This is a genomic window from Pseudoalteromonas sp. 2CM36K, assembly GCF_023161865.1.
GTDB classification, from domain to species: domain Bacteria; phylum Pseudomonadota; class Gammaproteobacteria; order Enterobacterales; family Alteromonadaceae; genus Pseudoalteromonas; species Pseudoalteromonas tetraodonis.
This window is the reverse complement of the sequence record NZ_JALNTK010000018.1, coordinates 1-57,671: the sequence shown is the minus strand read 5'-3', so window position 1 is coordinate 57,671 and position 57,671 is coordinate 1. Positions and strand designations below refer to the sequence as shown.

General features: G+C 39.7%; 49 protein-coding genes and 2 pseudogenes (1 of these 51 running past the window's edge). 33 read left to right on the top strand and 18 right to left on the bottom strand.

Annotation, left to right across the window (positions count from 1 at the left end):
* Window positions 1–450 carry the 3' end of a diacylglycerol kinase family protein gene (locus tag MTN97_RS12315; protein WP_248474506.1) on the top strand. It extends 1,179 nt beyond the left edge of the window, so 450 of the gene's 1,629 nt are visible here — the last part of the coding sequence; the start codon falls outside the window, past its left edge; the stop codon is at window positions 448–450.
* A 41-nt stretch (window positions 451–491) separates the two neighbouring features.
* Here the strand turns inward: MTN97_RS12315 and MTN97_RS12310 are convergent, their stop codons facing one another.
* Both MTN97_RS12310 and MTN97_RS12305 read right to left on the bottom strand, forming a co-directional pair.
* Window positions 492–803: a VF530 family DNA-binding protein gene (locus MTN97_RS12310; protein WP_069438992.1), complete on the bottom strand. Its 312-nt coding sequence runs from the start codon at window positions 801–803 to the stop codon at window positions 492–494.
* 97 nt (window positions 804–900) lie between these two features.
* The gene (locus MTN97_RS12305; RefSeq protein WP_248474505.1) at window positions 901–1,203 is read right to left on the bottom strand and encodes a DUF1496 domain-containing protein; all 303 of its coding nucleotides are present in this window, start codon (window positions 1,201–1,203) and stop codon (window positions 901–903) included.
* Window positions 1,204–1,307: 104 nt separating this feature from the next.
* Here MTN97_RS12305 and MTN97_RS12300 point away from each other — a divergent pair, with 104 nt between their 5' ends.
* Entirely contained in the window at window positions 1,308–1,541 is a 234-nt protein-coding gene (locus tag MTN97_RS12300; protein ID WP_036983885.1) for a TIGR02647 family protein, read from the top strand.
* Between the two features lie 9 nt (window positions 1,542–1,550).
* Here MTN97_RS12300 and maiA read toward each other — a convergent pair whose 3' ends face one another.
* Window positions 1,551–2,180 (bottom strand): maleylacetoacetate isomerase, encoded by a 630-nt coding sequence (gene maiA / locus MTN97_RS12295; RefSeq protein ID WP_138626290.1) that lies wholly within the window; start codon window positions 2,178–2,180, stop codon window positions 1,551–1,553.
* A gap of 7 nt (window positions 2,181–2,187) precedes the next feature.
* Entirely contained in the window at window positions 2,188–3,489 is a 1,302-nt protein-coding gene (gene hmgA / locus MTN97_RS12290; protein WP_248474504.1) for a homogentisate 1,2-dioxygenase, read from the bottom strand.
* A gap of 152 nt (window positions 3,490–3,641) precedes the next feature.
* Here hmgA and MTN97_RS12285 point away from each other — a divergent pair, with 152 nt between their 5' ends.
* Window positions 3,642–4,073 carry a MarR family winged helix-turn-helix transcriptional regulator gene (locus MTN97_RS12285; RefSeq protein ID WP_248474503.1) on the top strand — a complete coding sequence of 144 codons (432 nt, stop codon included), beginning with the start codon at window positions 3,642–3,644 and terminating at the stop codon, window positions 4,071–4,073.
* A gap of 48 nt (window positions 4,074–4,121) precedes the next feature.
* On the opposite strand, the gene MTN97_RS12280 is transcribed toward MTN97_RS12285, so the two are convergent.
* The 3 genes from MTN97_RS12280 to MTN97_RS12270 form a co-directional block, all read right to left on the bottom strand.
* Window positions 4,122–7,310: a TonB-dependent receptor gene (locus MTN97_RS12280; RefSeq protein ID WP_248474502.1), complete on the bottom strand. Its 3,189-nt coding sequence runs from the start codon at window positions 7,308–7,310 to the stop codon at window positions 4,122–4,124.
* Between the two features lie 327 nt (window positions 7,311–7,637).
* Window positions 7,638–10,823, bottom strand: coding sequence for a TonB-dependent receptor (locus MTN97_RS12275; RefSeq protein WP_248474501.1), 3,186 nt, complete (start codon window positions 10,821–10,823; stop codon window positions 7,638–7,640).
* A 43-nt stretch (window positions 10,824–10,866) separates the two neighbouring features.
* On the bottom strand, window positions 10,867–11,721 hold the full coding sequence (locus tag MTN97_RS12270; RefSeq protein WP_138626285.1) for a S1/P1 nuclease: 855 nt from the start codon (window positions 11,719–11,721) through the stop codon (window positions 10,867–10,869).
* A 236-nt stretch (window positions 11,722–11,957) separates the two neighbouring features.
* Between MTN97_RS12270 and MTN97_RS12265 the strand changes: the two genes are divergently transcribed.
* Together MTN97_RS12265 and MTN97_RS12260 are read left to right on the top strand one after the other, a co-directional pair.
* Window positions 11,958–12,827 (top strand): hypothetical protein, encoded by an 870-nt coding sequence (locus tag MTN97_RS12265; RefSeq protein ID WP_069438984.1) that lies wholly within the window; start codon window positions 11,958–11,960, stop codon window positions 12,825–12,827.
* Window positions 12,827–13,774, top strand: a complete 948-nt coding sequence (locus MTN97_RS12260) for a hypothetical protein (RefSeq protein WP_069438983.1) — start codon at window positions 12,827–12,829, stop codon at window positions 13,772–13,774. The genes MTN97_RS12265 and MTN97_RS12260 overlap by 1 nt, the downstream gene beginning before the upstream one ends.
* A gap of 125 nt (window positions 13,775–13,899) precedes the next feature.
* Here the strand turns inward: MTN97_RS12260 and ushA are convergent, their stop codons facing one another.
* Window positions 13,900–15,519 carry a bifunctional UDP-sugar hydrolase/5'-nucleotidase UshA gene (ushA, locus tag MTN97_RS12255; protein WP_248474500.1) on the bottom strand — a complete coding sequence of 540 codons (1,620 nt, stop codon included), beginning with the start codon at window positions 15,517–15,519 and terminating at the stop codon, window positions 13,900–13,902.
* A gap of 79 nt (window positions 15,520–15,598) precedes the next feature.
* Window positions 15,599–15,790, bottom strand: coding sequence for a hypothetical protein (locus tag MTN97_RS12250; protein ID WP_036983896.1), 192 nt, complete (start codon window positions 15,788–15,790; stop codon window positions 15,599–15,601).
* A 295-nt stretch (window positions 15,791–16,085) separates the two neighbouring features.
* Here MTN97_RS12250 and MTN97_RS12245 point away from each other — a divergent pair, with 295 nt between their 5' ends.
* Window positions 16,086–16,829 carry a peptidylprolyl isomerase gene (locus MTN97_RS12245; RefSeq protein ID WP_008112351.1) on the top strand — a complete coding sequence of 248 codons (744 nt, stop codon included), beginning with the start codon at window positions 16,086–16,088 and terminating at the stop codon, window positions 16,827–16,829.
* 40 nt (window positions 16,830–16,869) lie between these two features.
* On the opposite strand, the gene MTN97_RS12240 is transcribed toward MTN97_RS12245, so the two are convergent.
* Entirely contained in the window at window positions 16,870–17,289 is a 420-nt protein-coding gene (locus tag MTN97_RS12240) for an MAPEG family protein (protein ID WP_248474499.1), read from the bottom strand.
* Between the two features lie 153 nt (window positions 17,290–17,442).
* On the opposite strand from MTN97_RS12240, the gene MTN97_RS12235 reads away from it, so the two are divergent.
* Window positions 17,443–20,325 (top strand): insulinase family protein, encoded by a 2,883-nt coding sequence (locus MTN97_RS12235; RefSeq protein WP_248474498.1) that lies wholly within the window; start codon window positions 17,443–17,445, stop codon window positions 20,323–20,325.
* Window positions 20,326–20,426: 101 nt separating this feature from the next.
* Here MTN97_RS12235 and MTN97_RS12230 read toward each other — a convergent pair whose 3' ends face one another.
* Window positions 20,427–21,809 carry a Na+/H+ antiporter NhaC family protein gene (locus tag MTN97_RS12230; RefSeq protein WP_248474497.1) on the bottom strand — a complete coding sequence of 461 codons (1,383 nt, stop codon included), beginning with the start codon at window positions 21,807–21,809 and terminating at the stop codon, window positions 20,427–20,429.
* 303 nt (window positions 21,810–22,112) lie between these two features.
* Between MTN97_RS12230 and MTN97_RS12225 the strand changes: the two genes are divergently transcribed.
* Window positions 22,113–22,628, top strand: coding sequence for a GNAT family N-acetyltransferase (locus tag MTN97_RS12225; protein WP_248474496.1), 516 nt, complete (start codon window positions 22,113–22,115; stop codon window positions 22,626–22,628).
* Here MTN97_RS12225 and MTN97_RS12220 read toward each other — a convergent pair.
* The 3 genes and pseudogenes from MTN97_RS12220 to MTN97_RS12210 all read right to left on the bottom strand — a co-directional run bounded on the left by MTN97_RS12220 (window position 22,625) and on the right by MTN97_RS12210 (window position 26,113).
* On the bottom strand, window positions 22,625–23,233 hold the full coding sequence (locus MTN97_RS12220) for a PqiC family protein (protein WP_069438979.1): 609 nt from the start codon (window positions 23,231–23,233) through the stop codon (window positions 22,625–22,627). The two genes, MTN97_RS12225 and MTN97_RS12220, sit on opposite strands and share 4 nt — an antisense overlap.
* Window positions 23,233–24,888: an intermembrane transport protein PqiB gene (gene pqiB / locus MTN97_RS12215; protein WP_036983903.1), complete on the bottom strand. Its 1,656-nt coding sequence runs from the start codon at window positions 24,886–24,888 to the stop codon at window positions 23,233–23,235. The genes MTN97_RS12220 and pqiB overlap by 1 nt, the downstream gene beginning before the upstream one ends.
* Window positions 24,885–26,113 (bottom strand): annotated as a pseudogene (locus MTN97_RS12210) (PqiA/YebS family transporter subunit). The gene pqiB and the pseudogene MTN97_RS12210 overlap by 4 nt, the downstream one beginning before the upstream one ends.
* Before the next feature lie 130 nt (window positions 26,114–26,243).
* Here MTN97_RS12210 and MTN97_RS12205 point away from each other — a divergent pair.
* Window positions 26,244–26,435 (top strand): hypothetical protein, encoded by a 192-nt coding sequence (locus tag MTN97_RS12205; RefSeq protein WP_248474495.1) that lies wholly within the window; start codon window positions 26,244–26,246, stop codon window positions 26,433–26,435.
* 15 nt (window positions 26,436–26,450) lie between these two features.
* Complete coding sequence (locus MTN97_RS12200; protein WP_248474494.1) at window positions 26,451–26,993, top strand: transporter substrate-binding domain-containing protein; 543 nt, start codon at window positions 26,451–26,453, stop codon at window positions 26,991–26,993.
* 21 nt (window positions 26,994–27,014) lie between these two features.
* Here the strand turns inward: MTN97_RS12200 and MTN97_RS12195 are convergent, their stop codons facing one another.
* The gene (locus MTN97_RS12195; RefSeq protein ID WP_036983906.1) at window positions 27,015–27,824 is read right to left on the bottom strand and encodes an acyl-CoA thioesterase; all 810 of its coding nucleotides are present in this window, start codon (window positions 27,822–27,824) and stop codon (window positions 27,015–27,017) included.
* Window positions 27,825–28,063: 239 nt separating this feature from the next.
* Between MTN97_RS12195 and dnaK the strand changes: the two genes are divergently transcribed.
* The 11 genes from dnaK to MTN97_RS12140 all read left to right on the top strand — a co-directional run bounded on the left by dnaK (window position 28,064) and on the right by MTN97_RS12140 (window position 40,748).
* Complete coding sequence (gene dnaK / locus MTN97_RS12190) at window positions 28,064–29,980, top strand: molecular chaperone DnaK (protein WP_248474493.1); 1,917 nt, start codon at window positions 28,064–28,066, stop codon at window positions 29,978–29,980.
* A 215-nt stretch (window positions 29,981–30,195) separates the two neighbouring features.
* The gene (dnaJ, locus tag MTN97_RS12185) at window positions 30,196–31,335 is read left to right on the top strand and encodes a molecular chaperone DnaJ (protein WP_013463168.1); all 1,140 of its coding nucleotides are present in this window, start codon (window positions 30,196–30,198) and stop codon (window positions 31,333–31,335) included.
* 104 nt (window positions 31,336–31,439) lie between these two features.
* Window positions 31,440–31,901: a Cys-tRNA(Pro) deacylase gene (gene ybaK, locus MTN97_RS12180; RefSeq protein ID WP_028834112.1), complete on the top strand. Its 462-nt coding sequence runs from the start codon at window positions 31,440–31,442 to the stop codon at window positions 31,899–31,901.
* 182 nt (window positions 31,902–32,083) lie between these two features.
* Entirely contained in the window at window positions 32,084–32,452 is a 369-nt protein-coding gene (locus MTN97_RS12175) for a response regulator (protein ID WP_008112370.1), read from the top strand.
* 136 nt (window positions 32,453–32,588) lie between these two features.
* Complete coding sequence (locus MTN97_RS12170; protein ID WP_013463170.1) at window positions 32,589–32,840, top strand: hypothetical protein; 252 nt, start codon at window positions 32,589–32,591, stop codon at window positions 32,838–32,840.
* A 163-nt stretch (window positions 32,841–33,003) separates the two neighbouring features.
* Window positions 33,004–33,267, top strand: a complete 264-nt coding sequence (locus MTN97_RS12165) for a CBU_0592 family membrane protein (RefSeq protein ID WP_008112375.1) — start codon at window positions 33,004–33,006, stop codon at window positions 33,265–33,267.
* A gap of 171 nt (window positions 33,268–33,438) precedes the next feature.
* Complete coding sequence (locus tag MTN97_RS12160) at window positions 33,439–35,169, top strand: ATP-binding protein (RefSeq protein ID WP_248474492.1); 1,731 nt, start codon at window positions 33,439–33,441, stop codon at window positions 35,167–35,169.
* On the top strand, window positions 35,162–36,523 hold the full coding sequence (locus tag MTN97_RS12155; RefSeq protein ID WP_248474491.1) for a sigma-54 dependent transcriptional regulator: 1,362 nt from the start codon (window positions 35,162–35,164) through the stop codon (window positions 36,521–36,523). Before MTN97_RS12160 ends, MTN97_RS12155 begins: the two co-directional genes overlap by 8 nt.
* 174 nt (window positions 36,524–36,697) lie before the next feature.
* Window positions 36,698–37,654, top strand: a complete 957-nt coding sequence (locus MTN97_RS12150) for a porin (protein WP_036983913.1) — start codon at window positions 36,698–36,700, stop codon at window positions 37,652–37,654.
* Window positions 37,655–37,665: 11 nt separating this feature from the next.
* Window positions 37,666–39,141, top strand: a complete 1,476-nt coding sequence (locus MTN97_RS12145) for an SLC13 family permease (RefSeq protein WP_036983914.1) — start codon at window positions 37,666–37,668, stop codon at window positions 39,139–39,141.
* Between the two features lie 188 nt (window positions 39,142–39,329).
* On the top strand, window positions 39,330–40,748 hold the full coding sequence (locus MTN97_RS12140; protein WP_248474490.1) for a coniferyl aldehyde dehydrogenase: 1,419 nt from the start codon (window positions 39,330–39,332) through the stop codon (window positions 40,746–40,748).
* A gap of 63 nt (window positions 40,749–40,811) precedes the next feature.
* On the opposite strand, the gene MTN97_RS12135 is transcribed toward MTN97_RS12140, so the two are convergent.
* Entirely contained in the window at window positions 40,812–41,537 is a 726-nt protein-coding gene (locus tag MTN97_RS12135) for a tetratricopeptide repeat protein (RefSeq protein ID WP_248474489.1), read from the bottom strand.
* A gap of 316 nt (window positions 41,538–41,853) precedes the next feature.
* Here MTN97_RS12135 and MTN97_RS12130 point away from each other — a divergent pair, with 316 nt between their 5' ends.
* A complete protein-coding gene (locus MTN97_RS12130; protein ID WP_036983916.1) occupies window positions 41,854–42,717 on the top strand; it encodes a DUF6279 family lipoprotein in 864 nt (287 codons plus the stop codon).
* 168 nt (window positions 42,718–42,885) lie between these two features.
* Window positions 42,886–43,841 (top strand): annotated as a pseudogene (locus tag MTN97_RS12125) (GGDEF domain-containing protein).
* Here the strand turns inward: MTN97_RS12125 and MTN97_RS12120 are convergent.
* Entirely contained in the window at window positions 43,838–44,776 is a 939-nt protein-coding gene (locus MTN97_RS12120) for a LysR family transcriptional regulator (RefSeq protein WP_036983917.1), read from the bottom strand. The pseudogene MTN97_RS12125 and the gene MTN97_RS12120 overlap by 4 nt on opposite strands.
* A gap of 118 nt (window positions 44,777–44,894) precedes the next feature.
* Here MTN97_RS12120 and MTN97_RS12115 point away from each other — a divergent pair, with 118 nt between their 5' ends.
* From MTN97_RS12115 to MTN97_RS12095, 5 genes are all read left to right on the top strand, one after another.
* The gene (locus MTN97_RS12115) at window positions 44,895–46,064 is read left to right on the top strand and encodes an efflux RND transporter periplasmic adaptor subunit (RefSeq protein ID WP_248474488.1); all 1,170 of its coding nucleotides are present in this window, start codon (window positions 44,895–44,897) and stop codon (window positions 46,062–46,064) included.
* Window positions 46,065–46,073: 9 nt separating this feature from the next.
* A complete protein-coding gene (locus MTN97_RS12110; protein WP_248474487.1) occupies window positions 46,074–49,223 on the top strand; it encodes an efflux RND transporter permease subunit in 3,150 nt (1,049 codons plus the stop codon).
* Window positions 49,216–50,628: a TolC family protein gene (locus tag MTN97_RS12105; protein WP_248474486.1), complete on the top strand. Its 1,413-nt coding sequence runs from the start codon at window positions 49,216–49,218 to the stop codon at window positions 50,626–50,628. The genes MTN97_RS12110 and MTN97_RS12105 overlap by 8 nt, the downstream gene beginning before the upstream one ends.
* Window positions 50,629–50,636: 8 nt before the next feature.
* Window positions 50,637–51,662, top strand: a complete 1,026-nt coding sequence (locus MTN97_RS12100; RefSeq protein WP_248474485.1) for a zinc-binding dehydrogenase — start codon at window positions 50,637–50,639, stop codon at window positions 51,660–51,662.
* Between the two features lie 290 nt (window positions 51,663–51,952).
* Complete coding sequence (locus MTN97_RS12095) at window positions 51,953–54,208, top strand: acyl-CoA dehydrogenase (RefSeq protein ID WP_248474484.1); 2,256 nt, start codon at window positions 51,953–51,955, stop codon at window positions 54,206–54,208.
* Between the two features lie 174 nt (window positions 54,209–54,382).
* Here MTN97_RS12095 and MTN97_RS12090 read toward each other — a convergent pair whose 3' ends face one another.
* Window positions 54,383–55,351, bottom strand: a complete 969-nt coding sequence (locus MTN97_RS12090; RefSeq protein WP_248474483.1) for an integron integrase — start codon at window positions 55,349–55,351, stop codon at window positions 54,383–54,385.
* 315 nt (window positions 55,352–55,666) lie between these two features.
* Between MTN97_RS12090 and MTN97_RS12085 the strand changes: the two genes are divergently transcribed.
* From MTN97_RS12085 to MTN97_RS12065, 5 genes are all read left to right on the top strand, one after another.
* Window positions 55,667–55,921 carry a type II toxin-antitoxin system Phd/YefM family antitoxin gene (locus tag MTN97_RS12085; protein ID WP_005483180.1) on the top strand — a complete coding sequence of 85 codons (255 nt, stop codon included), beginning with the start codon at window positions 55,667–55,669 and terminating at the stop codon, window positions 55,919–55,921.
* A complete protein-coding gene (locus MTN97_RS12080) occupies window positions 55,914–56,183 on the top strand; it encodes a Txe/YoeB family addiction module toxin (RefSeq protein WP_005464459.1) in 270 nt (89 codons plus the stop codon). The genes MTN97_RS12085 and MTN97_RS12080 overlap by 8 nt, the downstream gene beginning before the upstream one ends.
* A 188-nt stretch (window positions 56,184–56,371) precedes the next feature.
* On the top strand, window positions 56,372–56,794 hold the full coding sequence (locus tag MTN97_RS12075) for a hypothetical protein (RefSeq protein WP_248474482.1): 423 nt from the start codon (window positions 56,372–56,374) through the stop codon (window positions 56,792–56,794).
* Window positions 56,795–56,887: 93 nt separating this feature from the next.
* Entirely contained in the window at window positions 56,888–57,310 is a 423-nt protein-coding gene (locus MTN97_RS12070) for a GNAT family N-acetyltransferase (RefSeq protein ID WP_140122875.1), read from the top strand.
* A 137-nt stretch (window positions 57,311–57,447) separates the two neighbouring features.
* On the top strand, window positions 57,448–57,671 hold a 224-nt coding region (locus MTN97_RS12065), incomplete at its 3' end, for a hypothetical protein (protein ID WP_248474481.1).

Genomic DNA, 57,671 nt, shown 5'->3' with positions numbered 1-57,671 from the left:
TCTGGCCAGCTTGCTTATTTAAATGGGTTTTTACATTCCTTTGGCGAGAATAAAGCGCAAAAGCTTATGGTCAAACTCGATGATAATGAGCCTGAAGCTATTAATACAAATAGCTTTATTGTCGCTAATGCTGCCCCATTTACAACCCTTTTAGCCCAAGGAGGGGGACAACCCGACCACCGTGATGGATTATTAGACGTAAACTGGTTAACGCCAAACAAAGATAATGAAACGACGGTATTGAGTATTGCTGAGCTAATGTTTAGCAGTATTACGCAAACGCATTTTGCCATTAACTCACATTATACCAATGCAAAGCGTGTTGAGATAAGCGCAGATGAGAGACTTAATTATGTGATTGATGGCGAAGTCAAATCTGCAGATAAAGTGGTGGTGAGCATTCAGCCAGCGTCGTTAAATGTAATATGCCAAGAGCAAACAACTAATTAGAAAGGCGTATGTATTACGCCATTGCTATTTTTTTGAGCCTTTTATTTTTTAATAGAAGGCCATACAAAACCTGATGTATCAGGTTGTGAGGATTCTGACTGCTTAGTCGATTTATTTCTAGGCTTACGTAACGGCTTGTTATTAATGGTATGGATATAAAGCGCTTCTACTTTATCTCTTGCCCATGGGGTTTTACGTAAAAATTTTAAGCTTGATTTGATACTCGGAGAATCAGTAAAGCATTTTATGTTTACTTGTTCACCCATTGTTTTAAAGCCTAAACGTTGCTCTAGTTCTACAAGAATTTGCTCTAAAGTTATCCCATGTAGCGGATTTTTTGGTTGATTATTCATAGTCACACTGCTTTTTTAAACTGCATGTATTGTAACGTATCCCGCCGCACCTTAATAGTTTGGAGATGGCTGGCAGATTCCAGATTGTTAACCTTGATTAATTTACAGTAATAGTTGCAGGTTTCTTGGGGTAAATAAGGTTACCTTGCTTATCAAGCTTTAGCCAAATCAATTGACTGTTGTTATGTTGGGGGTACTTTGCAGCACAAATAAGCGAAACTGAGTGAACCTGCAGTATAGCTCCTTCGCTGTAACGTTTATTATCATACCAGCACTGAGTGTTTGTGTTTATAAGCTGGGTAGCATCAACAACAGGAAGCGTTTTTATTGTGCTAGCGAAGCTTAAAGCTGAAAAACACAAGCATAAAACAGTAATAAACGAAGTAAAATAATAACGCATCAAAAACCTCAAGGTGTTTAAAATAACTACACTTAGCAAAAAAACATGCTAGGGTAAGTAAGACAACTTCAGTAAAACACAGAACAATAAAAAGGTGAACACATATGCTATTTAATCAAACCATGATTGACGAATTTACGCTATTAGCAAAATTTCCACGCGAGAGCAAAATGCAAGGAATTAAACTCCATTCTGATGCTGAGCCGGCTTTGTTAAGCGCAGCACAACGTTTGTTCGATAAAGGGGTTATAGACAGCCCAGATGGTGGCTATTTAACCGAACTGGGCTTAGATTTAATTGAGCATGTAACGGTAATACACAGTGTACTAAAAAGTTAATCTACTTTATTAGTTTGCATCAGGTTGATTTTCAGGGGCTGCATCAACAAAAGCTGCCAACTCATTACAACGCTGATATATGGCTGCTATTTTAGGGTAGGCAGCCATATCTACTTTAAAACGAATGGCATTAAATACCTGCGGTACTAAACACACATCAGCTAAGCTTGGCGAGTCGCCTGCGCAAAATGTGTTTTTGCTATCTAGCATGCGTTCTATTTTTTCAAAACCCACTTCAACCCAGTGGCGGTACCATTTATTTTTTGCTTCATCATCAACATTGAGCTCACTACTTAAATATTTCAGTACCCGTAAATTATCAATCGGATGGATATCACAGGCAATAGCATAACTTAAATTGCGAATGTGTGCTTTTTGCCATGCATTACCAGGCAGCAATGGTGTTTCAGGGTATTGCTCTTCAAGGTACTCTAAAATTGCTAGGGATTGACCTAATACGCCGTCTTCTGTTTCTAAAGAAGGTAAAAGTCCTTGAGGGTTTTTCTGTAAGTAATCTGTGCTTTGTTGCTCTGATTTTAGTAAGTTTACTGGCACCAACTGGTGATCAATATTTTTGAGATTTAATGCAATGCGCACACGATATGCTGCCGATGAGCGAAAATAAGTATAAAGCTTCATAATCTAATTATCCTTGATTGCCATTAAAGTGTTTTTTGATTGTGCGCCAGCAATCAGTGTAATTAGCTTGGCGCTCTTTACCTTCTAATGCGTATTTAGTCGGCGATATTACATAACGTGACTCAAACATAAACGCCAACGTACTATCGTAGCGTTGTGGTTCTAAGTCCGCATTTGACGCTTTTTCAAATACGTCTGCTTCAGGACCATGCGGCGACATACAGTTATGTAAGCTCATGCCACCTGGCACAAAGCCATGCTCTTTTGCATCATATACGCCTTCTATTAAGCCCATAAATTCACTCATAATATTACGGTGATAGTAAGGCGGGCGGAAGGTGTTTTCAGCCACCATCCAACGCGGTGGAAAAATAGCAAAATCAATATTTGCAACGCCTTCAGTGCCTGATGGCGAGGTTAGTACCGTGAAAATTGATGGATCGGGGTGATCAAAGCTAACGGTATTCATGACATTAAAGCGAGCCAAATCGTATTTGTAAGGCGCGCTGTTACCTGTCCAAGCAACAACATCAAGAGGAGAATGACCAATATCACAACGAAACATATTGCCATTAAATTTAGCAATAAGTTCAAATTCGCCTTCAATGTCTTCAAAAGCCGCTATTGGATAGTGAAAGTCACGGTCATTAGCATAACCATTTGCGCCAACAGGGCCGCGCTCAGCAAGAACATAAGCATGGCCGTAGTTTTCACAAATATACCCACGCGCTGTATCAGTTAATAGCTGCACCTGAAACTTAATGCCACGCGGAATAACGGCAATTTCACCGGCTTTAATACTTAAATGCCCGAGTTCTGTTTTAAGTAATAGCTCGCCGTGTTGTGGTACAAATAACATTTCGCCATCGGCGTTATAAAAAAAGCGCTTGTCCATTGATTTGTTGGCGACATAAACATGAATGCCAATACCGGCTTGCCCATTGGCGCTGCCATTTGCAGCCATAGTGATCAGCCCATCAATAAAATCAGTAGGTGCTGCTGGTATATCAATGGGATCCCATCGCAGCATGGTAGGCGGCGTTGGCACTTCAGTAATAGGCGCTGTTCTAATTAAGCCATTGTCTATGGCTGTGTAATCACCTTGCACAACCGATGGGCGAATACGGTACATCCAAGTGCGGCGATTATCGGCGCGCGGAGCGGTAAATGCAGTGGTACTAAATTGCTCTGCATATAAATCGTATTTTACTTTTTGCGGGCTAAACTGCCCAATCGGTAATGCACCAGGCAGCGCTTCGGTTTCAAATTCATTACCAAAGCCGGTCATATAGTTTAATTGTGTCGCCATTACTGACTCCTGTGAAAGTGGGGGAGTGTTATATTTTTGTTATTTACGCTAAGATACTCTCAAGTGAGACTAATATCAAACACACTGATTATGACCCTTGTAAATAAAAGTGAACAAATAAAAGTCGTATGTAAATAAATAAGTGATTCAATATGAAAATAGATTTAACGACATTTTTACCTTATCAATTAACACACTTAGCAACACAGGTAAGTAATGATTTTTCGAGTATTTATAAAAAAGAGTTTGATTTAACTATTCCTCAGTGGCGAATAATGGCTAATTTAGCGCAATCAGGCCAAAGCACAGCAAAGCAGTTATGTACTCAAGCAGATATGGATAAGTCGACAGTATCAAGGGCAGTAAAAACGCTAATAGATAAAGGGCTTATTTATAGTGAGTTAAATAAGCATGATAAGCGCGCTGCATTTTTGATGCTAAGTGATAAGGGCATGGCTTTATATGAAAAAATAACCCCACAAGCATTGCAGTGGGAGCGTGCATTATTAAGCTGCCTGTCGGATGCTGAACAGCATCAGCTAATCGCAATTTTTGATAAATTAAAAAATAAATTACAGGCATAAAAAAGCCCACAAAGTGGGCTTTTAAATAGACTAATTTAGTTAATCAAATTAGAACGTGTAACGAACACCTACACGCATTTCCCATAAAGAGGCATCGCGTTGTACAGACTGTTCAGCACTACGTGCACTGAAGTTTGAGTAAACGTATTGACCTTGGTCATTAATATTTACTTCAACCATCTTATTACCCACGAAAGAGCCTTTTCTTAATACACCCCAATCATCGTTTAACATATTCGTTAAGTTATCGATTACGAAGAATGCTTCACCTTTATGGCCATCCATAAAGCCAGGTACTTCTTGAGTGATTTTAAAGTTAAATTTAACGAACCAATCAGAGTTCTGTTGGTTACGACCAGTGATTTCACCACGTTTAAGACCTTCAGATGCGATAAAGTCATTAAACTCATTGATTTCATCAGCACTCATGTTGTAGACAACGTTTGGATCATTTTCAAGTGGTACATACAATAATTGACGCGCGCCATTAGAGTTTCTATCACCAAATTGAATATCGCCCGCACCCGTCTCGCGATTACTCTTGTAGGTAAAGCTATATGGTAAACCTTTGTATGCTTCACCAAATAGGTTAAAGCGGGTGTTATAACCATCGAAGAACTCGTGTTTATAACCTAGGTTTAATGTAAAGCGATGTGGGATTTCGTAATCAGATGATGCCACGCCAGGGTTACCTGGGTTTGATGTTGCTAGGTTACCGTAGCTTGAGCTGGCTACAGAGCTAGCCATTGGGTTTACATCATCTGCATCAGTGTAAGCGTATGAGAACTGAACGCTAACGCCATTATCAAACGCTTTACTTACTGCAGCAGATATAATTGAAGACTCACCACTATCACCATTCACATTTGTTAGTAATAGTTCACCACTACGATATTTACCTGGATTTAATGGATCTTCTTTTCTTTCATAGATAGGACGACCATCAAAAGTAGTTTTACCAGAATCTTGTAAAGCAATATCTACAAGAGTCGCTGCATCTCGCTTCTTAGTGTAAAGGTAATCCAAAGCAATAACATAGTCGTTTTCTGTAGTATATGTAGCACCTAAAGAGTACTTCCACTCTGATGGGATTTCAAAGTTAGGATCTACCGCGTTCGTTGTAGCATCACCCGAACCAATTTCAGTATTTGCTACTTTGTCAAACATATCTTGTGGAACGTCGTAACCTGGAGTACCACCATTTACATTTGGCGTATCAAATAGGTCAACTAGAGTGACTTCATCATCACCAGAACCAACTTTATAAGAATTACTGATATCGCTGATATAAGCACCAATATTGGTGATACCATCATTTGAATATGAGTTAGACAACCATACATTGGGGTTACCGCCTGAGAACAAGCCAACCCCTGCACGTACTTCTAGTGCATCGGTTGCATACCACTCAAAACCAACACGTGGTTGAATTAAATCAATACCATCAAAAGTAGACTGATTGCTAAATCCGTAACGATTAGTGAAATTCTGATTTAATGTTGGTTTGTCATCGCTTGAATAGCTGTCGTAACGAAGACCAAATGTTAATGATGCATCGATATCTGAAAAGCTGTATTCATCTTGTACATAAAATGTATTTTGTGAATAAGCAAAGTTAGCAGCTGCATCATTTGGGTTATTCGTACTTGCAGAGTTATTATAATAAACTTCATCAGCAATCCCATTTCTGTATGCGTCAATCGAAGCAAAACGCCATTCACCTTCAGTATGTTGTACGAATTGGTTAAATACTTCTAACTTTTCATACTCAAAACCAGCGGTAATCGTGTGCTGATCAAGGTAGTAAGTACCTGAGAATTTAGCTGTTGTGGTATCGTAGTTTAAATCATTTGATTGACGAGAGTCATCAGGACCAACGTACACCGTGGCATTATCTGTGCTGATTTGGAACTCACCAAAACCGCTTGCTGCGTCTAAAGATTGAACGCGAGCGTCAAGCTCTGATTTACCTAAACGAACTTCAGTTGAGAAATCGTCGTTCCAATCAGAGTAAAGTGATGCAACGATTGAGGTAAACTCTGCGCCTTGCTCATAAAAGTGGCTATCAAATGCGAGCTCATCACTATCAGCGTCAGATTGCGATAAAGTAAAGCCATCATTGTAGTTATAGATTAGGTTAGCACGGTGGTCATCATTGATGTTCCAATCTAACTTCACTAAGATTTTTTCATCTTCTACTGGTGAGCTCGCTGGTGTAGCACCGGCTTCGTAACCATAAACATCACGTGTAATTTGTTTAATTTCATCAATTTCTGCAGAAGACACTAAAGATGAATAGTTAAACTGTTTAACACCTTCAAGTTTCTCGTAAGAGGTAAACAAGAAAAGCGTATCATTGATTAGTGGTAAGCCAACGTTGAAACCATAACGTTTTTCACTGTAATCGCCGTTGTCAACGTCATTACCTTCAATCTTATCGCCTTTCATTGAATCGTTAGTGTAATCGTAGAATACACCACCGTGAATGTCGTTGCCGCCAGATTTGGTCACAGCGTTGATGTTACATGATGTGAAACCACCATATTGAACATCAAAAGGGGCTAATTCTACCGCTACTTGCTCGATTGAATCAAAAGAGAACGGAGCGCGAATAGTAGGGTAACCGTTTGAACTTAAACCAAAGTTATCGTTCATGCGAACGCCATCAAGGGTTAAGCTGTTAAAACGTGGATTACCACCACCACAGTTGATTGAACCACGGCTATCATCGATAGCAACGCGAGGGTCAATACGAATAATATCTTTTAAATCACGGTTAATAGCTGGTTGATTTTCAAGATCGCTTAATGTGAATGTTGAAGCAGGACCCGTACCACCAGACATAGTGCTGATTGGACGCCCAGTTACTACAATTTGTTCAACATCTGAGATATTTTCAAGTGAAGTATTAACAGGGTAGTCGCTACCAATGTTCAAGATAATATTATTGAACTCTTGGTCAGCGTAGATGTCTGAGTCTACGATTACTTTGTAAGGGCCGCCAACACGAAGTCCTTTAGCAGTAAAGTAACCAGCGTCATTTACTTCAGTTGTTTTAACAGAGCCTGAAGGAACGTGTAAAATAGTAATTTTAGTTCCTGCAGCAGGGTTGCCGTTAGGGCCCATAATCTGCCCTTTAATTGCAGAAGTTGTTTCGTTTGCAATTGCAGCACCACTCACACCAACACATGCTGCTATAGCAAGTGATAGAGCTGTTTTGCGAAGTTGAATTTTCATTTTATTTTCCCGTGTAGTTAAATAAACTTTTAATAGCTTTTTTATTTTAATTTTGGATTATGCGACCGCAAAATACACTTAACCCAAAATACTTACATAGTGTACCTCATTTGTTTGTTACAAATAAAATACAACTGTAATTTTTTTATTATAAAACACTTTATTTGTGAAATTTAGCATTTTATCTATGTTTCAATATTTTACCGTGCAAATAGTAAGTAGTTTTTATGACAAACAGATGAAAAGTTATTTTTTCCATAAAAAAAGCCATTACATGTATGTAATGGCTTTTTTAATTTTAAGAGTTTTTGATGTACAGGCTATATATTAAAACTTATAGCTTACACCAATTTTAGCTTGCCAAGCCGACGATGACGTATTGATTTGTGTATAATTACGAACATCAGCCCCTCTAAATTTATTATTAATGATGTAACGACCTTGGCCATCTATACCAGCAAGGTCGTATAAGTCTTGATTTGAATATCTCAAGCGTTTTTCAACCCCCCAGTCGCTATTAAGTAAGTTAGCAAAGTTATCAATCATAAAGTAAACCTCACCTTTATGACCTTTTGCAAACCCTGGGATCTCTTGTTTAACACTAATGTCCATTGAGGTAACCCATGGTTGCGTACCTGAGTTACGGTCTAAAATAGAGCCGCGCTCAGAAATACCAGCGCGGTTTAATAGTGTTTCAAGTTCATTCCACGATAAACCAGACTCATCCCAGTTTACATTGGCATCATCAGCGCCTGTAGGAATATATGGAAGGTAAGCTGAATCGCTATAAAACTTACTTGTGTCTCCTAAGTCTTTCATTTTATACATAGCCATAGTGTAGCTAAATGGACGACCAGAGCGACGTTCAAAGTAAACATTAAACTTAGTTGCGTAACCACTAAAGAACTCAGTCTTGTATGCTAAGTTTACTTTAAAACTATGTTCAACTTCGTAAGCACCACGGTGAGCAAGGTCCTCATTGCGGTTTTGAGTAATAGCGAATCGGTAGTTACTCAAAGCTTGTGATGATGAACCGGTAGATGCTTCAGTAACATCTTGATGTGCATAGCTGGCTGAAATGTATAAACCATTGTCCCATTCTTTTGCAAGTGCTGTAGATAAAATGATAGAGCGGCCATCTTCTGATGAATTAGTCATCATGATATCGTAGTTGTTTGCTTTATTGCCCGAATAGATTGGCTTATTGATTACTCGGTCGCCGCCAGCAGTGGTACTTGCAGGTTGGATGGCTGTATTATGCCATACGGCTTCGTTTTCTTTTTTATGGTAAGCAATTTCTGCTTGCCATTTAAAGCCGTTACCTAACAGTTCAGAGTCAAACTCATAGTCAAAACCAACTTGTGCACGAATACTTGAAGGCAGTTTGAAATTTGGATCAATATAGTTAGTACTACCGGCACCTTGTACTAATGAATTTTTAATTTCATCAGGAACTTGAGTAATATCGGCCTTGTTATTTGCAAAGTAGTCGTTGATTACTTGATCAGGTGCATCGACAAAAGTTAGACCGTCTTTTTGAAATGAGTTGTTATACCAAACATTAGGAATACCGCCTTGGAAACGACCTACACCACCATTAATGGTTAATGCTTCTGTGGCATAATATTTAAAGCCAACACGCGGTAAAATAACGTCTAAGCCATCTAAGTTTTCTTGGTTAGAGTAACCATAAGTTTCTAAAAACGTTTCATTTAATGTAGGCTTGTCGTCAGACGCTAAGCGCTCATAACGTATACCCGCAGTTATTTCTAAGTCATCAGTAGCATAAAACGTATCTTCAATGTAAAGCGCTAGTTGGCTGCGTGTTGCATCGTAAGCCGTATCAGCAGATTTATTTGTATAAGCATTACTGTAAGAAAAACCATCTGGCTCAATTATTCGATCAGTAAAGTTATCAAAACTAGTAAACTTCCATGTACCTAATGAATCCGCTGCAAACAGGTTATACAAGTTGAGCGACTCATATTTAACACCAAACTCAATTTGATGCTCGTCTAATAAATAAGTACCATCAAAAGTGAGGGTTAGATTTTCAGTGGCTGATTTATTAGCATGGCGATATTGGTCGGTACCAAATTGATAACGAGGACTATTGCGGCCATCTTCTTCAACCGTAACACTTCCTATGTTTGAGTTGGTAATGCTATCAGAGGTTACGTCTTTATAAGCGATACCTATTTCAGATGAAAAATCTTCATTCCAATCAGAATACAGCTTAGTAGCAAAGTTGTTGAACTTAGTCGCATAAGTATATCGGTTAGAAGCAAGACTAATTGTTTTACCGCCTGAACCAAAGTTACGCTCATCTTGATCGTCTTGCCATTGATAAGTAAAATCTAAGCGATGATCGTCGTTAACATTCCAGCTTAATTTCACTAATAATGATTCGTTGGTGTCTTTCGGATCGCCACCTAGCGAATCTTGCATACCATAAACGTTATCTAATATAGATAAAAACTGATCAAAGCTTTCTTTAGTTACATCGTATTCGTTGGCTGCGCCTGAGCCCTCAAAGCCATAGTCTAAGTCAAGCTCACTTTTCCACGCATTGTAGTTTACAAAATAAAATAGTTTATCCTCTAAAATTGGACCACCTAAGTTAAAACCATAGCGTGCTTCTGTTTGAATCGGTTTTACTTTTTCTGTGGTATAAATTTTGTGATTATCTTTGTCTAATTCACCATAAACTTCACTAATACTATCAACATCTCCGGCCATATCTGGGGTTGATGTTTCGTAAAAGCCAGAAAACTTAAACTCGTTAGTACCTGATTTTGTTACTGCGTTAATGGTACCGCCACCAAAGTTGCCCTTGGCTGCTGAAAAAGGTGACACATCGACAGAAATTTGCTCAATAGCATCGAGCGCAACCGGTGGCTGTGCAGTAGGGTAACCACCATAGTTCAAGCCAAAGTCATCATTTTGGCCAATGCCGTCAACAGTTAAGCTATTACTACGAGGATTATTACCGGCAAACGTAAGTTCGCCGCTACCATTAATACTAGCAAGTGGGTTTAAACGTGCGATGTCTTTAATGTCACGATTAAAACTAGGCATGTTGTTGATGGTATCTTCACCAAACGTGCTGCTAGAACCACCTGATTGTTGGACAATTTTATAACCAGACACTTCAATTTTTTCAATATTGAGTGGTGCTAATTGCGACGTTAGTCGGTAAGTTTCGCCAAGGTTTAAAAAGATGTTTTCAACGGTGGTATCGTTAAACGTATCAGAGTCGATGATCACAGTGTAAGGTCCACCAACACGTAAACCATTGGCTATAAAAGTACCACTTTCATTGGTGGTTAGCTCACTGATTGTGCCGGTAGGTTGATGAACGACCTTAATTTTAACGTTTGCAGCGCTCGCACCTGAAGGTGTGGTTATTTTACCACGCATTGCAGACGAAGTGTCAGCAGCCATAGCGCTTGTTGAAACTCCTAGAGCTAGAATTACAGCCCCAGTTAATTTCGAAAGGCGAAGCTTAGTCATAATGTTGATTTCCCATGTAGATGATTTAAGTTAGAAACTAAATTTAATTTTGTGTTTGCTGTGTTAAGGCCATTTTTGATTGCGTGTTAGCAGGATCAAATAATGTATTTAACAATCCAGCCAAGCGAATTCCCGCTTGTTGCAAGCGTGTTTTCACAATAGGGGTGTTGTTGTAGATATAGTCGTAACTAATTTGTTCTTCTGTTGATTCATATATTTTTAGGGCTAAGTTGTGCGACTCTTCAAGCCAGCTTGTTGGTGTACTTTGTAAATATTCACTAATTAGCTCGCTGTTGTTGGTATTTACAAACTGAGCGTACTCAGTAAAAGATAAGTTTTCGTTTTCAACTAGTTTGGTGTCCCATAAGCTATGTAGGTTGGTCTGTTGATTAAATAAAGAAACCTTAACGCGATTGCCGCCTCTATCTTCTGCTCTTCCTGCATGAAATGGTTGATGGCTGTCACCCACTAAATGCACCAAAAAACGCAAGCTAAACTGTTTGGCCGCGAGGCTTGATTTATCATCTTTCAACACGCGGATAGAGTAGTGAATGCCTTCTAATATGTTTGTTACTGATTCTTTGTGTTTAGTGTGGTCGTGGTCAAAACTAAAGGTCGCGTTGTCATCAGCATTAATGTAATGCCAACGAGATGATTTTTTTTGCCAAAAGTCACCTGGTGCAGATCGCATTTCGTCAGGCCATGTTGAAATCTGAGCTAAAGATTCGCCATTGAGATAGGGGATAAGTGCAGTCTTAGTAGTTTCGCTTATGTGCGACTCTGCAATTTTACCCACTACACGATGCCCGTTTTGGCCCCAAGCATTACAATCTGTGCTTGCAAATATTGCACTAATTAAAAGTGTTAAAGAAAGCGAATATTTTACATTTTTGTACATTGAAGCATCCTAGTTAGTGTGACATTTATTTGGTAAACGGTGATAAGGTCAATTGTCCTCATTTTTTTAGTTGATAGAAAGGACTCAATAAAATTCATACTTTCTTATTTAAAATTATTTATATTCAATGGGTTGTGTTTAATGAGTAAAATTACCTGTTGTAATAAGTAATTAAAATTGTTCAAATGAGCTATTACTCTAATTTAAACGGGTGTTTTTTGAATATTAAGAAGTTAATGTTGCATAAAACAGCGATTGTTACATTTATGTTTCTGGTCGTGTTGCTAAGTTGGTTTTCAGGTCAAGTTATTGTGGGCGAGGAAGATATAACGTTTCCAGTAATAATTGAGACATCAACGACATGTCAAACAACGGCAACAGCTAATAAGAGTCAACTTATAGTATTTACCCCCTCAAAATACGTTGCTCAATTACTTACTCAAAATCTCTGTGGTGACAAAGTAGTGGCAAAACAGTATGGCTCTGTCATTGGCTATTGGGGGTATAGAACCGTTGATAGCTTAGAGTTTGTAGGTAAAGGTATTGCAGATTTAATTTTAGCGAAAAATAATATTATGGATGCGTTTAAGGCTGAATCTACTTACAACTATCAGCCTGTGGTTGGCTTTTCTGATTACACTGCGTTTTTTATCTCTTCAAAAGAAAAACCAAAGATCAGCAAACAATATTTTTTAGATAAAAAAATCGGTCTGTTGGATTATCCAACGAGTCGCTCAGGGCACATTTTACCCAAACAAGCCTTTAAAGAGCTAGGCCTAAACATTGCTCATCTAAAAATAACCTATGCGAGTTCACACAATGAGTTGAGAGAATTATTGGCGAACGGGGAAGTAGACCTTATTGCCTCTTTTTGGAGAGAAAGTGACAGTCAGCGTTTTTCAAAAAATTATATTACGCCTATTAGTAGTAATGTGGCAGGCACCCGTTGGTACTTAAAAATGCAGCACAACAATACTGATTTACTCTGTGCTGTACAGTCTCACTTATTGAGTATGTCTAAAGAACAATCGTTTCAATATTATCAAGATGTTGAGCCATATTGGCAGTGCAATAGTTACCCCGTTACCTTTATAGGGGAGTCGTAATGAATAGGTTAATATGGATAATATGCACAATTTTTTTATTCTTGGTTTTCTCGTCTGTTTTTTATGTTTCGACAATGCAAAAACAACAGCAAGTAAATAAATTACAAATAATACAAATAGAAAAACGAATCGCTTTAGACTTACCTTTGTTAGATTTATCAAATGAGCTGCTTAAACACTCAGGTAATAAAGCAGCTTTACTTAATTATATTCAAATCTTAAACACCTTTATTGATAGAACCGGTATTGAGGTTGTAGCTATAACGCCACAACATGAATTTGATGCTTCTTTAAAAACTTCCACAGAGTTTATTCGAGAGTTAAATAGTAATAATGGTGTGGTGTTTATTGTTTTGTCTTTGAGGCAGCCGTATTTTACGCGTGATGTGGTGGCTATTTATGGGATGCTTTTTATTCTTAGCATATTACTAACATACCTAATAAAATTAGCCTATATCAACAAAAATGATGATAAGCAGGTTATTCACGCAGAATCAAATACTACAGAGTCAAAACCATTAACCCTGATCATTGATTTAAAAAGTAAAACCTTATCGAGTAGCGCTTCTTTGGAGCACCAAGTGGCTTTGGCAAACAAACCTCTATGTTTTTATTTAGCGCTTGTTGAATATTGCACTAACAATTCAGAGATCAAGCTTAATCATAACAAGAATGTACCCGAGGAATTGATAGAGCTTGCCAATAAGTATTTCTATCGTTTAGTTGAGCTTGGTCATACAGTAAGAAAGCGTCCAAACTTTAATAACAGTCTAGAGAAAACATTAAGTGAAATTCGTGCCGCACTGGATGACGTGTTAAATGATTGCCCTGAACAAAAGGGATTATACTACCCACCGAAAGCATTTGGAGAGGGCTCACGCTCACGAATGCACAGTTATGGGTTAGCAAATGTGGGTCAAGGAAATATAGAAATAATAGGAAAGTAATCGTGGTTTGCTACTTAACCATAACTCTGGTTAAGAGAGCTTAAATTGGCCTGGATAGCACATAAATCTCAACGATGAGTGTCATTACTATATCAATGACACTCATCGTTGTTCAATACAGATTACTATTTAGGTGCAAACTCATGTGCATCAACAGGGCTGTGCTCTGCAAAAAATCGTTTTAATGCCTGAGCGTCCGTTTCATCGGTGCTTACGAATCCTTTCATGTGAGTAATTTTAGGGTAACTATCGCCACCAGAAGCATTATATTCATTAATACTCATGCGGTATGTTTTGTTTATATCAAGCGGCTTGCCGGCGATGAACACGTTAGTTACTTGATCCTCTTTAAGTTCAAAGGCTAGGTTGTGGTATTGCATGTAGGCTCCAGAGTCTGGTGGGAAACGCGTCACGACATTTAAATAGGTTAAAATATCATTGCCTTTGAAATCGATATAGACGACACGGTTTTTAAAAGGCTGTACTTTGAGTATGTCTTTATAACTCACGTCACCTGCATTGATGCTATCGCGCACACCGCCACCACTGATAATGCCAAAATCGGCACCTACGGTATTCATTTGCGCTTGAATAATTACGCGAGCAAGGTTAGTTTGTTCAAAGCGTATTTTGTTACGATCACCCTCGAGTCTGTCATTCACAAAGCCAATTTTACCTTCAATTTGCTTTGCACCTTTTTGTTGGTACGCCGCTAAAAAGGTTTGTAGCGTTGGATCTGGTTTAATGTAATTTGCAGCAAGTACGGATTTTACGCTACCGTCTTTTTGCTTTTTATCTACGTACAAATTAACGGGCAATAATTGATAACTTAGTAGTGATAATTGACCGTTTTCTAATTTAAACTCCGCTTTACCCACATACTTACCCCATTCATGTGCTTGCATTATCCAGGTTCCATTTTGCTGATCAGGTTTACAGGCTAAACCTGGCTTAAAATTCTCATCTGTGACATTTTCTGCAGCCATACACACTGGCTCTTGGGAATGGCCACCAATAATCATATCAAGGGCGTTTCTATCTAAAGAGCGGGCAAGCGTAACATCACCTGGGGCATTTATCCCATAATTGGCATCTACATAATGCCCCATGTGCGTTACCGCAATAGTAATATCGGGGTTATATTTTGCTTTTAATGTTTGGGTAAGTGAGGCGGTTATCTCAACCGGATCTTTAAAATCTAAGTGACCAATGTATTGCGGGTTACCAATTTTAGCGGTGTCTGTCGTTGTTAACCCAATTACGGCAATGGTTAAGCCGCCTTTGTTGAATATTTTATAACGTTCAAAAATAGTTTCGTTAGTTTGTTTATCAAAGATATTAGCCGATAAAAGAGGGAAGTTAGCCCATTGTTGTTGCTGTCTTAATACACTCAATGGATTATCAAACTCATGATTACCTAGTGCCATTGCGTCATAGCCAATTTTCGACATGCCTCTAAAATCAGGCTCAGCAAATTGCAGGTCTGATTCAGGGATACCAGTATTAATATCACCACCTGATAATAATAACACCTGATGCCCTTGTGCTTTTGCATCGGCTCTTAGCTGATCGATTAGTGTTTTACGCGCAGCCATACCATATTCGCCTTTTTCATTATGCCAAAAACGACCATGATTATCATTGGTATGAAGAACAGTTAAGTAGTGTACTGCAGGTTTATTGACAGAGTCACTGGCACAGCCATATAAACCAAGAAATAAAATGAGAAAAACAAGAGTACGCATAAAATACCTATCGATTAACAAAACTCAGTATAGTAGGCGGCTAGTTTAAACTAGTTCGAGTTTAAAAAAACGCACTTCTTCATGTTTTTTCAGCCAATGAGGCTTCACGTTGCTGCTCTACAACCCGTTTTCTGCGTGCGAGCTCATCATGTGCGTATTGAGATTTTTGATGATTTACATCAATCATCCATTTCAAAAAGCTGACGGGAAGTTGGGTGTATGGTTCACCTTGGTGTAGCCCAAAGTCACAAATAGTCGTGTTGTTTGCCATTATATTTACTCCTATCACTGTGTAGGCTGATAATAACAAAAAAAGAGTGATTGATAAGGGGCTTTTTAAGTACCTTGCTAGGCTTAAAGTTAATTAAAAAAGAGTCACCTTGATGTATTGCAAGGCTCTCAGACAATTAACTCACCATAACGTGTTTAAAATTAAAATGTAAACAGTTGTAACTGCAGTGTAATTACTTTGATATGAATTGTAGTGTTAAGTGCTTATGTATCGATTTATAAAATGAATAACACTACTCTATGACGCCTAATGACAATAAAAAATAGGAATAATAATGAAGAAGCTTATCTTAGCGTCAATTTTAACTGCAGCGAGCTTTTCAAGCGCAGCAACCATAGTCGAAATGCAAACGAGCCAAGGAACGATAGAAATTAACTTGTTTGATCAACAAACACCTAAAACAGTAGAAAACTTCCTAAGTTATGTTAATGATGCTGCGTATAATCAAACAGTAATACACCGCTCTGTTGATAAGTTTGTCATTCAAGGGGGAGGTTTTACTTTTTCTGATGAAATGGATCCCATTACAACCAAGCCAGCGGTTATTAACGAACCTGTTTACTCAAATGTAAAAGGCACAATTGCCATGGCAAAGCAGGGCGGCAATGAAAACAGCGCCACTAGCCAATGGTTTTTTAATATGAGTGATAACAGCCAAAACTTAGATTTACAAAATGGTGGGTTTACCGTTTTCGGACAAATAACAGCACAAAGCCAAGAAACTTTAGATAAAATAGCGGCCTTAGTTCATTGTGCAGAGGTACCATTGGTTGGTATTACTAAAGAGCAATGTTCAGATGAAAATGTGGTTATTAGTAATCAAAACTTAGTATCAATACAAACGGTGGTTGTGCTTGATGACGATCCTAATTCAGCACAAAATTTAACACCTAAAGAAAATACATTAATTGATAACGTAGAAGTGACACCACCACAAAGTTCAGACTCTAGTGGCAGTATGGCATGGTTATTAGGCGCACTATTGCTTGTAGCACCTAGGTTAAAACGCACTAAGTAAGCCGTAAAAATAACGGCGACTTATCATAGCCGCCGTTTTTTTAGTTGTAAAGTACGCTCACCAGTAACGTTACCCACATTACAAACACAGCTAAGCAGCCTAGCAAAAATACTCTAAAACGGGCTCTTAAATGATTACTACCAAGGTGAATGAGGCTATGAATAATGCGTGTCGCTACAAATATACACGCCAATACTGCAATAGGGACACTCGCCATATTAAGCTGTAAAGCAAGCAAACATCCCGCATAAAAAAGCACAGGTATTTCAAATTGATTACTAAAATTACGATCAGCGACTCTGACATGATCGCCCGCATTATCAAGGCGCATAGCAGCAAAGTCACTTAGCTGTATGTGTTTGTTTTTAGCCGCCGCAAAACGTCGTTTTCCCATTATTACCATCACAACTAATGAAAGTGTTACCTGAACGAACATGGCTATTATTATTATCTTTTCCATAACTTACCTTATTATTTATATTAACTATTCACAATGTGTTACACAATTAAGTGCTAATTAGTAGCATAGTATTAATTGATAATGGTAGTTTATAAGTGATTTAGTCTTTTTATAACACTAAGCCCATATTTAACAGCAATGGATATAACTAAAATGAAACACATCATCGGCTTAAGTGCAATTGCACTGGCAATATTAAGCGGTTGTTCGAATACCGCCACTCTTTCTCAATCATCACAAACATCACTTTTATCACCAACGCTTGTTGTAAGCCCTAACGATAATCGTGAATACAAAACACTAACACTTGCCAATGATATTGAAGTGATTTTAGTTTCTGATCCAAGCGCAGAAAAATCAGCTGCTTCATTGAGTGTCGGTGTCGGCCTGCTGCACGACCCAATGAGCCAACAAGGAATGGCGCATTATTTAGAACATATGTTGTTTTTAGGCACTGAGCGCTACCCTGACACTAAAGGGTACTCCGATTTTATGACTAAAAACGGCGGGGCGCATAATGCTTATACGTGGCTCGATATTACAAACTACATGTTTAAAATTAATAACGATGCGTTTGATGAAGGCTTAGACCGCTTTTCAGACTTTTTTAAAGCCCCTAAGCTTTACCCAGAATACACAGAAAAAGAAAAAAACGCAGTGAATGCTGAGTGGTCAATGCGTCGTGAAATGGACTTTTTTGGCCAATTTAAACTTGCACGTAAAATGATGGGTGAACACCCAGCTAATCGATTCTTAATTGGTAACCTTGAAACGTTAGGCGATAAAGCTGATAGTTCATTACACAAAGAAACTGTTGATTTTTATAATAAATATTATTCATCAAATATTATGAAAGTGGCGTTAATTTCTAATTTACCACTTGAAGAAATGCAGAAAAAAGCAGAAAAATACTTCGCTGATATTAAAAATAAAAATATTGAAAAGCCAAAAGTATCAGCCAAGCTAGATTTTGATAATGCCGGTGGTAAACGTGTTTTTTACTCGCCAAACGAAGACGTTAAACAATTACAACTCGATTTCACAATTACTAATAATCAAACTGAATTTGCAGTAAAACCTAATCGTTTTGTTGCCTATTTACTTAGCAATGAAATGCCAGGTAGCCCAGCACAAATATTACGTGATAAAGGCTGGGTATCGCAGTTATCAGCGTCTGCTTCACCAAATCAATATGGTAACTATGGCTCTTTAAATGTGAACATAGAGCTGACTGATGAAGGCATGAAAAACCGCGAATCAATTGTCGCGACAATCATGCAATATATTGACTTGATTAAGCGTGAGGGCGTTAATAGTAAGTACTTTAATGAAATTCGCACTTCTTTAAATAATCAGTTTAAATTTTTAGAAAAGGGCGATGAGTTTAACTACGTTAGTGCGCTGACTCAAAGCATGCAAGATTATCCGTTAAATCATGCGATAAACGCACCGTACTACTATGCTAAGTTTGACGCTGATGCGGTGAACAATGTACTTAAGCAACTTAATGCCGATACACTGCGCGTTTGGTATATTTCTCAACAGGAAGATACAGATTCTGAGCTGCATTTTTACGATGGCAAATATAAAATTAACGATATTAGCGACGCAGAAATTGCCAGCTGGGAAAAACCAAGTGAATTTAATTTAGCCTTACCAAGTGTTAACAACTTATTGCCAGAGAGTTTTGCAATTAAAACGCAGGCTTTTAAAGAGCAAAAACACCCAGAACTTAACTATGATAAAAACGGTGTAAAAATCTGGCGCCAAGCAAGCCAGCAGTTTGCAGAGCAGCCTAAAGGTTTAGTTGAGGTGTATATCAACACACAAACAGGGTTGCGTGATATTAACTCAACCGTCCTTTATTCTGTGTGGGCAGATTTATATAACACCCAATTAAGTCAGCTACGAACCGAAGCGGCTATTGCCGGTATGAATGTTAATTTAAGCTCAAGCAATGGCTTAGTTTTATCATTAAGTGGTTTTACCGATAAACAAGATACTTTACTTAAACAAGCGTTAGCTGGATTTGACGATGAAATTTCAGCGCAAGCATTTAATCAAGCGATTGACCGTTATCAACGTGATTTACTCAATCAGCAAAAACAGTTCCCGTATGCACAAGCGTTTAGTGAATATTCAAAACTGACTAGAACCGGTAGTTTTGATACTGACGCGCTTATTAAGGCAGCTCTATCACTGACACTCGCTGATTTACAAGCATTAAAACAAAGCACCTTAGCGAATAATAACTTACGTGTATTTAGCTTTGGTAACTATGATCAAAAAGATATTGATGCCATTGCTGCTGAATTAACGGCTATCTTACCAAATAATCATACAAAATCTGAGTTTGCACGCAGTAAAGCTTGGTTACCACAACAAGGTGAAGCGCGCGTATTACACAAAGATATTGATGTAGCCGATGTAGCCGTTGTGGATATGACCATTCACCCAACGCCAGGTTACAAACAAAAAGCGCAGGCGGCGGTTTTACAAGGACACTTTAGAACAATCGCGTTTGACAAAATGCGTACCGAAGAACAACTAGCTTATGCGGTAGGGGCGTTAGCGCGTCCTATTGAGGATTACTCTGGTATTGGTTTGTTTATTCAAACACCGGTTAAAGGGCCAAAAGAAATTCAAGTACGCTTTGATAAGTTCAAAAAAGAGTACGCTTCTGAGCTTAATGCTATGAGTGAAGAAACATTTGCACAGCTTAAAAATGCAACTTTGGTTTCGTTAAAAGAACAGCCAAAGAATTTAAGCGACGAAATGAGTCCATTGATTAACGATTGGTACCGTGAGAACTTTGATTTTGATTCAAAACAAAAGTTAATTGCAGAAGTAGAAAAAGTCACCCTTGCTGATATTAAAGACTACTACCAGCAAACCATGTTAAATCCACAAGCAGCCCGCTTAAATGTGCAATTACGTGGCAGTAAGTTTAGTGATAGCGAGTTTGCTGATTTGCCAAACCAAACTAAAGTGACAAGTTTAGATGCTTACTACAGCGATATAAAATTGCAAAAGTAAGTTGAAATTACTCAAAAACCAAACAAAACCCAGTAACAATGACTGGGTTTTGTTTTAACGGCGTTAATTATGGTTTTAGTAAAATGGCTACCATTGTCATGTTAGGCCATAAGTAAAAAGCCAATGATGGCAAAGCCTGCAGCAATTAAGGTATAAGGTAATTGCGTTATAGCATGACTGATCAAATTACAGCCAGAGCCTTGTGCTGCTAGTACGGTTGAATCAGAGTAAAAACAGGCTTGGCTACCAAATGAAGACGCTGAAAGTAATGCGCCAATCACCAATGGAATATTTGCATCAACCGCCGTCGCAAGGGGCATGACAATAGGAATTGAAACCGCAAAAATCCCCCAACTTGAACCCGTCGCAAACGCTAATATCGACATCGCAATAAATACCACCGCAGGTAAATAGCCAGCGGTCATATACGGGCTTAAGCTGCCAATCACAAATTGTGGCAAGCCAATTAAGTCGCATACATCCTTAAATATGAATGCTGCTATAACAGTGCCAATAGCCGGTATCATGCTTTTAAAGCCATCAAGCATGCGCTCAATCATTTCGCTAACGCTCATTAATTTTTGTAACGCATAAAATGGCAAAGTGACAGCCATTGTCGCTAATAGACCTTTGTACACATCTATTTCAAAATATACGGTAAATGCGACTAATAAAATAATCGGCAACAAAAAGTTATATAACTTACCTTTAGGATCCGCATCTTCAAAGTGTTCTTCCGCTGCTTTTACTGCATATTCATCGGCGGTTTGTACTTGAGTATAAATCACAGGCTCTAAAATAGGAGCGTGACTTAGCGCCTGTTGCTCGGCTTTTTTCATTGGGCCAAAAGTAGGGATCACGCCGGCAATAACCAGCACCACAGTCAACACCGCAAACCAGGCATAAAACATGTACGGAATGGCTTGAATATAAACGGCAATGCCTTGGCCTTCTTCTGCGATGCCGTTATCCACTAACAGGCCACCAAAAAATACAGCCCACGTTGACAAAGGGACGAGTACACAAATAGGCGCTGCCGTTGAATCAACAACGTAAGCGAGCATTTCACGACTCACTTTAAATTTGTCGGTGATCCGCTTCATGGTTTCACCCACGGTAAGCGCGTTTAAATAATCGTCAATAAATATCACGACACCCAAACAAAAGGTCATAAATAAGGAGGATCGTTTACCTCGGGTGTACTTTAAAGCCAAACTACCAAACGCTGAAGCCCCTCCAGTACGCACTAATAAGGCAATAAGCGCACCAAAGCCGCCACACACAAGTATTAACCAACCAATGGTTTCATCTGTCATTACTTTGAGTGATGTGCTGGCAAAATTTGAGAGAACTTTGCTAGGGTCAGCTAAAACAAAGCCAACTAATGCACCAATCAGTAACGATAAAATAGGGCGGCGTAAAACAACAGCCAATACAACCACTACCGCAGGCGGCAGTAGAGTTAACGCAGAAGGTTCAAGCATTTATAAGATCACAAAATTAAAAGCAGATTTAAAAAGTAAACTGCTTATACAAAAACAAAGAAGATGATAAGTTCGTTGTTAAATCATTTTCCAAGTCACTGCTTTTGCACGCGTGAAGGGCACTTAAAAAATTATGTTAAATTAATAGTTTTAGTGAAACGCGTTGGCTTTGGCGCCAGCCGGCGCAAGGAATGCATGCCGCTATTGTTGTGCCTTTAAAAACATCGGCGCAAAAATAATCTTCTTTTTTATTTCAGTCAATAAAAAAATATCGGGTCGTGAAAAATATTATCAGGAGTTATTTTGAATATTGCTTTTACAACAGAGCGCTTACACATACGCTTCGCACAAATAGCAGATGCGGCGGAGTTACTTAAGTTGGTTAATCAGGCTAATTTCACTAAATACATTGGTGATAAAGGTATTTATACCTTAGACGACGCTAAAAAATACATCAAAGACAGTTTTATATCTGCCCATAAGCAGCATGGCTTTGGGCCTTATATAATCGCATTACAAGATGAAACACTAGTTGGTATTGTTGGGTTTTATCAGCGAGCTGTTCTGCAATATCCCGACTTAGGGTATGCGCTAAAAGACGGTTTTGAAAAAAAGGGCTATATTTTTGAAGCGGCAAATACCTTGCTAAACCATAGACAAAACTTGGGGATTAAACAGGTTACGGCGATCGCCCGCTGTGATAACCGCGCATCAAAAAATGTATTACAAAAGCTCGGTTTTAAAACCCAAGGTCAAGTTATAATAAAAAGCACTAACATTGCGGTAGATGTATATTTACTTAATACAGAGCGAAATTAAATTCGCGCTTTTTCAATTTCTTTTGCCGCAAGGATGTTGATTTGTTGCCACATTTTTTCAAGAGTAGCCACCAATGAATCATAGCCATCAGCATCGATTGGCATAACAGATGAAAAATTATGGATGCTTAGTAAACGCCTACCCGATTCTGGGTGAGTGTAGTATAAACGCCATAGACCTGAAATATCTGCATTACCTTGCAGATCACCGTTAAAGTGGTGTAGTTCGTATTCTAATTCGTAAAATGTTTGTTGCTGTTGGTCGGTAATAACGGGTAAGCCTTTAATAACCATCCAGTTTGTCATGGTATTAAATAATGTTTGCTGCGCGCTGGCACTGAGCATAACATCTGGCGACTCACCCCATAGATGATAATTAGCAGCATGGATTTGATTACTATCTACTTTCATAGCAATACCCCGATTATTCAATGCGCCTCTTAGGGTAACTGTTTGCACGCGCAGTTGTGCCTGTGTATCTTGCACATTTCGCGAAGAGTCATTAATGGGCTGCTCAAATTGGTAATACTGAATTGTTGTTTGAATAGCAGAGCTGCAACCACTGATAAAGATCACACCCGTTAAAAGTAAAAATAGTGCTTTCATTATTGCTTCCTCGGTTGTGGATCGTTAGGTAGTGATTTGTCAAAAATGAGCATATTAGGTTGCTCGTTCAAGCCACGAGTAAGAGGCTGAAACTCTTCTGTTAAACGCTTAATTTGTAGCAGTGTTTGCTCAAGTTGGTAGTGCATTTGAGAGCCTGCTTGATAGCTTGCCATGGTTTTGTCAAACTGGCGCATGGTTATTTCAAATTGTTCCATACTTTTGGTTATTTTTTCGAGATTACGATTAAAGTCGCCAGGTAAATTTTGTGTATCGGGCTTATTTAATAATGTGCGCATCTCACTGGCCAGAGCTTGATACTCGCTAAACGTAGTTTGCATTTTGGCTAAACTGTCTTCAATTTTTAAGTTATTCACTTTATTAAGTACATCCGATACTTGATCGGCAAGTACCGTTATACCGCTCGATACACTAGGAAATACATCGTATTGAGCAAGTTTTTTAAGCTCGCTTTTTGGGGTGTCGGTATAAAAGTCAAAATCGACGTAAACTGCACCGGTTAGCAAATTACCCGGTTTAAGTGACGCTCTCATGCCATTTTTAATCCACTCGTTAACGCTTGTTTTCCAATACTCTTTTGCTACCGAGGTGATATGGTATAAACGACCATATTCTACTTTTATCAATACTGGAACTGCGGTATTTTTGGCGCGAAAATGAGCCGGTTTCCCATCTATAATTACATTGGTGGGCGCTTCAACCACTGTGCCGACGCGTGTACCTCTATACTCAACTGGCGCACCAACACGGAGTCCTCTAATCGATTGTTCGAATTCAATAAGGTAATAATCAAAATCATAAAAACGCTCTTCTAAGGCTTGCTTATAACTTTGACTCAAAGAAAAGCTATGACCATCTTGTGCTAAATCGCCAGGGGCTTGCTGATCAGGTAAGCCAACAGAAATACCGCCTTTTAATAATTTGCTTAGTGAACCGGTGTTAATATTTATGCCATCAGCAGAGAGATCTATTTCAATACCTGAGTTAACCCAAAAAATAGAGTTTAAGGTGATCAGGTTCTCATAGGGGGCTTTAATAAAAATACCGTATTGCATTGCTTGGTTTTTCCAATCAAAGGTGGCGGTTTCTATTTGGCCTATTTTGTAGTTTTTAAAAAATATGCCAGTACTCACATCAAGTACTTCAGCATTGTAACTGAGTAACTTAAAGCGCCCACCTTGAACATCTTTACCAATTAATGCGGGCTCTTCTTGCAGGGTAAAGCGTTTTTTAAGTTGGCTACTTTCTCCCGGTGAAAACTCTAAATAAACCCCTGAAAGTAGGGTGCTCATACCACTGATCCCAGTTTCATCAATGCGTGGTTTTACTACCCAAATACTGGCATCTTCGGTGAGTAAATTATCATAGTTTTTATCTATTTGTGCTCGGGCTATTACACTGTCTTGGCTATCAGAAAGGCGGACGTGATCAATTTGACCTATTTTGACACTTCGCACTTTAATTTCTGTTTTACCAGCAATAATCCCCTCGGCTTGGGGCATAGTGATGTAGATTGTTTGCCCTTTATTTAATTGATACTGATAAAGCATCCAAACACCAACAAATAAGGCAACCACAGGAATGATCCAAATTGCAGAAATACTTGGTTTTTGTGCTACGTTAGCTGTTTTAATCATGCTTTATTCTCTGCGTTATTATTTTTGGTGAGTCCCACAGTAGGCGAGGGTCAAATGCGTGTGCCGCCATCATTTGGCATAATACCATAACGGTAAAAAAGACGATGCCCAAACCGGGTGTAACCGACATTAAGTTTCCTAGCTGCACTAGTGCAACTAATATAGCCACAACAAACACATCAATCATAGACCATTTACCTATAAATTCAGTAAGTTGATACACTTTTGTGTAACCTTTTGTATGCAGGTTGGCAGGTTTTGTAACCATAAAGCACAAAAAGCTCAAAATAAGCGCTTTGGCTAACGGTACCACCACACTGGCAAAAAATATAATAATAGCAATAGGGTATGAGCCGCTATTCCATAACGTAATAACACCCGAAATAAGGGTTGCAGGTGTTTCATCCCCTAGGCTAATAGTGTACATAATAGGGAGCAAATTCGCAGGAATATAACAAATCAGAGAAGTAACTAACCATGCAGCCGCTTTTTGTACGCTGTAGGGGTTTCTTAAATACGTTTTACTGTGGCAACGAGGACAGATTGATTCAACGCTCAGTTGATGGCAAACATGGCAGGCTTTTATATTCTCATCAATAGCCCGCTCAGTGTTTGAAGTATTTTGAAGTGTAGTGACAGGGCTTACTTGTGACCACAGCCTAGCACGATTTAAACGCGTTAATGCACTAATATAAAAAATAACAAATCCCACATAGGCAAAAAAGCTGATACCAAAGCTAACCTCAGCCAATGACATTATTTTTACCATGCTAACTAAAACACCAATCAAAAATATTTCTGACATGATCCAAGGCTCCAGCGTTAAAGTGAATTTTAATAGCTTTCTTGCAACTGCTTGCGGCAGTGCTTTGAGTGCGCCTAAATGCAAAGGGATCAAAATAATCAGCAAACTCATAGGTAAAATAATAATGCTGATATCGATAAATAAGCCAAGTAGGTCACTATCATAGTTAAATAAAATCCGTGCTGCGTCGGGCAGGGTAATAGTTTGGGTAATGCCATTACTACTAAAAGAGATAAACGGATAAAACATACTGCTGAGCAACATTAATAATGCGCTTAAACTCAGTGCGACTATTTCAGTGTCATGGTTTATGTTAATACCGCGGATCTTATGGCTACAGCGTGGGCACAATGCCACTTGTTTGGCATTAATCTCGGGAATATCAATGATAAGATCACAGCTTGGGCAGGCAGTTTGCAAAATGTTAGCTTGTAATTAATTTAATAATTTAAATATTGCTATAAATAATCGTTAAATACAAACGCTGCGGCTAAATTACTAAAGAAAAGTAACCCCAATAACTGAAAATAAAAACGGATTAGGTGAAAGAGTGAAAATTGTATTTTTATTGGCCTTAGTGTGTTTATGTGGCGATAGTTTTGCATTTGTTAATGGTATTAAGCAGCACCAAGTCATTATTGCGGCTAACCCGACTGTTGCGCCTTATGTAATAAGTGAAAATGATCCAGGTATTCAGCTCGAGATTGTAAAGACAGCACTTAACAATCAAGACATAAATTAGGTTGATGTACATTACATGTCAAATCAGCGTGCAGATGCTTTATTGAATCAAGGCCATGTTGATATTGCATTGAATTACTCGGGTATTTTAATTGCTGGCATATATCGAAGCCAATCGGTTGTTAGTTATGAGAATGTGGTAGTGAGTCTTAAAAAGAGTAACTTCACTATTAATACTATTTACGATCTGGCGACTAAAAGTGTTTTAGCATTTCAAAATGCGCCTGCTTATTTACCTAAAGAATTTGGTCACAACTTAGAGAACTTGAGAGGCTATAAAGAAGTATTCAATCAACAAGCGCAGATACACCATTTAATGGCAGGGTGGGTTGATACGATTATTCTCGATAGACTTATATTTCTTCACTATTTAAAGGAATATCAAAAAGCCAATGCCACTAAAGATTTTGTTATTCATGCTATTTTTCCACCTGTGGCAAGGCCTGCGTATTTTAACAATGATTTGCTGAGACTGCAGTTTGATAAAGGCTTGGCCAACATAATTCAAAGTGGTGAATATCGCACCATCATGCTTAACTTAGATAAGCAATATACTTAGCGCGACTTCACTGCTCTTTAATTAATCAAATAAGGCAACAGTTTGACGGGTGAGTGCAATAAGCTCCCCCGATTGTGACCAAATACAGCCATCTTCTAAGCCGTAGCCATCTTTTGAATGATGAGTGATTGCTTCAAAACCCAACCATTCACCTGGCACTAAATTAGGCGCTTGTACAAACTCTAAATACCACGACATGCTACTAGCCGGTGCTGGTTGCTTAAACATTTGTAGTAATGTTGGCGGCCATGCGTCAGTAAGAGCAATAACATGAGCTTCTGTAATTTCTTCAGGCTTGTGTTTAAATCGCATCCAACCACCAAGGTGAGAGGTTTGCGCACTACTAAACGGCATGGCGCCTTGCTGTGGGCATAAATCAACATGCTGAAAAAACTCTGGCATTTTCCCAGGGACAAAGCCTAAACAATGGCCTTCGTTTACAGGGTGTAAGGTTAACGACTTTGATACCGGCACATTAATTGATGAGTTACGATTTTTTGCAAAACAAGCCTGCACGATGACACACACCGCATCATCTTGAATAGCCTTGGCGAGCACTTGGGTACTGCTTTTACCTTCACGTAATATTTCTACCGATAATGAAAACGGTTTTTCAGCCAATAATGGCCCTACAAAGTTTGTACTTAAAGAAAGCAATCTTCTTGATGAATCAACTTTATTGCGCATTGCTTGATAAAGTAACGCAGCAGAGAGGCCACCAAAAGCAGTACGACCTTGGCACCAGTTAGCAGGAAACTGCATGGTATTGGTTAACGGGTCAGTTTCCTGACTCGCTTGGGCAGCTTGTTTTAATAATTGTTCAAAGTGCACAAATAATGTCCTTTTGCTGTTATTTGCTAAATTTATATCACACCCAAACTCATCAGACTAGACAAAAAATAAGCTCCCAAATTACAAAAAATCAGCAATCCCTACTCTTTTTAGGGTTATTTAGTAAATAAATTAAAAAAAATGCGTTTTTTTTCATTTTTACAGTTGAATTAACTTTGTGGCATCCCTATTAACTAGTCATCGAATGTATTAACGAATTTAGAAGTTGGAGAAGATTCATGGGTAGAATTATTGGAATCGATTTAGGTACTACTAACTCTTGTGTTGCAGTACTTGATGGTGACAAAGCACGTGTTATTGAAAATGCGGAAGGCGATCGCACAACCCCGTCTATTATTGCTTATACGCAAGACGGTGAAACGTTAGTAGGTCAACCTGCAAAACGTCAAGCGGTAACTAACCCAACAAACACGTTATTTGCAATCAAACGTTTAATTGGTCGTCGCTTTGAAGACGAAGAAGTACAGCGTGATATCGGCATCATGCCTTTCAAAATTATCAAAGCAGATAATGGCGATGCATGGGTAGAAGCAGGCGGTGAAAAACGCGCTGCACCACAAATTTCTGCTGAAGTATTGAAAAAAATGAAAAAAACGGCTGAAGACTTCTTAGGTGAAGAAGTAACTGAAGCGGTAATCACAGTACCGGCATACTTTAACGATTCACAACGTCAAGCTACAAAAGATGCGGGCCGTATTGCGGGTCTTGAAGTAAAACGTATTATCAACGAGCCAACAGCTGCAGCCCTTGCATACGGTATGGATAAAAGCCGTGGCGAAAACGTAGTAGCGGTATACGACTTAGGTGGTGGTACTTTCGATTTATCAATCATTGAAATTGATGAAGTTGAAGGTGAGCACACATTTGAAGTACTTGCGACAAATGGTGACACTCACTTAGGTGGTGAAGATTTCGATAACCGTGTAATCAACTACTTAGTAGCTGAATTTAAGAAAGACCAAGGTATCGATTTACAAAATGATCCGCTTGCTATGCAACGTGTTAAAGAGGCGGCTGAAAAAGCGAAAATCGAATTATCATCTGCACAATCTACAGAAGTAAACCTTCCGTACGTAACTGCCGATGCAACAGGTCCTAAGCACATGAACGTTAAACTAACGCGTGCTAAACTTGAGTCATTAGTTGAAGACTTAGTCACTAAGTCAATTGAGCCACTTAAACGTGCATTAGCGGATGCTGATTTATCTGTAAATGATATTAACGATATCATTTTAGTAGGTGGTCAAACACGTATGCCACTAGTACAAAAAACAGTTGCTGAGTTCTTTGGTAAAGAGCCACGTAAAGATGTTAACCCGGATGAAGCGGTAGCTGTGGGTGCTGCGATTCAAGGTGGTGTACTTGCAGGTGACGTGAAAGACGTACTATTACTAGACGTATCACCATTATCTCTAGGTATTGAGACGATGGGGTCAGTAATGACAGCACTGATTGAGAAAAACACCACGATTCCTACTAAGAAATCGCAAACATTCTCAACAGCAGAAGATAATCAATCTGCAGTAACCATTCATGTGCTACAAGGTGAGCGTAAACGTTCAAGTGATAACAAATCGCTAGGTCAATTTAACCTAGAAGGCATTCGCCCAGCACAACGTGGTACGCCACAAATCGAAGTAACATTCGATGTTGATGCCGATGGTATCTTACATGTATCTGCAAAAGATAAAGATACAGGTAAAGAGCAAAAAATCACTATTCAAGCATCTTCAGGCTTAAGCGATGAAGAAGTTGAAAAAATGGTTCGTGATGCAGAAGCGCACGCTGAAGACGATAAAAAGTTTGAAGAGTTAGTAGCTGCACGTAACCAAGCTGATGCACTTGTTCACGGTACACGTAAGCAAATTGAAGAAGCGGGTGATGCTCTACCAAGCGAAGACAAAGACGCGATTGAAGCGGCTGTTGTTGACCTAGAAGCAGCAATTAAGAGTGACGACAAAGCAGAGATTGAAGCGAAAACGCAAGCGCTTGCTGAAAAGTCTCAAAAGCTAATGGAAATCGCTCAAGCTAAAGCACAACAAGCTGGTGGTGACGCTGGTGAACAACAACAGTCAGCTAAACAAGATGACGATGTTGTTGATGCAGAGTTCGAAGAAGTTAAAGACGACAAGTAATTGTTGCTAACGCTTCTCGCTAATTTAAAACACATGACCAAATCAAGTGTTTGAGTTAGGATGAACACATGAGGCGCGTAGGCTAAAGCTTAACGCGCCTTTTGCATGTAAAGAGAAGTGAATAAAACGCTTTAAAAATTCAATGATAAATCGATATGATTTATCGGTTTGTCCAGCAGCTAACGCTGTAAATAGAAAAGAGTAGTGTGATAGATATGTCAAAACGCGATTATTACGAAGTCCTCGGCGTAAGCAAAGATGCGAGTGAGCGAGACATAAAAAAAGCGTATAAACGCTTAGCGATGAAATATCACCCCGATCGTACCGCCGGTGATAAAGACCTTGAAACTAAATTCAAGGAAGTTAAAGAAGCTTACGAAATACTGACTGATGCGCAAAAGCGTCAAATGTATGACCAATACGGCCATGCAGCCTTCGAACAAGGTGGTGGCGGTGGTCACGGTGGCTTTGGCGGCGGCCAAGGTGATTTTGGTGATATTTTTGGTGACGTATTTGGTGATATTTTTGGTGGCGGCGGTGGTCGACGTCAATCACGCCAGCAACGTGGCTCAGATTTACGTTACAACATGGACTTAAGCTTAGAAGAAGCGGTTCGTGGTAAAGACGTTGAGATTAAAGTACCTACTTGGGTTAGTTGTGAACCATGTGATGGCAGTGGTGCTAAAGCGGGTTCAAAGCCAAAGACATGTACAACCTGTCATGGTGCAGGCCAAGTACAAATGCGCCAAGGTTTTTTTGCCGTGCAGCAAACCTGTCCGACATGTCATGGACAAGGTCAGATCATTTCAGATCCTTGTAATAAATGTCATGGGCAAGGCCGTGTAGAAAAAACTAAAACGCTATCGGTTAAAATCCCGGCAGGCGTAGATACTGGCGATCGTATTCGCTTATCAGGTGAAGGCGAAGCAGGCATGCATGGTGCACCAGCAGGTGACTTGTATGTGCAAGTATCTGTTCGTGAACACAAAATATTTGTTCGTGAAGCTAATAATTTATATTGTGAAGTACCAATAAGCTTTACCACCGCAGGCCTTGGCGGTGAAATTGAAGTGCCAACGCTTGATGGCCGTGCAAAGCTTAAAATACCGTCAGAAACACAAACGGGCAAAATGTTCCGTATGCGTGGCAAAGGTGTTAAGTCAGTACGCAGTGGTGCTCAAGGCGATTTAATTTGTAAGGTTGTGATTGAAACGCCTGTTAATTTAAACGAGCGTCAACGTGACTTACTTAAAGAATTAGATGAAAGTATGGGCAAAGACAGCTCAAAAAACCGTCCTAAAGAGCAAGGCTTTTTTGATGGGGTTAAAAAGTTTTTTGATGACTTAACTAAGTAATTAGTCGGATCAATAGACCCTAGTAAAACCGGCGCTTTTTTAGCGCCGTTTTTTTATGTTTAATGTGCTAAATTATTAGGGAAATTTATTTTGGACTTTATCAGATGACCCCCGCTATAGAGCAGCTAAAAAAAAGCAATATTAAGTTTGACATACTCAGTTACGAGCACGATATAAACAATACTAATTACGGCCTCGAAGCGGTTGAAAAGCTTAATCTAAATAGCGCCCAAGTATTTAAAACCCTAGTGCTAGAAACCTCAGAGCAACAGCTTATTGTAGCGGTGACTCCCGTCACTCAGCAGGTTAATTTAAAACAGCTTGCGAAGCTTTGTGCAGTAAAAAAAGTGATGATGGCAGACCCACAAAAAGTGCAGGCGAGTACCGGTTATATTTTGGGAGGAGTAAGCCCCCTTGGCCAAAAAAAGCGGCTAAAAACTTACATACACTCCAGTGCGTTAGATTTTGAAATGATATATGTTAGTGCCGGAAAACGAGGGTTAGAAGTAACACTAAGTGCAAAAAGCTTAGCACATATAACCCAAGCTTCGTTTGCAGTTTTTTAAACTTTTGTTTAGCTAAAATAAGGGGATACAAGTATCCATCTGATTACTTGCGGCAATAGGTATTGTTAACTAATGTTGTTACTACACATTACACGTTTTTGTTAATACCTTTTAGATTGGCGTGTCGCCTTTACTTTGTTTTAACGAAAATTTGCTCGCAGCTATTTTGGTAAAACATACGCATGAAAATACTTGTTGTTGATGATATGCCGTTAATGCGTCATGTATTAATTAATATGTTAAGGCAGTTAGATTATAAAGATATTGTTGAAGCCACAGATGGGCTTCAAGCATTAAACATACTGCAAAATCAAATGTTTGATTTGGTTATAACAGACCTTCATATGCCTAAAATGGATGGCATTACTTTACTTGATAATATTAGAAAAGATGCCGAGCTGAAAAACCTTCCTGTACTTATGGTGACCTGTGAAGATAGTTCTTCGACTGTCAAAAAAGCGATTAATGCTAAAGTGTCAGGGTTTATCGTAAAGCCTTTTAATATGAATGTGTTATCAGCTCAATTAACCCGTTTATCGATAAAAGCCTAAAGCGAATCGTTTATAAAGTAGAGTTATCTACCGACTGTTTAAAAAATATATTAGCGTAACAGCCGTTCATTATTTTCTACCGCTGATGTGATAGCATTATGCTATTAACTAATCGTAAAGTAATTATTGAGGAAGTATGGCTAAGCCCAATAAAAAAGGGCCTACAAAAACGGTCGATATATTTTGTTCTGCGTGTAAGGCACCGTTATTCAAATACCGTAAAGGTGGCAAAGGTGCTTTAGTAAAATGTTTTATAGAAAGAATAACCCAAGATCACACCCATACTGAATGCGTATGCCCAGGCTGTGAACGACCTTTTGCCCGCCCCACAATTATAAGAGGAACCCCTGCCTATAAAATGATTGGTGGTAAAGTTACTTTTAAATAAACCCTTCGTTTATAGCCTAAAGTAGTGCGGGGCGGACATAAGCCCTTGTTTGCTTTTATTTCACTGGTAAGCTTCGCTGGTTTTGCTGTTTCAATGATTGAAAAAAACCCTCCCCATGGATTGGGCCAGTCAGTTGGGTTTTAAAATGGAAAAGGATAGACGTGTGATCGCACTTTTATTTGATATTGTTGGTATGAGTGGTACTTTTTTAGTGGTTGGTTCATTTTTTTTGCTGCAACTAAATAAAGTTTCACCTAAAAGTTTAACGTATAACTTAATGAATTTAAGTGGCGCTATTTTGTTACTTATTAGCCTTTGTTATAACTTTAACTTAGCAAGCTTTGTGATTGAAATATTTTGGATTGCAGCCTCATTAATTGGCTTATACAAATATTTTAAAGACAAACCTGTCGTTGCAAAAGCGTAAATTAAGCTAAAACAGCACACCTTAAAAGGTGATTAAACCGTGGAATGTAATATTTCACGGTTTTTTAGTTTCAGTATAATTGTTAACAAAAAGTTTCTTCTGCAAAGGGGGATAACTCGTTACAATATTGGCTATTACTTATTATTGGCATCATAGTTGTCATAGGCGTTTATGTTCTCCATCCCCAAAAAAATTATTTTTGCCTGTATATTGTTAGTACTATTATTAGTGATCACCTTTTCGTTTGGTCGTGCTTATGATTTAGGGCAAGCCAAAATTCAAGCTGATCAACAAGTCATCCAATTAAATAATTATATCGATAACGAACTCGCTCGATTTGCGGCTATCCCTCAGCTGCTAATTGAAAATAACGTATTGATTCGTTTTACTAATAATGAATCACAACACTTTAATGCAATTAACAATTACCTTGCTGATATTCAACAAGCCAGTGGTGCCTCAGATGTATACATACTAGATACTCATGGCGATGTTATTGCCAGTAGTAACTGGCAAACCGACTATACATTTTTAGGTAGTAACTTTGCATTTAGACCTTATTTTAAACAAGCGTTTGCCGGTGAAAAGGTCGCATACTTTGCACTTGGTCAGCGCTCAAAAGAGCGCGGAATTTATTTTTCCCAAGCTATTTACCTAGATGGAAAAGCCATTGGCGTGGTGACGCTTAAAACTAATGTCGCTAAATTTGAAAACGATCGTTCGCTTTTAAATACCTCAAAAGGAAGCCATTTTTATTTGCAACTTGCCGATAATATTATTGCCATGTCAGATGAACCCGCATGGCGTTTAAATAGTTTTACAGAGCTTGATATTACCGCGCGTCGTGATATTAAACAGCGCCGTGCTTACTTAGATCATCAACCGCTACAAATTAAGCAACAGCGCTACAAAAGCCAAGGCATTGAGCAATTTAAAATTGCTGAAGATGAATACGTTGCCGCCTCAAGACCCTTAACTCATCTGAATGCAACCATGACAGTGCTTGTTGATATTTCAAACATTAACGCCTTACAGGTGCCTAGATTACTATGGCTAGTGTTATTTTATTGGGTGTTTATTTTTGTTGGATATAGCTTATTGGCACGCTTTGCCGGGTATAAAAAATTACTGTATTCGCGTCACAGTTTAGAGCTCGAAGTACTAGAGCGTACTCAAGCACTCGAAAAAGCCCAAACCGCATTAGTACAGTCGGCAAAATTAGCCACTATTGGGCAATTGAGTGCGGGCATTAATCACGAAATTAACCAACCGCTCAGCGCAATGAACACCTATTTAGCCAGTGCTAAAATTTTCCTAAAAAAGGGAAGGCTTAACGCATTAAGTGAAAACTTAATCATTATCGAGAATTTGGTAGAGCGGGTGCATAAAATAGTGGCGCAGCTTAAACACTTTAGTAAACCGGCGACCATGCAACTTCGGCCTCATCCACTGTCGGCGTTATTAAACAATGCGTTGATGATCACCCATCCGCAACTTAAACAAGACGATGTTAACGTAAGTGCACCGCAGTTTTCGCAAGAGATCACGGTGTGGGTCGATGCGTTAAAGTTTGAACAAGTATTAGTTAATGTGATCACCAATGCATCACAGGCAATGAAAGGTGAGTCAGTTAGAGAGCTCAGTTTTGATGTTGAATGCTTTGAAGAGCGCGTTAAGCTTTCTATATTAGATAGTGGCCCTGGTATTGAGCATCATGTGTTGGGGTCTATTTTTGAACCTTTTTATAGTACCAAATCAAGTAACGGTTTAGGGCTGGGCTTGTCGATTTCAAAGCAAATTATTGAATCATTTAATGGGTACTTAACTGCACATAATCGCCCTGGAGGCGGTGCGCAATTTATTATTAGTTTATCAAGCATAGAGGCCACTAAAAATGATTGAAGCCGTTGTTTGCAAACAGATTATTGTTATTGATGATGAAGCGATGATCCGCGATTCATTGAATCAGCTATTAACGCTCGAGGGGTATGAGGTACAGTGTTTTAGTGATGCAAGTGTTGCCTTAAGTCGGTTAAATCGCAGTTTTTGTGGCATTGTACTCAGTGACATAAACATGCCCACTATGGATGGTTTAACGTTTATTGAGCAGGTAAAAGCATTCGATAGCGAACTACCCGTGATATTTTTAACCGGTTATGCTGATGTTTCTGTTGCGGTAAAAGCGATGCAACTAGGCGCGTATGATTTATTTGAAAAACCACTGAACGAAAATTTATTAGATTGTATTGCCAGAGCCTCAGATAAACGTGCTTTAGTAATGGAAAACAGAGCGCTGAAGCGCGCGGTTGAGAAAACGTCGGCGCCCGGTGTGCGTATTTTAGGTGATACGCTTAAAATGCAGCACATGATGAACCTACTCAATACGGTGATTGATACACCAGCTGATGTGCTGATTGAAGGTGAAACTGGCACAGGTAAAGAATTAGTGGCTCGCTATTTACACGACCATAGTACGCGTTCAAGCTGTCAGTTTGTGGCTATTAACTGTGGCGCAGTCCCAGAGCAATTAATAGAAAGCGAACTGTTTGGGGCTATCAGCGGAGCCTTTACTGGCGCAACACACGATCGCAAAGGTAAATTTGAGTTTGCTCAAGGCGGCACCGTTTTTTTAGATGAAATTGAAAGCACTCCTTTATCACTTCAAGTTAAATTACTACGGGTGCTTGAAGAGCGAAAAGTAACCCCCGTTGGTGCTAATAAAGCGATAGAGCTTGATATTCGTATTGTCGCAGCCACCAAAGTCGATTTACTTTCGCTGGTAGAAAAAGGTGAGTTTAGAGCCGATTTATATTACCGATTGAGTTTAGTAAAAGTCAGTATTCCTGCATTGAGAGACAGAAAAGCAGATATTCCACTGTTATTTAAGCATTTTAGTTCTATTGCTGCGACCCGCTTTCATAAACCGTTAGGAGCACTCAATATAGAACTACAACAACGTTTACTAGCGCACGATTGGCCTGGCAATGTGCGGGAATTGAGAAATCAAGCCGAGCGCGCGGTATTGCTAGGCCCCGATCTGGCATTTGCACAAAGTGATTCAAGCAACAGCACGCTATCATTAGATTTGAGCCTAGCCGAAAAGGTCAGCTTTTATGAGCACTCCTTAATTGAAGAGGCGCTAGAGCTTAACCATGGCAGCATTAAAGACACCATGACAACCTTACAAATTGCGCGTAAAACCCTCTACGATAAAATGAGTAAATATAACCTTAATCGAGATATGTTCACCGATTAATGGGTGGAAATGGTGATATTGAGTGTTTTTTATGTGTGGAAACCCGCACATTTCAATGTTTATTTTTAAACCTTTATTTTTTAAATTACTGAAAGTATTTATTATTTTTTAGTTGGTCATGTTCTTGCTTTGTAGGTGCAGACAACAAGTAGCATCACATAATTAGCACACATAATGAAAAACAATATATTCCAAGGTTCAGTACTTGCTGCGTTATGCAGTGCTGCCACGTTACCTGCAACCACTTTTGCAGCAGACTACACAGTGTATGGTAAAGCCGAAGTACAAATTGCTAACACCGATACAGGCATAATGCGTTACGCTGACGAAGGCACGCAAATAGATGCCCCTTTTTCGCGTATTGGCATTAAAGGTGACCATAAATTAAATGAGTATTTTACCGCGGTATTTAAATACGAAGTTCAAGTAAAAGGTTTTGAACACGACGACACCAATGAGCCTTTTGCAGCACGCAATACTTACTTGGGCCTAAAAGGCGCATTTGGTGAAGTGGTGGTTGGGCGAAACGACACGCGCTTTAAATATTCAGAAGGTAAGCTTGATAATTTTAACGAAACCCAAGCTGATATTGCTCAAGTAATTGCAGGGCAAGACCGCTTAGGCGATACCATCACCTATACCTCTAAGTATTGGCATAACGCGCAGTTTTCATTTACCTATGCACCAAAAGATGACAACAAAGATAACGAAGCAGGATTTGCTGCTACGCTAATTTACGGCGACCGTAATTTAAATAAAACACCTTACTCTATTTCAATCAGCCATGTCGATTCGCTTAATAACATAAAAGCAAGCCGTATTGCGGGTGTGTATAAGTTTGAAAAATTACAATTAGGGGCATTGTACCAGCATTCAGAATCGATTGACGGCGCTAAGTCTGGCAACGGTTATGTACTAAGCGCAAGCTATAAGTTAGACAAATGGGTACCTAAAGTACAATTTGCAAAAGATGATTCAAAACTACGTCAAACATCAGACGCTACCCAGTGGACCACGGGTGTAGATTATGTATTTGACAAGCAAACCACAGCTTACCTTTTATACACTGACCTCGACCTAGAAGAAAATGCTGATAGCAGTGTTGCACTTGGTCTTAAATATAAATTTTAAGGGCTAAACAAATGACAAAACGTATTTTAGAAAATAACGCGAATAAAAAGCCATTTATGCAATGGCTGTTATTGTTACTTGGCCCATGTGTCATGCTACTTACTTGCTTAGTTGAGCCGCCAGTAGGGATGTCGGCGGCAGCATTTAAAACCGCAGGCTTAGCATTTTGGATGGCCTCGTGGTGGGTGAGTGAGGTAGTGCCTATTCCTGCTACTGCGTTACTCCCTTTAGTGATTTCGCCGATTGTTGATATAGCAGCGATAAAAAGTGTTGCAGCGCCTTATGCGCATCCGCTGATCTTTTTATTTTTAGGTGGCTTTTTAATCTCAATAGCGATGGAGCGTTGGGGGTTACACAAGCGTATTGCATTAAAAACAATGCGTTATGCAGGTAAAAAACCAAGCTTACAAATTTTAGCGATGATGTTAGTGACTGCATTTTTATCAATGTGGATGTCTAATACCGCTACCGCAGTAATGATGCTTCCTATCGCTTTATCTATTACCCATTTAGTTAAAAGCTCAGACCCTAGTAATGAAGGTTTCGGTAAAGCCCTTTTACTGTCGATTGCTTATGGCGCAAGTATTGGTGGTATTGCTACATTAATTGGTACTCCACCAAATGCATTAATGGCTGCGTACCTATCAGACAGTTATCAGATTGAAATTGGCTTTGCCGAGTGGATGATTGTTGGTGTGCCATTAGCGCTCGGTATGTTGCTGATCAGCTGGATTTGGTTAACTAAATTCACTTATAAAGTCGATGCGAATGTACAAGCGAACAAGCGTATTGATACCAAAGCGGTATTCTCTTCACAATTAAAAGACTTAGGTCTAATGCAGCGTGCTGAAAAGGGCGTGTTGTTTGTATTTGTGCTTGCCGCTATTTGTTGGATATTTAGACCTTTATTAGGTGATGTTACCGGGCTTAAAATTTCAGATACCGGTATTGCTATTGCTGCAGCATTACTACTGTTTGTACTACCGGCAAATAAAGGCAGCGATGCGCGTATTTTAGATTGGGAAAGTGCCGCTAAAGTGCCGTGGGGTGTGTTGCTTTTATTTGGTGGCGGATTAACACTTGCCTCGCAAATAAAGTCATCAGGATTAGCTGATTACATTGCTAATATGATTGAAGGGGCGAGTACTATTCCATTAGTAATGAGCATTCTTGTTGTGGTTGCGCTGATTACGTTCCTAACTGAAATAACCAGTAATACGGCAACTGCAGCAGGCTTTTTACCACTGCTAGGCCCCGTTGCTGAGTCAGTAACAGGCAGCCCGTTAGTGTGGGTTATTCCAGCTGCGATTGCGTGTAGTTGTGCGTTTATGATGCCAGTAGCCACACCACCCAATGCGATTGTGTTTGGCTCGGGTGAAATTAAAATGAAAGACATGATCCGTGCTGGTTTTGTGTTAAATATTGTCGCTATTGTTTTAATTACCTTAGTAACAATGACCATAGCAGCCCAAGTTTTTGGTTTTTAATAACCCACTTTAATCAACTAACAAAACAGATAACCGATGCACACAAAAGCAGTGCATCGGTATGCGTTCCAACCAACCTGTTGAGTGTTTTTGCAATCCTTTTCCTCGTGTTGCAAAATCACTCTTTATTGCTCGAGTAACAGAACAAGGTTATAGTCTTGAAAACGTTATAAATCGAGTAGCTTATTTTGAACACTGACACATTATCTACAGGATCTTTGCGTTCGCAATTTAATGAACTAAAGCATGCTTTTGAAGACACCCCTTATTTACCCATTGAGCAACGTCTTGCTTTACTCAAGAAAGTACGCGCTAACATTGTAACGTTAGAGCAAGACTTGATTGCTGCAGTATCTAAAGATTTTGGATACCGAACGGCGTTCGATACCGTAGTGGGGGATATTTTGCCCACCATGCAGGGACTTGCGCATATTATTAAAAAGCTACCTCGATGGTCTAAACCAAGTCAGCGCAGCGCGGGGTTAAGCTTATGGCCCTCAAAAGTAAGTGTAACCTATCAGCCTATTGGCGTGGTCGGTGTGATTGCACCATGGAACTATCCTATTCAACTAGCATTGGTACCTGTTATTACTGCGATTGCAGCGGGTAACAGGGTGATGTTAAAGCTCAGTGAATTTACGCCTAACACCAATGCCGTTATTGAAAAAATATTTGCAGGTGAATTAAGGCAGCACTGTACAATTATTCAAGGTGGTAGCGACGTGGCAAGTGAGTTTTCATCATTGCCATTTGCGCATTTGCTATTTACAGGCTCGACTGCCGTTGGCAAGTTAGTTATGGCCGCGGCCAGTAAAAATTTAACGCCGGTAACATTAGAGCTCGGCGGAAAATCGCCCGTGATTGTGTTAGAAAAAGCCGATGTAAATAAAGCCGCGCGTGCATTATTATTTGGAAAAATGGCCAATGCAGGGCAAATATGTGTAGCGCCTGATTACGTGTTTGTTCCTAAAGCATTGGAGCACCAATTCATTAAAGCGCTTTGTATCCTTTATAAAAAACACTTTAAGCAAGGTGTTGAAGGCAAAAACCTGACCTCGATTATAAGCCCTGCACATTATCAGCGTTTGCTGGGTTATTTAGAGCAAGCACAAGAGCAAGGCGCTAAAATTACTAAACCGCTTGAACAAAACCAGCAAGATGGCGAAAAGCATCGTATGGGTCTGCATATTGTTACGCACGTAACAGATGAGATGACATTAATGCAAGAAGAGCTATTTGGCCCCATTTTACCCATTATGAGTTACGACAAATTAGAAGACGTGCTTAATTATATTCGATTACGCGACCACCCATTAGCCCTTTATATTTTAGGTCAAGATAAACAGGCGCAACAGTACATTATTAAGCAAACACTTAGCGGAACAGTTGCTGTAAACGACACATTAATACAAGTAGCTGCCGATGATGTGCCGTTTGGTGGCGTGGGGCATTCGGGGATGGGGCATTATCACGGTAAAGAAGGTTTTCTCACCTTTAGCCATGCAAAAAATACCTTAGTCTCTGGCTCGGTTAACCCGCGCATTGGTTTATTACTTAAACAAAATAAATTACTGATCAAAGTGCTAAAGTGGCTTTATGTAAAATAGCTTGCAACGCTTAAAATAAAAAAGCTGAATGAATCACTTCATTCAGCTTTTTTAATAGCTAACTTAAAACAGTCGTCCTTCGCCAGCATAAGTACCCGCTAAAATTTTGGTATAAATTGCATCGGCTTTTTCTTTGGCCTCAGCTACCTCTTTCGGGAGCATAGTACGTTCATCAAGTTTACGGCTTTGACTGGCTTGCATGTTGCCGTTATACTCGGCAATGGTATTCCACACATACGACATTTCAAGATTTTTTGGCATTCCTAAGCCTTCAAAATACATCAGTGCTAAATTAAACTGCGCCAATGTGTAATTATTAGCAGCGGCTTTTTCATACCATGTTCTGGCGGCTTTATAATCTTGGCTAACACCATCGCCATTTGCATACATTACACCTAAGTTATACTGTGCTGCGGGAAGGTTCTTATTTGCTGCTTTTTCAAATAAGGTTATGGCCATTTGTTTGTCTAATTTAACGCCATTACCTTCATTATATAAAACCGCAAGTGCAAACATTGAATCTACATGGTTTTTCTTTACGGCTTGTTGGTAAAGCTCAGCTGCTTTGTAATAATCACGGGTAACGCCATGGCCACCTTCGTATAGCTTACCTAATTCGTAAATACCCGGTGCATAGCCTTTGTCAGCTAAATAATTAAACTCTTTAAGTGCTTCTTCAAATTCACCCGCATTAGCAGCTCTGATCCCTTCTTCTAGTCCAGCATGAGCAAGAGGGGTAGCGAGCATAATACCGGCCAGTAGCAGTGCTTTAAAATTAGACTGTGACATAAGCATGTCTCCAAATTAGTTGTCGTTCTATGTAAGCGCCATAAAAGTAAAACTTACCTAGTGAATCTATTAGGGATAGGTAAAAAATTATGAGCTAAATTAATAACGCCAACGTTTATAACCTAGGTATACAAACGTATTAACAAGTAGCTTTAACTATAGCTCAAAAATTCTAAACTTAAGCACATAGTCATGATATAAATTGCGTTAGCTTGCGATTCTATAGAAAAATGAAAAAAATAAAAGCGAGCAATGGCTTACATAATTACTTATGATGATTTTTGGCAACCAAAGCATTATAAAACGGGGTCTGTTAATGTTAAATAATTTAAAAAATATAAAACTAAGCAAAATTATTTTTATAACCAGTTTATTGTTTATTGCCAGTTGTTCTACCTCCTTTGCTTATAACAACCTTGGTTGGCTGTCTTCGTTTTGGATAGACGATTATGTCGACTTAAATAAAAGCCAATCAACGCAGTTAAAAGTGATTATTAATAACACCCGAGATTGGCATCGAGAGGTTGAGTTACCAAAATATAAAGCCGATTTACTCGACTTAAGGCAGTTGCTCGATAAACAAGCCGATACAGCGCAGTTAATGGCAAAAATAACGCAGGTAAAGCAGCATTGGCGCAATTTACTTTTGTACGCGAGTGATCCCTTAATCGAGCTGGCAAAAACGTTAACTCCATCACAACGCAGTGAAATGGTAGAAAACATTCGTGAGCAAATTAATGATGAAATAAAAGAGCACGCTTCATTAACCAAAGAGGAGCATCAGCAGTCTCGTTTAGACAGGCAACTAGACTACTACGAACAATGGCTTGGTAAGCTCACCTCAGAGCAGCGAACGCTAGTGTCACAAGCCAACAGTGAATATATCAGCACCAGCAATTTATGGTATGACTATAAACTAACTCGGTTAGGTGCACTTGAGGCACTGTTTAATCAGCAAACCCTTGATGATGCCCAATTTGCGCAGCAGTTACGCACTATCATTACAGAACGAGAGCTGTTTATGAGTGCTGAACTCATTGAGAGAAATGAGGAAAATTTAAGGGCATACGCACAGTTGCTGGTTAAATTAAATCAAACCTTAAGCCCTAAACAAATTGCACATGTTGATGAGGAGTTTGCTGACTTGGTTGGCACAGTTAATGAATTGCTTACAGAATAGCTGCATTTAACCAGTCCTTTTTGCTTATTTTAAAGGTGGTTGTTAAGCGTAAAGTTGTGATTATTGCATTTCAGGATTAATTTAAACCAGTAGCTTTGATTTAAGTCTTTTATGGATATAGCCGCTCTCAACAGTACAAAAATATTACGTAAGCATGTCTTAAAATGGATGTGTTTATTTTTAGGTTTGCTGTCATTTATTTTTGCTGTGTTTAACCTATCAAAAAATCATTTTTATATTGTAGGTGGCTTAGAAGTGTGATTTCCGCACTTTGTTTTTATACCATTGGTTAAAAACAAGCAACGAAATTGGTATGCCATAACGGTTTGTATGACTGTAACGCTCGTTATATTATGTAGAACCTTTTTGGCACCACTTAAAAATGGTTTGTTTTTGTGGGCGTTTTCTTTACCCATTTTGTATTATCTACTTCTTGGTCGAAAATACGGTATTGTGTTATCGGCCACACTTTTGGTTATGCAATCATCAGTATTGCTTTATAAATTACCAAGCCCTTCTTTTTCCTCTTTTAACCAAGCGCTCAACTTACTGTTTATTTATATTATTATATGGGTCAGTTCTCATGTTTTTGAAGAAAATAGGGCCGAATTTTCTAAGCGACTTAAAAACTTGGCTTTACTTGCTCCTCTCACGGGCGCAGGAAACCGTTTATCTGTGAGTCATTATTTTGAAGTGGAGATAAAAGACAAGTCACAGTTGTACTTGTTTTTAATTGATCTTGACCACTTTAAACAAATAAATGATGAATACGGCCATGATGTAGGAGATAAAGTGCTGGTTGAGTTGGCAACTCTATTTAGGATTACTTTTGCAAAAGGGTATGTATTTAGGGTGGAGGGTGAGAATTTTTTTTAATGAGCAATTTTGATAGTGCACAATCCGCGCTGGCAATGGCTGAAAATCTTAGACAAGCCGTTGCAAATAAATATATTGAAGCCAATGGTATAACCATAAATTTAACAGCCAGTGTTGGCGTAGTTAAGTACCAACAACTAAATTTGGCTGAATTAATAGCGCAAGCAGGTAAGCAGCTTTATAAGGCAAAAGATGCGGGGCGCAATGCGGTTTTTTCTGATATTAACCTCTGTGCAGATGCGGCTTAATACATTTGATCAAAATTAGGAATACTGTTCTCCCAAATCGGTCTTTCTTTGCCAATGTATTCACGCACGGCATCAAAAAACAATCGTGTTCTTACCGGTAAATCTCGGTGTGGGTATACAGCATACATTGCATTATGTTCCATTAATTTTACATCCGTAAGTAAGGGCACCAGTTGCCCATCAATCACTTCTTTATCTAAAATAAATGCCGGCGCTAAAAAGTAGGTGGTGCCAGAGAGAGTTTTCATCAGTAATACTTCTGCATCGTTTGCTCTAAACACACTTTTTATTTTTTGCGCACAGTGCTCGCCAGTGTGGTTATAGTAATTTATGCCTTCTACCCGCAGTGAGTTGCTGGCATAACTGGCCGCTGGCAATTGTGCCAAATCAGTGATTGTTGTAGGCATACCGTATGTTTCTATAAACGCTGGCGCGGCTAATAGTAACAAACGATTACGGGCAATTTTACGAGCAATTAATGATGAGTCTTTGGGCTCACCCACTCTAAACGCTAAATCAAATCCTTCAGATACAATATCAACCAATCGGTCATCTAAACGCAGTTCTACTTCCACTTGCGGAAAGCGTTTTTGAAAATCGTTGATCACTGGCTGTAAGTAGCGTCGACCTATTAAAGTAGATGCGGTTACTTTTAATACGCCGCGTGGCTCTTGGTGGTAGTTTTCTGCCATGCGCACCGTTTCGCCAAGCAGACTTCGTAGCTCACCTGCTTTTTTTATCATTTCAGCGCCCGCTGCTGTAAGAGAGAATGAGCGGGTTGTTCTGTTCAATAGCCTTACTCCAAGTTCATCCTCTAACCGACTAATTTGCTTAGAGATCACTGAGCGGTCAATATTTCGTATTTCGGCTGCTTTTGCAAATGAGCCTTGCTCTACCACTTCAAGCAGCATTAATAGTCGACTGGTTGTATCCATTATTTCATCACGTAGTGAGTATTGATGCCATTTTGGCACTAATGAATTTAAAAATCTATTGTTTTTGTCATCAAGTATGTTCCGTATTATGCAACGCTAAATTAAAAGGAGCGTCGTTATGAACAAACACTTAATTGCTATAGCATTATCTGTTGCATTAATCACACTGGCCGGTTGTGCCGATGAAGATACAACACAATCAGCACCCGCACAGCAACAACAAGCAATTGATGTAGCCGAGGTCTTGGTTAAGCCAGTTCAAAGTTGGCACACCTATACAACACGCTTAGAGTCACCGCAAAAAGTGGCATTAATGCCGCGTGTATCCGGCATTATTGAGCAAATTGAATTTAAAGAAGGGGATAGCGTTAAACAAGGCGATGTATTATTTCGTTTAGACGATCGCTCATTCGCTGCAACCGTTGACAGTTTAAGCGCTCAGGTTAAAAGTGCTCAAGCAGCACTTGAACAAGCAAAAAGCGAAGCATCGCGTGCGGTACGCTTAACTGAGCGAAAAGCCATTTCGACTGAGCAAGCACAAGCGCGTACATCGACTCTGCGTCAGCGTGAAGCACAACTTGCTGCACTGCAAGCGCAGCTTAAAGCTGCAAAGCTCGATTTAGAGTTTACGTCAGTGGTTTCTCCTATTGATGGCGTGATTTCTCGCGCAAATATTACCAAAGGTAACAACGTACTTGCAGGGCAAAGCGTGCTTACTTCAATTGTTTCTAATGACAAAATGTACGCTTACTTTGATGTAGATGAACGTACTTGGAATAGCGCATTTGACGAAGTAACAGCTGCAAGCAAACAGCCTGTTGTAATGCAAAAAGTAGGGCAAGACGATTTTAACTATAGCGGCCATATTAACTTTATAGATAATCAAATTAACGCATCTACAGGCACTTTACGCGTTCGTGCGGTATTTGATGATCGCAGTAACGAGTTGCGTTCGGGCTCATTTGCACGCATTAAGTTAGCTGCTAATGCAGTGCGTGACACTGTCATTATTCCAGACAGAGCCATAGGCACAGATTTAAAAAATCGCTTTGTGTTAACGGTAGGCGAAAACAATGTGCTGCAGTATAAGCTTGTAACGGTAGGTGAGCGCTATGGATCGTTGCGAGCCATCACATCAGGACTTGAGCAAGGCGATGTTATTGCTGTAAATGGCCCTGCTCGTGTAGGACCGGGTATGCCGATATCACCAAATAAAGTGGCAATTAATACCCAAGGCGTGGCATTTACGCTAAGTGCTAATCCTGCCGATTTAGTTGCTAAGCAATAAGGTTATTAGATGAAATTTTCACACTTTTTTATACAGCGACCGATTTTTGCGGCCATGCTGTCGTTGATTATTTTAATTGCAGGTAGCATTTCATTATTTCAGCTGCCGGTCAGTGAATACCCAGAAGTCGTACCACCGACAGTGGTTGTGACTGCCAGTTATCCAGGTGCGAACCCGACGGTTATTGCACAAACAGTGGCAACACCGCTTGAGCAAGAAATAAATGGCACCGAAAACATGCTGTATATGTTTTCACAAGCAACCAGTGACGGACGTATGACGCTCACGGTGACATTTGCGTTAGGCACTGATTTAGACCGTGCCCAAGTGCAAGTGCAAAACCGAGTAAATAGTGCGCTGCCGCGTTTGCCACAAGAAGTGCAACGTTTAGGGGTTGTTGCTGAAAAATCATCACCCGATTTAACCATGGTGGTGCATTTATATTCACCCCAAAATAGCCATGACACCGCGTATTTATCAAATTATGCCGATTTAAATATCAAAGATGAAATAGCGCGTTTACCTGGTGTGGGTGATATTCGTTTATTTGGTGGTGGTAAATATGCAATGCGAGTTTGGCTTAACCCAGATGCGCTAGCATCACGTGAGCTTACTGCAAGTGACGTGGTCAATGCACTACGCTCGCAAAATCAGCAAGTTGCAGCGGGCAGTTTAGGTTCGCAACCGATTTCAAATGACAGTCAATTCCAAATTTTATTAAACGTCAAAGGACGCCTTAATAGCATTGAAGAGTTTAAACAAGTCATTATTAAAGTTGGGGAGCAAGGGCAGCTTACGCGTTTGTCAGATGTGGCACGTGTTGATTTAGGCCAAGATTCTTATGCATTGCGTGCTGAGCTTGATAATAAACCCGCTTTAGCGATGCCAATATTTCAACGCCCAGGGTCAAATGCCATTGAGCTCTCTGATCAGGTGCGTGAAACGATGGCACGTTTATCAAAAGACTTTCCAGCAGGTGTTGAATACGACATTGTTTATGATCCAACGGTATTTGTGCGAGGCTCAATTGATGCGGTGATCGCCACTTTACTCGAAGCAATCGTGCTGGTGGTGATTGTGGTTATTGTGTTTTTACAAACCTGGCGCGCATCTATTATTCCGTTAATTGCGGTGCCTATTTCACTCATTGGTACCTTTGCAGTAATGCAATGGCTTGGGGTTTCTATTAATACCTTATCGCTATTTGGTTTAGTACTGGCTATTGGTATCGTGGTTGATGACGCAATTGTGGTCGTAGAAAACGTTGAGCGAAACATAGAAGATGGCTTATCTCCGCTTGAAGCAACCCGCGTGGCAATGACGGAAGTAACCGGCCCTATTATTGCGATTGCATTAGTATTATGTGCGGTATTTATTCCGACGGCTTTTATTACGGGGCTTTCAGGGCAGTTTTATAAGCAATTTGCATTAACCATTACTATTTCAACAGTAATTTCTGCGTTTAACTCATTAACGCTGTCGCCAGCACTGGCTGCTTTATTGTTGAAATCACATGATGCCGAGCCTGATGCATTTACCCGCGTGCTTAATAAATTATTTGGCCGTTGGTTATTCCAACCTTTTAATCGCGTGTTTGACCGTGGTGCTAAAAGGTATGAAAAGCTGGTACAAAAGCTTATTCGTATGAGCGTTGTAGTTATGGTTGCGTATATTGCCTTAGTTGGCGGTACGATTAAATTGTTTGATGCGGTACCGGGTGGGTTTATTCCACAACAAGATAAGCAATACTTAGTCGCCATTGCGCAGTTACCTGACGCTGCAAGTTTAGACCGTACAGAAGCGGTGGTAAAACAAATGCAGCAAATTGCATTAGAGGTACCTGGGGTTGCGAACACGGTAGCGTTTCCTGGCCTTTCAGTGAATGGTTTTACTAATAGCCCAAATAGCGGCATCGTATTTACACCACTGGCGCCTTTTGCAGAGCGTACGGATCCGAGTATGTCGGCTTCGGCTATTGCAGCGCAATTAAACCAACGTTTTGCGGCCATTGATGAAGCCTTTGTCGCTGTGTTTCCGCCACCGCCAATTCAAGGTTTAGGCACCACAGGTGGCTTTAAATTGCAAATAGAAGATAGAGCTAACAAAGGCTTTGAAGCCTTATTTAACAGTTTGCAATCAGTGATTGCTGCGGCGCAAAAAGATCCGGCGTTAATGGGGCTGTATTCAAGCTTTAGAATTCAAGTGCCACAAATGGATATTGATATTGACCGTGAGCAAGCGCTTATTCAAGGTATTCCATTAGATGAAGTGTTTAACTCGTTACAAATTTATTTAGGCTCAGTGTATGTAAACGACTTTAATTTGTTTGGTCGTACTTACCAGGTTAATGCCCAAGCTGATGCTGATTTTAGGGTAGACCCAGAGCAAATACTAAACCTAAAAGTGCGTAATCGTGCCGGTAATATGGTGCCGTTAGGCTCAGTATTAACGGTAACGCCTACCATTGGCCCAGATCGTGTAATGCATTACAACGGCTACCCAAGTGCAGAGCTTAATGGCAGCCCAGCGCCCGGTTATAGTTCTGATCAAGCGCAATTGGCGATTGAAGCTGTACTAGCAAAAACATTGCCTACTGGCATTGAATATGAGTGGACTGAGGTAACGTACCAGCAAGTATTAGCAGGTAATACCATGGTGTATGTATTCCCTCTGGTTGTATTGCTGGTGTTTATGGTACTGGCCGCACAGTATGAAAGCTTACGTTTACCACTGGCCATTATTTTAATTGTACCTATGACTATTTTCTCAGCGTTATTAGGGGTGTGGTTTGTAGGTTCAGACAACAACATATTTACGCAAATAGCGTTGATTGTACTGGTCGCATTGGCTTCTAAAAATGCCATCCTTATGGTGGAATTTGCTAAAGATAAGCATGACACTGGGTTATCGCACCTTGAGGCGATGTTAGCGGCGTGTCGATTACGTTTACGCCCAATTTTAATGACATCAATTGCGTTTACCGCAGGTGTTATACCGCTTGTATTGGCAACCGGTGCCGGTGCAGAAATGCGTCATGCCATGGGTAATGCAGTGTTCTCGGGCATGATTGGAGTAACTGTGTTTGGACTATTATTTACACCGGTGTTTTATATGCTGGTGGTAAAAAAGCCGCGCGTTAAGGAGTCTTCACATGACTAAATTTAACTTAAGCGCCCTTAAATTATCGCCATGGTTGAGTTCTGCATTAGCGGTTGCTGCGTTATCAGGTTGCGCGAGTAAAATTGACACAGCTGCTCAGCAACAACGGGTTGATGAGTTTGTTGCCAAGGCAATATCTGCAGAGCAGTTTATGGGTGAAGATGAGCAAAACTGGTGGCATAAGCTGGGCTCAGCGCAGCTAAACCAACTGCTGAGCAACGCACTTGCTAATAATTACGACTTACAAACAAGTCAGCTGGTATTAAAAAGCGCTTTGGCGCGTATTGGCGAGCAACAAGCGCAATACTTACCGCAAGGAGGTATTGAGGTTGGTGCAAAGGGAAGCGGGCTAGGCAATACCAATAGCCGACAATCAAGTGCGAATGTAGCACTTGATTGGCAGCTCGACTTATTTGGTCGAATTACTGCGTTAGTCGATGCCGCGAATTCACAAGCAATGAGCCAAGCTGAGCAAGTTAGGTTATTGCAAATTGAAGTGGTGTCGGCTGTGGTTAAAGGCTTTGTGAGTTATCAAGGTAATCTGCAAAAGCAGCAAATTATTGAAATGCAAATAGAAGCGCTTGAACAAAGCATTCAAGTGCTGCAGGCCCAAGTTGATGAAGGTGTGGCCAATGAGCTCGACTTAAACCGCACTATGGCGCAACTTAGGCAGCAGCAAGCCTTGGTGCCGGCAATTAAATATGCGAAGTACCGTGACTTATCTACTTTGGCCGTATTAAGCGCGCAAACTACGCAATCACTGAGCATTAATGATGAACGTACTATATTAACTAAGGCATTTGCGGTGTCATTGGCAAAGCCTAATGATGCAATAGCACTAAGACCTGATATAAGTCGTGCTTTATTTGATTTTAGCCAGGCAAATAGCCTAAGTGTAGCAGCCAGTAAAGCTTTATTGCCGGATATTAGCTTAAGCGGCTTTGCAGGCGTGTTAAGTTTAGGGAGCAACGGTTTTAGTGATACCCAGCAGCAATGGCAAGTAGCGCCGCAATTGCAGTGGTCATTATTAAGTTACCCTGCGCTTTTAGCACAACGCGATGCGCAGCAGTTTTTAAGCCAAGCAGCGTATACTGACTACCAGCAAGTGGTATTAAAAGCGATTAACGAGAGTGAACTTTCTCTGCAATTATTGGTCAATCAAGCACAGCAATCGCGCTTTGCTGATGAGCGTTATCAATTTGCTAATAATGCATTTTTACAAGCACAAGCAATGTACGAAGAAGGGCAAATTCCTTACTTAGAGTTGTTAGATGCGCGTCAGGATGTTTTAATAGCGCAAGAAAATGCCGTTGATTCAACTATTTCATCGCTACTTGCCAAAGTAAATGCCTACCAGTCATTTAATGGGCGATGGAGTTACGCGTTAAGTAATACTAACAAGTAGAGTTTTTGATGCCTAATACTGCAGATACAAACCCAAATACTATTCCTACATTAATGCGCTCTATTGTGTTAAATGAGCCCAATGAGGATATTAACTTATCGGATACTCAGTTACCTGTGCCTCAGTGCACAGGGAATGAGTTATTAGTAAAAGTAGAGTACGTTGGTTTAAACCCGGTGGATGCACAATTTGCCAAGTCTGGCTTTTGTACGTGGCAATACCCGCATGTTTTAGGCTTGGATGCAGTGGGGACAGTGGTTAAAGCGGGCAAAGGTATTTTTCCGGGGGTAGGGGAGCGTGTTATGTGGCACGCCAGCGTAGGTGATCAAGGGGTACTGAGCGAATACGCAAAAGTGCCTAATTATGCGGTGTCTATCCTTCCTCAGCAATTAGCCAGTGACAAAGCTGCAACTTTACCCTGCGCCGGAATGGCGGCATTGATCAGCTTAGATAAACTATCAGTAACTGAGGGCGATACACTTTTTGTTGAAGGTGGTGCTGGCGCTGTAGGGCAATTTGCTATTCAGTTTGCCAAGCAGCGCGGTGCAGATGTATTTACCACCGCCTCTAAGCGCAATCATAAGTTAGTTAAGCAACTCGGCGCCGATGTGGTCTTTGATTACAACGATAAAGCCTTATGTGACAAAATTCGTCGAGAGTTAGGTCCACAAGGGTTTGACGCTGTTATTGATATTATGGGGGGGGAATCGACCATTCAAAATATCGAACTAATGCGTTTTTGTGGTCGTATTGCTTGTTTAAATCCACTTCCTAACTTTGAACAGCAGCTAATGTATCGGCGTGCGCCTAATATTAGTATTGTCTCCTTAGGAGGTGCGTGGCTAGCTAACAGCTTATGTGCGCAGCAGCGCATGAGTTTTATGGGCAATTTGTTGCTTGAAAAGGTAGCAAATGGCGAGATAATTCCTCCAGAAGTATTAGCTGTTGATTTTAACGCAAAGGCTGTTTCGGTTGCATTAAACAATCAGTTAGCAGGTGGTTTTACAGGTAAACAAGTGGTTAAAATAAGCTAATTTCACCCAAATTCTCATATTAAAAAACGCAGCCTAGTTTTAGGCTGCGTTTTTTTGTTTCTACTTTATTACCAAATCCGTATTTGCGGCGCCAACAACCAGAATTATTAAATTTTTAACAAAAAAATAACAATTCAGCGTACAGGTGCAAGCCTTTTTATTTCAACAGTTTACGTTCAGGTAAAGAAAATAAATTGCAAAAACTGTTAATTAATTGAATAGAGTAATTGATCTAAAGCGATTTTTATGACGTAATGTAGGTATTATTTATCTGGTCGGATGAGTTCGTTATGAGTTTACGTACAAAATTAAAAAAAGTACTACCAAGCATTTCAGTTACTGAGCAAGAAGCGTTAGACGCTGGTGATGTATGGCTAGAAGGGTCTATCTATCAAGGTAAACCAGATTTCAGCGCGCTACGCGACGTACCTGCGGCTAAATTAACCGCAGACGAGCAAGCGTTCCTAGATGGCCCAGTACAAGAATTACTTGGCATGATTGACGATTCAGTCATTCAAAATGGTATTCATTTACCAAACGACATTTTAGAGTTTTTGAAAAAAGAGCGTTTCTTCTCGCTGATCATCCCTAAATCGTTTGGCGGTTTAGAGTTCAGCCCATACGCTAACTCAACAATTGTAGGTACAATTGCTACTAAAAGCTCAGCGGTTGCGGTAACCGTAATGGTACCAAACTCGTTGGGCCCGGGTGAGTTACTTCTTCACTTTGGTACAGAGGAGCAACAAGCACACTATCTACCACGCCTTGCAAATGGTACAGACATTCCATGTTTTGCATTAACCAGCCCAGAAGCAGGCTCTGATGCAGGCGGTATTCCAGATGTAGGTACCGTAACTAAAGGTATGTACAAAGGCGAAGAAGTACTTGGCTTAGAAATCACGTGGGACAAACGCTATATTACACTCGCGCCAATTGCTACTGTACTTGGTTTAGCGTTTAAAGTAGTTGACCCAGATGGTCTACTAGGTGGCAAAGAAAACCTAGGTATTACTTGTGCACTTATTCCAAAAGAGCACCCTGGTGTAGAACTTGGTAACCGTCATGATCCTATGGGTATCCGTTTTTACAACGGTACTACACGTGGTAACAAAGTATTTGTACCAATGGACTTTATTATCGGTGGCCAGAAGAACATCGGTCGCGGTTGGCAAATGCTGGTTAGCTGTTTAGGCGCAGGGCGTGGTATTTCATTACCAGCATTGGGTGTAAGTACAGCACAAGTTGCATTTAAATCAGCTTCTGAGTACGCAGCCGTGCGTGAACAGTTTGGTTTATCAATTGGTCAATTCGAAGGTATTCAAGAAAAGCTAGCTGACATTGCAGGTAAAACATACCTACAAGAAGCAATGCGAGTACTGACAACTGAAGGTTTAGGCATGGGCTTAAAACCATCGGTAGTGACTGCAATCGCTAAATACCATATGACAGAGCTTGGTCGTGATGTACTTGATTCAGCAATGGATATTCAAGCAGGTAAAGCGATTCAAAACGGTCCACAAAATACATTAGCGAGTGGTTACGTGGCGCAGCCTATTGCCATTACGGTAGAGGGCGCGAACATTCTGACTCGTAACCTAATGATATTTGGCCAAGGTGTCATGCGTTGTCACCCATACTTACAATCTATGGTTGAGTCTATCCACAGCGATGACAAAAACGCAGATGCAGAATTTAATGGTATTTTACGTAAAACAATTGGCTACAGTACAGCAAATAGCTTACGTGCATTCCGTTTAGGTGTATTACCGTTTACTGCTGGTGCAAACTCGGCATTACCAGAAGTACGTGACTACGAAAAAGCAGTGCATAAACTATCAGCTAAATTAGCTGTGTATGCTGACTTCTCGTTACTAGTACTTGGCGGTAAACTAAAGCAAGCTGAGATGCTTTCAGCACGTTTAGGCGATGTAATGAGCTTCTTGTATGCAGCTATGGCATCTATTAAGTATTACGAGCAAAAAGTAGCAAGCACCGAGCGTGAGCAAGCGGCTCCTTACTTCCATTACGCAACACGTTTTGCATTACAAAGTGCTGAAGAGGCATTGCACAAGTTCTTAGATAACTTCCCTGCAAGTGGTACACGTAAGTTCATTCGTTTCATTACCATGAACTACTCAACTAAAATGCCAAAAATCAGCGATGATTTAATTCGTGAATTAGCGAAACAAGCTCAGCTTGATACAGCATTTAAAGCGCAAATTACCCATTTAGTTAAGCCAATTAAAGGTGATGGTCATCACATCAACGAGCAAGCTTACAAAGCTAAAATGGCATCACTTGAGTTATTAGCAAAAGTGAAAAAAGCGCTACGTGCTAAAACCTTTAAGCCGGGTACGCGCTTTTCAATCACGCTTGAAAATGCACTTGCTGCAAAAGTAATTAACGACGCTGAGTTTGTTCAGTTAAGTGATTACAACAAAAAACGTGAAAAAGCGATTCGTGTTGATGAGTTCGACTTCGATATGAACATTCTAGACGACAACGCACAGCCAGTTAATCCACTTAAAAGCGTGGTTAACCAATAAAATTCAATAATGCAAAGCGCCTGCAGTTTAGGCGCTTTTATTGATACAAAATTAGTGTGGAGCTCCGCTTGTGTAAAAACAAGCGGGGCTTTTTTATGGGTTTTCAAAGTAGAAATAGATAGCGGTATTGGTCTTAAAGCGAATATGTATGCGTAGAGAGTTAAAAAGAGATGCTTATAATCTTGAAAAAGGGCTAACAACCCCGTTGGCACCTTGTTGCAGTACATGGGTATATATTTGTGTGGTTTTAACATCAGAATGGCCAAGCTGAGCTTGAACAGTTCTTATATCGGCGCCATTTTGCAGTAGATGAGTAGCAAAAGAGTGTCTTAATGTATGAGGTGTTATTATTTTTGTTAATCCTGATTTTTGGACGGCTTTTTTAACCTCTTTTCTAATACAAGAGTGATGAAAATGATGTCGTCTTATTTCACCACGTTGAGGATCTGAACTTAATATATGAGAAGGAAATAAATACTGCCACGCAAGCGATTTTGCGGCACTTGGATATTTTTTTGTTAAAGCATATGGCATCCATACGCCAGAATATTCCGTATTATTTAAATCCAGTTTTAAATAGTCATCAACGTTCAAAATTTGATTTCTTAGCATAGGTATTAGCTCTGTGGCCAGCGTAACAATGCGGTGTTTATTACCTTTTCCATTCCATACTTGAATGCATTTATAATCAAAATCAATATCTTTCACTCTTAATTGCACCGCTTCCATTACTCTTAAGCCACTTCCATACATGAGGGCTGCAATTAAATAATAGCGCTTATTTAAATGAGCCATAAGCAGCTTAACTTCTTCTGGCGTCATTACGACAGGCAGTTTTGCTTGTTTTTTACTGCGGGCAAAATTTAAGTTTAACGATAGTTCACTTTTTATTATGTGCTTGTATAAAAATGACAATGAATTAAGTGCTGTGGCTTGCGTTCGTGGTGCAACATTTTGCTTTAAAACTAAGTGTTCTAGATAGCGTTCGACTTCATTGTCTCCCATTGAGGCGGGGTGGCGCTTATTATGAAAATGAATATAAGATGCAATCCACCTCAGGTAGGTATCTACGGTACGTAATGAATACTGACGAACTAGCATATATTCAGCTATGTAATTTAAAAATGGGGAACGTGTTTTCATACTATTACCAATAATAGTGCTGTTTTTATATACAGTATAGTTGTGATGCTCACATATTCAAGAAAATGAGCTGCGAGCGCATTTTCTCTTTTATTGAGAGTTTGAGTGCTAATAAAAAATTATATATAGCAATGTGTTAAGTTATTTGGTAAAAATGATTTATAAAATACATGAGCGTATCGTTGGCAGAAATATGCGCGATGAGCGCACTATAAAATTGTTAGTTGCCTTATCAATATCACATGTTCAATTTACTGTACAACTGGAGTGGTGAAGACTATACTTGTTCCATTAAACATACATGTGGAGGTTCTTATGAGAATCGTATCTTTTACTGAAGCTAGAAATGGTCTCAAAGCTGTTCTGGACGGTGTAGTTAATGACGCTGATACAACAGTTATTACACGCCGCGATTCTGAAGATGCTGTGGTTATGTCTTTAGACTACTACAATAGCCTTATGGAGACAGTTCACTTACTACGCTCTCCTCAAAACGTTGAACACCTAAACCGTTCAATAGCACAGTACCGTGCTGGTAAAACAACAGCACGAGAATTAATTGATGAGTAGTAGTCAACGTTTACTGTCGTGGACTGATGACGCTTGGGATGACTACCTGTATTGGCAAACTCAAGACAAGAAAACACTCAAGCGCATCAACAAACTCATCAATGATGTTAAGCGTTCTCCATTTGAGGGCATAGGTAAACCAGAGCCGTTAAAAGAGAACTTATCTGGTTTTTGGTCTCGTCGTATTGATGACACTAATAGGCTTGTTTACGCAGTCGATGATCAAGCGATAACGATAATTTCGTGTCGTTACCACTACTAAATCAGGTTCAGCGATCTGGCATCTAACAAACAATTTAAGAGTGATTCCCAACGCTTGGCATTTTTCATTCCATCGTTGGGTTTTGTGTTTAAGGTATAATGGTTTCGTTTCGTGGTAGCGTTGCTCACACCTTAATTGGGCGTTAGGCATCTATGTTCAGTGCAATGAATCAACATAAGTATCTCGATATGATTGAGATACAAGAAACCTATAAAGATAGTCTCAGAATAGTAATCGCTGAGGCTGGTGTATCTGATGTTGCCCCGAAAATATCATCAGAAGAAGAGCCAAATGAGGAATTACGAAAGATATTGAACGAGAGTAAGCCCATAGAGGTAACCGACAGCAGTGCCCACTATGAAATTATCTTCGATGACTACATAGCATATGCAGTAACGAACGAAAGTTATGCTGGTGGCATCGAAGAAAAATTCGAGGGCAGGCTAGCACGGGTTTATACGAAGTCAGCATTTCTCAATTATATTGAACAAGGTACATTCGCCACAGAAGATTATCCTGGCCCATTTGTTCACTATGGTTTTTGCTGCCTAAACCAAATCATAGATGTTGTTTCTGAAAGGCCGCCAACGGTGAATTTAATCAATGCCTAACAAATTTATTAACCATCGCCACTGCGTGGCTGGACCGCTAAAAGCGCTGCTTCGCAGCAATAGCGGCCGGTTATAAAGGCGTTAGGAGATTCAATGGTTTCGTATCAACAAACAGAAGATTTATCAGCTTCGGCTAAGATTACTTACGTAAATATGCGCTCATACTACGAGCATTATTCTGTTGATTGGGATTGCTCCAAAATTGAAGAACAAATCCATGATTTAACCAATTTCGATATCCTGTTCAATGGTGAGGTTGTTGGAGCAATTCGTTTGGCATTTGATAGCTACGGTTGTTATATCCGTGACTTGCAAGTCAGCGAGAAACACCAAAATAAAGGTGTTGGTGCGTTAGCACTTTCTGAATGTGAAAGGCTAGCAATTGAATCAGGCGCTAATCGACTTAGGTTACGTGTATTTAAAATTAGCCCAGCTTTCCATCTCTATGAAAGACTTGGGTTTGTGGTTGATAACGCTGATGATCGATTTTACAGTATGTCGAGAACAATCTCCTAACAAACAGTTCAAGAGGGATTCAGCACGCGTGGCATTTTTGCTATGCGTTAGGTTTAGTGATTAAGGCGTGATGCGGTAACTTCAGTGTTGCGTGCTTCACCCCTTAACTGGGCGTTAAATTGCTCTGAGGATTCAAATTGCACTGGTTAGCAACTCTAAATGGAAATAGCATTATTCTGGATAATTTAGACAGAATGAACTCACCACACTTCAGCATTTTTCAGGACTCTGATGATCACCAAGCTGAACAATTTTATCTAAGCTCCAATCATTTTAAAGGAGTTGAAATAAAACAGACACCCATCTTTAATTTTGTACTTTCAATGGTTTCAAACTATGCTTTAGGCAGTATGAATAAATA

Bases quoted from the DNA above. Each gene is read 5' to 3' on its own strand.
- dnaK (WP_248474493.1), top strand. From the start codon at position 28,064: ATGGGTAGAATTATTGGAATCGATTTAGGTACTACTAACTCTTGTGTT.
- MTN97_RS12080 (WP_005464459.1), top strand. From the start codon at position 55,914: ATGAGTAGTAGTCAACGTTTACTGTCGTGGACTGATGACGCTTGGGAT.
- MTN97_RS12305 (WP_248474505.1), bottom strand. From the start codon at position 1,203: ATGCGTTATTATTTTACTTCGTTTATTACTGTTTTATGCTTGTGTTTT.
- MTN97_RS12310 (WP_069438992.1), bottom strand. From the start codon at position 803: ATGAATAATCAACCAAAAAATCCGCTACATGGGATAACTTTAGAGCAA.
- MTN97_RS12105 (WP_248474486.1), top strand. From the start codon at position 49,216: ATGACTAAATTTAACTTAAGCGCCCTTAAATTATCGCCATGGTTGAGT.
- MTN97_RS12090 (WP_248474483.1), bottom strand. From the start codon at position 55,351: ATGAAAACACGTTCCCCATTTTTAAATTACATAGCTGAATATATGCTA.
- MTN97_RS12245 (WP_008112351.1), top strand. From the start codon at position 16,086: ATGAAGAAGCTTATCTTAGCGTCAATTTTAACTGCAGCGAGCTTTTCA.
- MTN97_RS12240 (WP_248474499.1), bottom strand. From the start codon at position 17,289: ATGGAAAAGATAATAATAATAGCCATGTTCGTTCAGGTAACACTTTCA.
- MTN97_RS12130 (WP_036983916.1), top strand. From the start codon at position 41,854: ATGTTAAATAATTTAAAAAATATAAAACTAAGCAAAATTATTTTTATA.
- MTN97_RS12265 (WP_069438984.1), top strand. From the start codon at position 11,958: ATGTTGCATAAAACAGCGATTGTTACATTTATGTTTCTGGTCGTGTTG.
- MTN97_RS12250 (WP_036983896.1), bottom strand. From the start codon at position 15,790: ATGGCAAACAACACGACTATTTGTGACTTTGGGCTACACCAAGGTGAA.
- hmgA (WP_248474504.1), bottom strand. From the start codon at position 3,489: ATGGCGACACAATTAAACTATATGACCGGCTTTGGTAATGAATTTGAA.
- MTN97_RS12095 (WP_248474484.1), top strand. From the start codon at position 51,953: ATGAGTTTACGTACAAAATTAAAAAAAGTACTACCAAGCATTTCAGTT.
- MTN97_RS12200 (WP_248474494.1), top strand. From the start codon at position 26,451: ATGTCAAATCAGCGTGCAGATGCTTTATTGAATCAAGGCCATGTTGAT.
- MTN97_RS12070 (WP_140122875.1), top strand. From the start codon at position 56,888: ATGGTTTCGTATCAACAAACAGAAGATTTATCAGCTTCGGCTAAGATT.
- ybaK (WP_028834112.1), top strand. From the start codon at position 31,440: ATGACCCCCGCTATAGAGCAGCTAAAAAAAAGCAATATTAAGTTTGAC.
- MTN97_RS12175 (WP_008112370.1), top strand. From the start codon at position 32,084: ATGAAAATACTTGTTGTTGATGATATGCCGTTAATGCGTCATGTATTA.
- dnaJ (WP_013463168.1), top strand. From the start codon at position 30,196: ATGTCAAAACGCGATTATTACGAAGTCCTCGGCGTAAGCAAAGATGCG.
- MTN97_RS12150 (WP_036983913.1), top strand. From the start codon at position 36,698: ATGAAAAACAATATATTCCAAGGTTCAGTACTTGCTGCGTTATGCAGT.
- MTN97_RS12085 (WP_005483180.1), top strand. From the start codon at position 55,667: ATGAGAATCGTATCTTTTACTGAAGCTAGAAATGGTCTCAAAGCTGTT.
- MTN97_RS12145 (WP_036983914.1), top strand. From the start codon at position 37,666: ATGACAAAACGTATTTTAGAAAATAACGCGAATAAAAAGCCATTTATG.
- MTN97_RS12115 (WP_248474488.1), top strand. From the start codon at position 44,895: ATGAACAAACACTTAATTGCTATAGCATTATCTGTTGCATTAATCACA.
- MTN97_RS12270 (WP_138626285.1), bottom strand. From the start codon at position 11,721: ATGTACAAAAATGTAAAATATTCGCTTTCTTTAACACTTTTAATTAGT.
- ushA (WP_248474500.1), bottom strand. From the start codon at position 15,519: ATGCGTACTCTTGTTTTTCTCATTTTATTTCTTGGTTTATATGGCTGT.
- MTN97_RS12170 (WP_013463170.1), top strand. From the start codon at position 32,589: ATGGCTAAGCCCAATAAAAAAGGGCCTACAAAAACGGTCGATATATTT.
- maiA (WP_138626290.1), bottom strand. From the start codon at position 2,180: ATGAAGCTTTATACTTATTTTCGCTCATCGGCAGCATATCGTGTGCGC.
- MTN97_RS12235 (WP_248474498.1), top strand. From the start codon at position 17,443: ATGAAACACATCATCGGCTTAAGTGCAATTGCACTGGCAATATTAAGC.
- MTN97_RS12160 (WP_248474492.1), top strand. From the start codon at position 33,439: ATGTTCTCCATCCCCAAAAAAATTATTTTTGCCTGTATATTGTTAGTA.
- MTN97_RS12120 (WP_036983917.1), bottom strand. From the start codon at position 44,776: ATGGATACAACCAGTCGACTATTAATGCTGCTTGAAGTGGTAGAGCAA.
- MTN97_RS12230 (WP_248474497.1), bottom strand. From the start codon at position 21,809: ATGCTTGAACCTTCTGCGTTAACTCTACTGCCGCCTGCGGTAGTGGTT.
- MTN97_RS12285 (WP_248474503.1), top strand. From the start codon at position 3,642: ATGAAAATAGATTTAACGACATTTTTACCTTATCAATTAACACACTTA.
- pqiB (WP_036983903.1), bottom strand. From the start codon at position 24,888: ATGATTAAAACAGCTAACGTAGCACAAAAACCAAGTATTTCTGCAATT.
- MTN97_RS12100 (WP_248474485.1), top strand. From the start codon at position 50,637: ATGCCTAATACTGCAGATACAAACCCAAATACTATTCCTACATTAATG.
- MTN97_RS12155 (WP_248474491.1), top strand. From the start codon at position 35,162: ATGATTGAAGCCGTTGTTTGCAAACAGATTATTGTTATTGATGATGAA.
- MTN97_RS12135 (WP_248474489.1), bottom strand. From the start codon at position 41,537: ATGTCACAGTCTAATTTTAAAGCACTGCTACTGGCCGGTATTATGCTC.
- MTN97_RS12275 (WP_248474501.1), bottom strand. From the start codon at position 10,823: ATGACTAAGCTTCGCCTTTCGAAATTAACTGGGGCTGTAATTCTAGCT.
- MTN97_RS12280 (WP_248474502.1), bottom strand. From the start codon at position 7,310: ATGAAAATTCAACTTCGCAAAACAGCTCTATCACTTGCTATAGCAGCA.
- MTN97_RS12220 (WP_069438979.1), bottom strand. From the start codon at position 23,233: ATGAAAGCACTATTTTTACTTTTAACGGGTGTGATCTTTATCAGTGGT.
- MTN97_RS12075 (WP_248474482.1), top strand. From the start codon at position 56,372: ATGATTGAGATACAAGAAACCTATAAAGATAGTCTCAGAATAGTAATC.
- MTN97_RS12300 (WP_036983885.1), top strand. From the start codon at position 1,308: ATGCTATTTAATCAAACCATGATTGACGAATTTACGCTATTAGCAAAA.
- MTN97_RS12110 (WP_248474487.1), top strand. From the start codon at position 46,074: ATGAAATTTTCACACTTTTTTATACAGCGACCGATTTTTGCGGCCATG.
- MTN97_RS12260 (WP_069438983.1), top strand. From the start codon at position 12,827: ATGAATAGGTTAATATGGATAATATGCACAATTTTTTTATTCTTGGTT.